The organism is Verrucosispora sp. CNZ293, assembly GCF_002754655.1.
Genome location: NZ_PEFR01000001.1, coordinates 915,979 through 973,649, shown reverse-complemented (window position 1 = coordinate 973,649; position 57,671 = coordinate 915,979). Strand labels below are relative to the sequence as shown.

The following is a 57,671-nucleotide window of genomic DNA, read 5'->3' as shown; positions in this document are numbered from 1 at the left end:
GACGGCGTCACCCTGCTGCCGCCCCGGCACTGACCAGCTCTTCCCGGTCGCCACGTCTTGCCCCGGTGACCCTCGACCAACCCCTGAGAGGACGACCGTGCCCGAAATGCAGGCCGAAGTGCTCATCGTCGGCGGTGGGCTCGGCGGCGTGGCCGCCGCCCTGGCCGCGCTGCGCGCCGGTCGCAGCGTGCTGCTGACCGAGGAGTACGACTGGCTCGGCGGGCAACTCACCAGCCAGGCCGTACCGCCGGACGAGCACTCCTGGGTGGAGCACTTCGGTGTCACCGCCAGCTACCGGGCGCTGCGCGACGGCATCCGGGAGCACTACCGGCGCTGGTATCCGTTGACCGACCGGGCCCGTCGCACCACCGCGTTGAACCCGGGTGCCGGGCACGTCAGCCGACTCTGCCACGAGCCCCGGGTCGCGGTGGCCGTGCTGGAGGCCATGCTGGCGCCGTACCGGGGATCCGGGCGGCTGCGGGTGCTCAAGCCGTACCGACCGGTGGCCGCCGACACCGACGGCGACCGGGTCACCGGTGTCACCGTGGCGCACCGGCACACAGGTGAGCGGATTCACCTGACCGCGCCGTACGTGCTGGACGCCACCGAGACCGGTGACCTGCTGCCGCTGACCGGCACCGAGTACGTGACAGGCTTCGAGTCACGGGCGGACACCGGTGAGCCGAGCGCACCGGAGCAGGCCCAACCGGCGAACATGCAGGCGGTGTCGGTGTGCTTCGCGGTCGACCACGTCGACGGCGACCACACCATCGACAAGCCGGCGGCGTACGACTTCTGGCGGGCATACCGACCGCCGTTCTGGGGCGACCGGATGCTGTCGTTCCGCTCCCCCAACCCGCGCACCCTGGACATCTCCGAACGCAGCTTCACCCCCAACCCGGACGACGACCCCTGGCTCGTTCAGGCCGACCAGCGGGTCAACCCGGGCGACGGGAACCTGTGGACGTTCCGCCGGATCGCCGCCCGGCGCAACTTCGCCCCCGGCGCCTACGACAGCGACATCTGCCTGGTCAACTGGCCGATGCTCGACTACTTCGAGCAGCCGGTCATCGACGTACCCGATCCGGACGCACGGATCGAGGCGGCCCGGGAACTCTCCCTGTCGGTGCTGTACTGGCTCCAGACCGAGGCGCCCCGCGCCGACGGCGGCACCGGCTTTCCCAGCCTGCGGCTGCGCGGCGACGTCACCGGGAACGGCACCGCCGCCACCGGCGGCGACCTCACCCACAGCGGGCTGGCCCAGGCGCCCTACATCCGCGAGTCGCGCCGTATCCGCGCCGAGTACACGGTCGTCGAGCAGGACCTCTCCCTGGAGATCCGGGGCGACAAGGGCGCGGTCAGCTACGCCGACTCGGTAGGTGTCGGGATGTACCGCATCGACCTGCACCCCTCCACCGGCGGCGACAACTACATCGACGTGGCCTCCTGCCCCTTTGAGATCCCGCTCGGCGCCCTGATCCCCCGGCGGGCGGAGAACCTGCTGCCCGCCGGCAAGAACATCGGCACCACACACATCACAAACGGCTCCTACCGCCTGCACCCCGTGGAGTGGAACGTCGGCGAGGTCGCCGGCCTGCTCGCGGACTTCTGCCTGGCCCGGCGGGTCACCCCCCGCGCGGTGCGTTACACCCCCGGCCTGCTGGCCGACTTCCAGAACCGCCTCGCCGACTCCGGTGTCGAGCTGCGCTGGCCCGACATCGCCGGCTACTGAGGAAGGACATATCCCCCATGAGGAACCGGTTGACGGCCGTCGTCGCGCTCACCGCGCTGCTCGGCCTGACCGCCTGCGGTGGCGACTCCGCCGAGTCCGACGGCCCGGTCACGTTGCGGATGACCACCTGGTCGGCGAACGAGGCCCACCTGAAACTGTTCAACGAGATCGCCGCCGAGTACACCGCCAGCAACCCGGACGTCGCCGGGATCACCTTCGACCCGATCCCGTTCGAGAACTACACCACCACCCTGACCACGCAGATCGCCGGCGGCAACCCGCCCGACCTGGCCTGGGTGCTGGAGAACTCCGCCCCGGACTTCGTCACCTCCGGTGCGCTCGTGCCGCTCACCGACACCCTCAAGAACACCGAGGGGTACGTCTTCGACGAACTCGCCCCGGCCGCGACGAAGCTGTGGCAGGTCGGCGGCGAGCTGTACGCGTACCCCTTCTCCACCTCGCCGTTCGGGGTGTTCGTCAACACCGACCTGGTGAAGTCGTCCGGCGCGCGGAGCCCGGCCGAGCTGATCGCCGCCGGCACGTGGACCTGGCAGAACGCGCTGACCACCGCGAAGGCGGTGCAGGAGGAGACCGGCAAGGCGGGTCTGGTGGTCCGCGACTTCGACTACAAGGGCTGGGACTTCCTGTCCACCGTGTGGACCGGGTGGGGCGCGCAGGCGTGGAGCGAGGACGGCCGTACCTGCGGTTTCAACTCGGCCGAGATGGTCGAGGCGATGACCGTCCTGCACCGGGGGATCTTCGTCGACAAGGCGCTGCCGGGCCCGGGTACCACCGCCGACTTCTTCGCCGGTGACGCCGGCATGACCATCACCCAGATCTCCCGCGCGTCACTGCTGGAGGGGCAGAAGTTCGGCTGGGATCTGGTGCCGCTGCCCGCCGGGCCGAAGGGCGAGTACGCGGTGATCGGCCAGGGTGGCATGGGCGTGCTCAAGCAGGGCCGCAACGCCGAGGCCGCCGCCGACTTCCTGGCGTACCTGACCAACCCCACCAACTCGGCGAAGCTGGCGCAGTTCTTCCCGCCGCCGCGTACCTCGCTGCTCACCGCCGACACCCTCGCCAAGACCAACCCGCTGCTGAGCCCCGAGCAGTTGCAGCAGGTCGTCATCGACGGGATCGCCGAGGGCGTGGTCAAGCCCAGCCACACCGGCCAGGCCGAGCTGAACCAGGCCGTCCGGGCCGCGCTCGATCCGCTGTGGCGGCCGGACGCGGACGTTCGGGGTGTCCTCGACGGCGTCTGCACCGCGATCAGCCCGCTGCTGGCGAAGTAGGTTTCTCCGATGTCGGTCCTGACCAGGGACTCCGTGGGGCGGGCCGGTGACCGGTCCGCCCCCGCCGGGGGCACCCCGCACCGGCGGCGCGGCTGGTGGACGACCCGCCGCCGCGACCAGCTCGCCGGGCTGCTCTTCGTCGCCCCACAACTCGTCGGCTCGGTGCTGTTCGTGCTGATCCCGCTCGGGCTGGTCTTCTGGTACAGCCTGCACGAATGGAACGTGCTCGCCGGCACCTTCGAGTTCGTCGGCGCGGACAACTACCAGGCCCTGGCCGACGATCCGAACCTGCCGTCGGTGCTGCGGGTCACCGCGCTGTTCTCGATCGGCCTGGTGGCGTTCAACCTCAGCCTGGCCCTGCTGCTCGCGGTGCTGCTCAACCAGCGGCTCCGCGGCACCGTCGTGTTCCGGACGTTGTTCTTCTCCCCGGTGGTCGTCTCCCTGGTCGCCTGGACGATCGTGTGGGGGTTCCTGCTCCAGGACAACGGCGGCGTCAACGGGGCGTTGGACGTGGCCGGTGTGGACGGGCCGAACTGGCTGCGCGGCGACTGGACGGCGCTGCTGTCGGTGATCGTGGTGCAGGTGGTCAAGAACGTCGGCCTGAACATGGTGCTGTTCCTGGCCGCCCTGCAGGGTGTGCCGGCGGAGCTGTACGAGGCGGCCCGGGTCGAGGGGGCCAACGCCTGGACCCGATTCCGGCGGATCACCGTCCCGCTGATCAGCCCGACCATCCTGCTCACCTCGATCATCACGGTGGTCGGGTCGTTGCAGGTGTTCGCCCAGATCGCCGTGCTCACCCAGGGCGGGCCGGGCACCTCGACCACGGTGCTCGTCTACTACCTGTACCAGCGGGCGTTCCAGTTCCACCAGTTCGGCTACGGCGCCACGCTGTCGGTGCTGCTCTTCCTGATCGTGCTGGTGCTCACCGTCGTGCAGTGGCGGATGCGCAGGAAGTGGGTCTTCCATGAACAGTAGGCTCTCCGCACGGGCCAGGGTCGCGCTCTACGGTGCGCTCTGCCTGCTGGCCCTGCCGTTCGTCTTCCCCACCTGGTGGATGGTCACCTCGTCGGTGAAGCCGGTGGGCGACATCTTCGCCTTCCCACCGTCACTGATCCCCACCGAGGCCAGTCTCTCCGCGTACCGGCGGGTCTTCGAGCTGCAACCGTTCGCGCAGCAGTACTTCAACAGCGGATACATCGCGGCAGTGGTCACCGTCGGCACCCTGGCGGTCTCGTCGCTGGCCGGGTACGCCTTCGCCCGGATCCGTTTCCGGGGTCAGCAGGTGCTGTTCGTGGTGGTGCTTGTCGGACTGCTCATCCCGAGCGAGGTGACGATCGTGCCGCTGTTCCGGATGTTCAACTCGTGGGGCATGGTGGACACCCACTGGCCGCTGATCCTGGTGCCGATCCTCGGCGCGCCGAGCGTGCTGGCCACCTTCATCATGCGGCAGTTCTTCATCACCCTCCCCGCCGAGCTGGAGGAGGCGGCGCGGGTGGACGGGCTGGGCCGCTTCGCCACCTTCTGGCGGATCGCGTTGCCGCTGGCCCGCCCGGCGCTCGGCGCGGTGGCGATCTTCACCTTCCTGCACAGCTGGAACCTGTACCTGGAGCCGATCGTCTTCCTCTCCACGCCGGAGAAGTTCACCCTGCCGCAGGCACTCACCCAGTTTGTCGACGCCTACGGCGGGCCGATGTGGGACGTGCAGCTGTCGGCGGCGTCGATGACCGCCATCCCGATCCTGGTGATCTTCGTGATCGCGCAGCGGCAGTTCATCGAAGGTCTGGCCCACACCGGTCTGAAGGGCTGAGCCGGGCCGGGCGTCACCGTTACGCGGGACGAGCCCCGGGCGATCACCGTCGATCGCCCGGGGCTCGTGCCGTTCGCGTCGATCAGGCGAGATCGAACCTGTCGAGTTCCATCACCTTGGTCCAGGCCGCCACGAAGTCGGCCACGAACTTGGTACGGGCGTCGTCGCTGGCGTAGACCTCGGCGAGCGCCCGGAGCTGCGAGTTCGAGCCGAAGATGAGGTCGACCGCGGTCGCGGTCCACTTCACCTGGTCGGTGGCCACGTCGCGGATCTCGTACACGTGCTCGTCGGACTCGGACGCCTTCCAGCGCGTGCCCGGGGAGAGCAGGTTGCGGAAGAAGTCGTTGGTGAGCACGCCGGGCCGGTCGGTGAGCACGCCGTGCCGGCTGTCGCCGACGTTGGCGCCGAGGGAACGCAGGCCGCCGATCAGGACGGTCATCTGGGGCGCGGTCAGGTTGAGCATGTACGCCCGGTCGATCAGCAGCACCTCCGGCTGGGTCTTCTCGCCAGCACGCAGGTAGTTGCGGAACCCGTCGGCACGCGGCTCCAGGACCCGGAACGACTCGATGTCGGTCTGCTCCTGGCTGGCGTCGGTGCGGCCCGGGTGGAACGGGACCGTGATCTCGACACCGGCGTCCCGCGCCGCCTTCTCGACGGCTGCCGAACCGGCCAGCACGATCAGGTCGGCGAGGGAGATCTTCGCGCCACCCGCCGAGTTGAACTCCTGCTGGATGCCCTCCAGGGTGCTCAGCACCGTCGCGAGCTGCTCCGGCTGGTTGACCTCCCAGCTGCGCTGCGGCTCAAGGCGGATCCGGGCGCCGTTGGCACCGCCGCGCTTGTCGGTGTAGCGGAAGCTCGCGGCCGAGGCCCAGGCGGTGGCGACCAACTGTGCGGTGGTGAGGCCGGACTCCAGGACCTTCGCCTTCAGGGCCGCGATGTCGGCGTCGCCGACCAGCTCGTGGTCGACCGCCGGCACCGGGTCCTGCCACAGCTGGGGCTCCGGCACCCACGGTCCGAGGAACCGGCTGACCGGGCCCATGTCGCGGTGCAGCAGCTTGAACCAGGCCTTGGCGAAGGCGAGTGCGAACTCGTCAGGGTTCTCCAGGAACCGGCGGGAGATCTTCTCGTACGCCGGGTCCACGCGCAGCGACAGGTCGGTCGTGAGCATGGTGGGCTTGTGCTTCTTCGACGGGTCGTGGGCATCCGGGATGATCGCCTCGGCGTCCTTGGCCACCCACTGCTTCGCGCCGCCCGGGCTGGTGGTGAGTTCCCACTCGTAGCCGAAGAGGATCTCGAAGAAGCGGTTGCTCCACTGCGTCGGCCGGTCGGTCCAGGTGACCTCGAGACCGCTGGTGATGGTGTCGGCGCCCTTGCCGCTGCCGTACGTGCTCAGCCAGCCCAGGCCCTGCGCCTCCAGCGGCGCGCCCTCGGGCTCGGGGCCCACGTGGTTGTCGGCGACACCGGCGCCGTGGGTCTTGCCGAAGGTGTGGCCACCGGCGATGAGCGCGACGGTCTCCTCGTCGTTCATCGCCATCCGGGCAAAGGTCTCCCGGATGAAGTGCGCCGCCGCGAGCGGGTCGGCGTTTCCGCGCGGGCCCTCGGGGTTGACGTAGATGAGGCCCATCTCGGTCGCGCCGACGCCCTGCGACATCTGCTGCTCGGAGACGTAGCGCTCGTCACCCAGCCAGGTGTCCTCCGGACCCCAGAAGATCTCCTCGGGCTCCCAGACGTCCTCGCGGCCGAAGCCGAACCCGAAGGTCTTGAAGCCCATCGACTCCAGGGCCACGTTGCCGGCGAGCACGAGCAGGTCGGCCCAGGAGATCTGCTGGCCGTACTTCTGCTTCACCGGCCACAGCAGGCGACGGGCCTTGTCCAGGTTGGCGTTGTCCGGCCAGCTGTTCAGCGGGGCGAAACGCTGCCCGCCGTCACCGGCGCCACCGCGACCGTCCTCGATGCGGTAGGTCCCCGCGGCGTGCCAGCTCATCCGGATCATGAGGCCGCCGTAGTGACCGAAGTCCGCCGGCCACCAGTCCTGCGAGGTGGTGAGGACCTCGGTGATGTCCCGCTTCAGCGCCTCGACATCGAGCTTGGCGAACTCCTTGGCGTAGCTGAAGTCCTCCCCCAGCGGGTTGCCCTTCGACGAGTGGGCGTGCAGCACGGAGAGGTCGAGCTGGTTGGGCCACCAGTCCCGGTTCGTCCGCGGACGACCGCCGGTCTTCGGGGTCGGCGAGTCGATCGCCGGGTTCTCGCTCTCGCTTCCGTGGGCGGTCACGGAGTCGTGCGCGACCGGGCAGCCGGCCGCCGCCTTGTCGTCCACGCCCTGGGCACTCGACGGGGCGTCGTGCTGTGCGTTGCTCAATGTGCTTCCTTCCGACCTGGCGGGTCATTTGTGGTGCGTACGGTCGCGCAGTCGGGGCAGGTGCCCCAGTAGACGACCTCCGCCTCGTCGACCACGAACCCGTGGTCGTCGGAGGCGGTAAGACAGGGGGCGGAGCCGACGGCGCAGTCCACGTCGGCGATCACACCGCAGGAGCGGCAGACGACATGATGGTGGTTGTCCCCCACCCGGGACTCGTAGCGGGCGATCGCGCCGGTGGGCTGGATGCGCCGCACCAGACCGGCGTCGGTGAGCGCCCGCAGCACATCGTAGATCGCCTGGTGGGACACCGTGGGATGATCGGCGCGGACCAGCCGGATCACGGTGTCGGTGTCGACGTGCGGGTGGTCGCGGAGCGCCGCGAGCACCGCCAACCGGGGTCGGGTCACGCGCAACGAGACCGCCCGCAGCTGTGCCTCGAAGTCGGCCGTCATGCCGACGAACCTACTCCACTCTTCTGGAATGAATCAAGTTTTCCCGGGACTAGGCGGTCGTGTCGCCGGTGTGCCCGCGCTGCCCGGCACCCGTCGACGTGGCCGAGGTCACCGAGGTGGGAGACGTCTGCGAAGGGGCGGGGTCCGCCGCTTCCGGCGGGTCCGTGGTCGGTGGCGAGGTCGGTTCGGTCGGTGACGGAGTGGGTGGGCGCGACGTCGCCGACGGGCTGGACGGCGCCGACGGGCTGGTCGTCGCCGGAGGGCTGGACGTCACCGACGGACTGGACGTCACCGACGGGCTGGCGGAGACCGGCGGACCGGACGTGGCCGGTGTCGAGGGGGCCGGTGCCGCCGACGGGGCGCCGGTCGGGCGGGCGGCCGGTTGACTCGACCCGGCCCCGGTCGACGCCGGGCGGTCCGCATGCGACGCACCCACGCGCCCGGAAGACCCCGTCGTCGACGTTGCGGGCTCGGCGGACGCGGAGGCCAGGACCGACGTTCGTACGTGCGTGTCGGCGGACCGGCAGGAGACACCCGCCAGGCTGAACCGGTCGGGTGTCTCATGCCCGCCGGACTCGACGCGGCCGTGCAGGGTCGCCGTCGCGCCCGCGCCCGGCTCGGATGGCTCGGCCAGACGCAGCGTCACCCGCTGCTCGTCGTGCGCCCAGGCCGCGCCCCGCACGTCGAGGAGGTGCTGACTGGCCGGCAGAGTGAAGGTCAGCGCCCGTTGCCCGACCGCCGGCTGCCCGGTCCCGGTAACGCTGATCTGTGCGGTGAAGCGACCGTCGGCGGCCTGCTGCGCCCGGTACTGCACGGTGCAACCGGCCTCGGGGGCCGGCGGGTCGGCGGAGCCCTCGTCGGCGGCGACCAGTCCCGGAACGATCCCGGCCAGCGCGGCCAGCGCCACGGCGGGCGCGGCGAGCAGCAGCCCGCGACGCCGCCCGGCGACCCTCGACCGCCGGGCGGTCCGACCGGCCGGCCTGGTGGGTCCCGGGACCGCTCGGGTGGGTACGGCGACCCGGGTGCCTGCGGAGCCGGGTGCCGGCCGCACGGTCATTGCCACCCCGGACAGTGCCTCCGCGAGTTCACCCGCGCTCGGGCGCCGGTCTCGATCGGTCGCCAGGCAGCTATCGATCAGCCGCGCGTGGTGGGCGGACAGTCCCTCGACTGCGGGAACGGACACCGGTTCGTGCGGGGCCCGTTGCGGGGCCTGACCGGCGAGGCACTCGGTGAGGACGACGCCGAGTGCGAACACGTCGTCCGCCGGCACCGCCTCCGCTCCCCCGACCAACTCCGGTGGCAGATAGCTCGGGGTGCCCCAGAGCTGCCCGTCCGGCTCCGCCGGGTCGTCGCCGGCGGCGACAGCGATACCGAAGTCGACCACCTTCACACCGCTGCGGGTGAGCATGATGTTGCCGGGCTTGACGTCCCGGTGCACGATGCCCTGCTCGTGCGCGGCGGCGAGCGCCGCCGCCACCTGCTGACCGATGCGCAGCACCTGTTCCGGGGGCAGGGTGCCGGCACCACGCAGGCGGGCGGCCAGCGTCGATCCGGCGACGAACTCCATCACCAGGAACGGGGTCGGGGTTCGGGTCAGGTGCCGCTGCTCGCCGTAGTCGTACACCCGGGCCACACCGGGGTGGTCCAGCCGCGCGGCAGCCAGCGCCTCGCGGCGGATGCGGTCACGGGCCGCTGGGTCACCCAGCAGCGGGGCCGACAGCAGCTTCACCGCTACGGTGCGCTGCAACCGCAGGTCGTAGCCGCGCCAGACGGTCGCCATGCCGCCCCGGCCGACCGGTTCGTCGAGCCGGTAACGCCGTTGCAGACATCGCACGAGCCACAACCTCCCGATCCGGTCGCGCACCCCGGGGGGGTGTCCCGGTGCCGGAACGTGTCCCGTCACCGCCCTTGTCGACTATCGCGCTACCCCCGGCCGGAGGCGGGAAAACCCCTGCTCAATCAGTTGGCGGACCTCGATTCGTGATGTCACGCGACCGTCACACGATCGCGCGGCAGACGTCATCCCCCCGGGCATCTCTTGGGAACAGGCACCGTTTTCACCGGATGGAACGAGGAGGCGACGACATGCCCCGGGAACTCTTTTCCGCCTGGATCACGCGGCGGGTGCGCGACGCCGGCGATCTCGCGGTCCAACGCACCATGCGGGGACGTCCAAGCGGAACCGTTCAACACGGCATCCGGCACGCCGCGGTCGCCGCCGGCCTGGCGGCCGTCCTCGTCGTCACCGGCTGCGCCCGTGAACCGGTGGCGGAGCCGCCACCCCCGTCCACCGGTACCAGCCCGCCGAACACTCTCGCGCGGGTCGAGGTCGGCGACGCGCTGACCGTGACCGCGGCGGTGGATCGGGTGGTCGACGAGCGGGCGCTCGTCGTGCGGGACGTCGACCTGGCGGACGGCACCCTTCTCGTGCTGACCCGCCAGGCCGTGGCGGCGTCCCCACCACAACTGGTCACCGTGGAAGGGACCGTCGTCGCCTTCTCGTACCGCGGTCTCGCCGCCCGCCACCACCTGACCGACCCGGCCGAGTACCGCTCGTTCGAGGGGCGCAAGGCGCTGGTGGCCGGTCAGGTCACCGTGTGGTGATGACGGGACGCAAGCCGGCAGGCCCGGCCGGGACGGCGACGCCGCCGGCAGGCCCGGCCGGGACGGCGACGCCGCCGGCCGGACCGTGAAGGGTCGGCGTCACGGTTTGCGAGCGACGACTCCGACGAAGGTGTGGTAGGTGTCGCTCTGCTCCGGTGCGGCCTCATCCGGGTCGGGTCGCCACGCGGCCACCGGCACCAGGCCCGGTTCCAGCACCTCCAAGCCTTCGACGAAGGAGAGAATCTCCTCGTCGGTACGCCAACGGCCGGTACCGAGTGACTCGTTGAAGATGCGCTCGACCTCGCGCGCCTTCCGCGAGGCGTCGGGGTGCCGGTCGCCGGGATCACGGAAGTGGGAGATCGCGACGTAGCTGCCCGACGGCAGGGCGTCGATCAGTCTCGCCGCCACCGACTTCGGGTCCTCGTCGTCCCTGAGGTGGTGCAGAATCGCGAAGAGCAGCAGCCCGACGGGGCGGTCGAAGTCCAGGAACCGGCGCGTCTCCGGATGATCCAGGACGGCCTCCGGCGATCGGATGTCGGCCTGGACCACCGTCGCGGTTCCGGCGTCAGCCAGCAGCGCCCGCCCGTGCGCCAGCACGATCGGGTCGTTGTCGACGTAGACCACCCGGGCCTGCGGGTCGTGACGCAGGGCCACCTGGTGCACATTGCCCTGGGTGGGCAGACCGGAACCGAGATCGAGGAACTGCCCGATGCCCTGCTCGGTGAGGAAGCGCACCGCCCGGCGCAGGAAGGCGCGGTTCGCCTGACCCGCCTGCGGGCCGTCCGGCGTGATCTTGAGTGCGTGCTCGGCGACAGCGCGGTCCACCGCGAAGTTGTCCTTGCCGCCGAGCATGAAGTCGTACACCCGGGCGATGCTCGGCACGCTCATGTCGACCCCGGCCGGTGCCACCTCTTCGTTCGCCACAGTTCGTCTCCTCGTCCACACCGGATCACAGTCGGCCGAACCGCTTGGGCCGAGCGCCGGACCGAGTGTAACCAAACATCGCGTTCGGTCAGCGCCGCCGGCACACCGTGCTCCACCTACCGCGGTCGGTGTCGTCGACCATCCTAAGTGGTCGCTCCGCCGTCAGCCGACCCGGTCAGCCGCAGCCTTGACATGCAGCGCAGGATGACCCACGCTACGCTCGCTGTTCCTGACGAATCGTCGATGGCCGGGTGCGCCGCGAAGCACCACTGATCATGACTGTCAATTCTCGGAGCGTGACCGCTCCACTGCGGTGAGTCCGTCGATCCGGGTACGGCCCCGCCGGGAGATCCGGGCCGCCCGTCGCCCCCGCGCCCACCGCTGCTGGGACCATCTGATCGCCGCCCCGCTGTGGCCGATGCACGGCGCGAATCTCGGCACCCTGCTACGTACCTGCGACGCCGTGGGCGCGTGCCTGGCCGCACCCCGCTTCCGCTGGGTCGACGAGGCCATCGCCCGGGGCAACACGCTGCGCCGGCCCGGCTGCGTACACCGCACCGGTGATCCCGCCCGCTGGCTGCGGGCCGAGAAGGACCGCGGGGCGTACATCGTCGGGGTGGAGTTGGCCGACGAGGCGATCCGCCTCGCCGACCTGCCGACCGCCGGGCAGCGCACGGTCATGGTCCTCGGCCACGAGGCCACCGGCATCCCACCGGAAGCACTCGACCTGCTCGACACCGCCGTGGAGATCCCCATGCTCGGCACCGGCGACAGCCTCAACGTCGCTGTGGCCGGATCCCTCGTGCTCTACAAACTCGCCGGGCTCGTCTGAGCGCCAGGTGGTCGCCGCGAGGTGGCGGCCTGGTCACCTGTCGTGCGGTCGGCGCGTCTCGGCCACCTCGACGCCGACCTCAGGACGCCTGGCGGACGGGCAGCTCGGCCCGCCAGACGTCGGCCAGGTCGCTGAGCGGGACGTCCAGGGCCTGGCTGAGGCAGACGACGGTGCCGAACGCCGGCGCGGGTAGGCGACCCGCCTCGATCTTGCGCAACGTCTCGGGAGAGATGCCGGCCGCCAGGGCCACGTCGACGAGGCTGCGGCCGGCCCGGGCGGCCCGCAGGGCGGCTCCGAGGCGCTGACCCGCGGCGATCTGTTCGGCGGTGAGCGGTTGGCGAACCATGCCAGCAGGATAGCCCTCCCGAGCAGCCACATCACCGCGTGGTATAAAAATACCGGCAGGGATTGAGGGAGGCTTTCATGATCGAGCTGAAGTCGGCCGAGGAGATCGACCGGATGGCCGTCACCGGCCAGTTCGTGGGCGAGCTGCTCGCCGAGCTGAGCGGTGTCGCAGCCGTCGGCGTCAACCTGATGGACCTGGAGCACCACGCGCGCCGCCGGATCGCCGAACGCGGCGCCGAGTCCTGCTACTGGGACTACGCCCCCTCGTTCGGTCGCGGTCCGTTCCGCAACGTGCTGTGCCTGTCGGTGAACGACGCGGTGCTGCACGGCCTCCCCCACGACTATGTCCTGCGCGACGGCGACCTGCTCAGCATCGACATGGCTGTCGGCATCGACGGCTGGGTCGCCGACTCCGCGCTCTCCGTCATCGTCGGCACCCCCGACCCGGCCGACCTGACGCTTATCGAGGCCACCGAGGTCGCGCTGGAGGCGGCCATCACCGCCGCTCAGCCCGGCGGTCGCCTCGGCGACATCTCCGCCGCGATCGGCGAGGTTGCCCACTCCTACGGCTACCGGGTCAACGGCGAGTTCGGCGGTCACGGCATCGGCCGCACCATGCACGAGGCACCGCACGTGGCGAACAACGGCCGTCCCCGCCGTGGCCTGAAACTCGATCCCGGCCTCACCATCGCCATCGAGCCCTGGCTCTGCCACTCCACCGACAAGATCAGGTATGACAAGGACGGCTGGACGATCCGCTCAGCCGACGGCTCCCGCACCGCCCACTCCGAGCACACGGTCGCGATCACGGCGTCCGGTCCCCGGGTGCTGACCCGCCGCCCCACCCACGGCACCGCCTCGACCGATTCCGCCGAGAAGTCCGCCACCGCCTCCTGAACCGCAGAGCCCTGGTCAACCTCGTCCGGTCGGACCGGATCTCACCGGCTTTCGTCCATCCGCAGGGCCGTCAGCCAGGCATGCCCCGGATGCACCTGCCTTAGCAGCCGGGTCAGCGTCTCGCGTTGGACACCGGTCAGCAGCGGGAGGATGCCGTCGAAGTCGCTCTGATCCTTGGGGCGTACGTGCTTGGCTTTGAAGAGCAGAACCAGCTCCGGGATCAGGTACGGAATCCCGTCCGGGCTGTGCCGGATGATCTCCGGATAGGGCCGCCTGATGGTGGCGTCCCGTCGGCAGATCCACATCTCACCGTCGTGCGGCTCACGCATGACATCGAGCAGGTAGCATCCCGTTGCCGGCTCGCGCAGCCACGTCTGGTGGGTGGCGCTGAGCACCTGCGACGTCGCCGCCGCCCAGATCCGCCCGGCGCCGACCGCGTCGAAGGTGAACTCGACAAGGTGTTCGCGAATCGTCGGGAACCGCTCGGCTGGCACACCGATCTCGATGTCGTGGTGGGCACGGGTCTGCTCACCGCGGAACAGGTCCAAGGCCCAGCCCGCCGCGACGTACCACGGCACGTCGATCCCGGCCAGGCGCCGGGCGACCTCGTGCGGTGTCCAGCATCCCGCCCAGCGGGCTTCGAGTGCCTCGATGTCGTCCGGCGACACCTCGATGCCGCCGTCAGGTGGCTGGCTTCCCACTCGCCGACGATATCCCCTATCCATCCGGCCTGCCGACGGCCGCCCGGGCTATCGGGGCGGCAACACGCGGAACTCGTTGCCGTCGGGATCGGCGAGCATGACAGCGCCGTCCTCGCCGACCTCGATCCGCGTGGCGCCGAGGGACACCAACCGGTCGACCTCCGAGCGCTGATCACCGTGGGCGGCTGGGGCAAGGTCGAAGCGCTGCCGGTTCCGGCCCTGCTTCGGCGCGATGGGCGGACCTCCCCAGGCGACCTTCGTGCCGCCGGCCGGTGACTGCACGGCGGTCTCCTGGTCCTGATCCCACACGAGCGGCCAGCGCAGCGCCGCGCTCCAGAAGAGGCCGACCTCCCGGGTGCCCTCGCAGGCGATCTCACCGAGAAATCCGCAACCGGCGAGGAACCTGTTGCCCGGTTCGATGACGCAGAAGGCGTTTCCGTCGGGGTCGGCCAGGACGATGTGTCCTTCCTCCGGCCGCTGCCCGAGGTCGAGGTGACAGGCGCCGAGGGCGAGCGCCCGGGCCACGGTCTGCTGCTGGTCGGCGGGGCTGGCGCTGGTGAGGTGCAGATGCACTCGGTTTGCTGCCACCCGCTCCGCACGGCTCTCCACGAACCGGAGGCCGAGCTGGGTGTCCGTGCCGGGCAGAGCCGCGCCACCGGCATCGGGGACGACCTCCCGGTCGAGCAGGTCGGCCCAGAACCGCGCCAGCCGCATCGGTTGACTCGCGTCAAAGCACACCGCGACCAGCTGGCACGTCATCGCACGCATCCCCGATCGTCTGCTCACCGCTGTCGACAGCACGCCATTCGCCGGCTGTCCGGGTGAAGGGTACGGAGCCGACGGTGCCGCGCACAGCCGATTATTCGGCGGCGTCCGCCGCCTCAGGCGTACGTGAGGAGGAAGCCGACGGCGCCGGTGAGCCGTCGGCAGTTCCCCTGATCGTGTCGGCAGCCGTGCGGGTCAGCAGCCGAGGCGTTTGGTGGAAAGAGCGATGTCGTCGATCCAGAGATCGAACGCGCCGGGGGTGGTGCCGCCCTGGTAGAGCTGCCAACCGATCTTCACGGTGTTCACGGTCGGCAGGATGAACGGCACGTCGTTGCCGCCGTGGTCGGTGGTGGAGGCGGTCAGCTCCGGGTTGGCCACCCCGTCGATCCACACCGCAACGCGGTTGTCCGCCGGGTCGAGATGCCACTCGAAGCACTGCCAGGCGTCCTCGACGACCGGGGCGGACTCCCGCCAGTTGGTCCAGTCGCCGGTCGGCCCGCCGTCGGCACCCACACCCCAGAAGATGCCGGGCACCGTTGGCGCGTACTGGCCGCCGATCGGACGGACGATCTCGGAACTGCCGGTGCCGGTCGCCTCCACGAGGGTGAAGTGCGCCCAGTCGGGGGCGGTCGGGAAGGCGTCGACGCGCAGTCGCATCCGGCCGTAGAAGCGGTTGCCCGGGGCGGCGAAGTCGTCGACCCGCAGGAAGGCACGCCCATTGTCGACGGTGTGAACGTGCAGCACCTGGTTGCCCCGGCGGGCACGTTCCACGGTCAACGTGCCGTTGCGGGTGTCGATGCCCCAGTCCAACGAGCTGGCGCCGCCGCGCGGCAGGCGCTCGAAGTCCTCGCAGAAGAGCATCTGTCGGGTGCAGGAGGAGCCACGCTGGGACGCACCTGCGGCGTCGGACGGGACACTGCCGACCGTCGCGCCGACCATCAGGGCGGTCAGCGCGGCAAGAATGGTGCGCATGTTTCCTCCATGAACTGATTCCCCACCGCCGCTTCGCGGCGCGGGCTACGGCGTCCCTCCACCCGACCCGTGGAAGCGTTCCCATATATAGCAGATGTTGAATCCCTGCGGGTCCGCTACCCGCTGGACAGGGGCCTTACTGATTGCCGGTTGTTCGGCCACAATCGACCGGGAAGCGTCGTATCGCAGGGAATCCGGGACGTATCCTGGCCGCAGCGCACGGCGACCGGAGGACGCACCGCCCACGAGCGCATCGTCGAGGAGTGACCAGCCATGAAACCGATAGTCCTCGTGCACGGCTTCTGGGTGACGCCCCGCAGCTGGGAGAACTGGATCACCCACTACGAGAGCAAGGGCCACCAGGTGGTCGCGCCCGCATATCCCGGATTCGAGGTCGAGGTGGAGGCGCTCAACGCCGACCCGACACCTATCGCACAGGTCACGGTTCCGCAGATCATCGCCCACCTCGAGGAGGTGGTGCGGGCGCTACCGGAACCACCGATCATCATCGGTCACTCGGCCGGCGGCGCGTTCACCCAGATCCTGCTCGACCATGGCTACGGCGCAGCTGGCGTGGCGCTCAACTCAGCCCCCACCGAGGGTGTCCGCGTGGTGCCCCTGTCCCAGGTCAAGTCCACCTTCCCGGTGCTCAAGAGTCCCGCCAACCGGCACAAGGCGGTCGGCCTGACCTTCGAGCAGTGGAAGTACGCCTTCACCAACACGTTCACCGACGAGGAGTCGCGGGCACTCTACGAGCGCTACCACATCCCCGCCCCCGGCGGCATCGTGTGGGGCGGCGTGCTGGCCAACTTCCAGCCTGGCCACCAGGACACCTGGGTCGACTACCAGAACGACGAACGGGCGCCACTGCTGTTCGTCTCCGGCAGCGAGGACCACATCATGCCGCCCGCCGTGCAGAAGTCGAACGCGGAGCATTACAGGTCCAACACCGTCACCGAACGCCGCGAGTACGCCGGCTACGCCCACCTGCTGCCGGCACAGCAGGGGTGGGAGCGGATCGCCGACGAGGTCCTCGACTGGGCCGTGCGGCAGGCCGGATGAGCGACGTACGGATCACGCACGTCGGCGGTCCGACAGTGCTGATCGAGGTCGACGGCTGGCGGCTGCTCACCGATCCGACGTTCGACGCACCCGGCCGGACCTACCGGTTCGGCTGGGGCACCGCGTCGCGCAAGCTCAACGGTCCGGCGCTGCCGGCGGAGTCGGTCGGCGACCTTGACGCGGTTCTGCTCACCCACGACCACCACGCCGACAACCTCGACGACGCCGGCCGGGTCCTCCTGCGGTCGGCGGGCCGGATCGTCACCACCGTGGCCGGCGGCCGGCGGCTCGGTGCCGGCGCCACCGGCCTGGCACCCTGGCAGCACACCACCCTCACCGCTGCCGGCCGGCCGACCATCGAGGTCACCGCAACCCCGTGCCGGCACGGCCCGCCACTGAGCCGGCCGGTCGTCGGCGAGGTGGCCGGTTTCGTGCTGCGCTGGGTCGGCCAGCGGCACGGACCACTCTGGATCACTGGCGACACCGTGCTCTACGACGGGGTCCGTCAGGTCGCCGACCGGTTCGGCATCGGCACCGTCGTGCTGCACCTCGGAGCGGTACGGTTCGGCCTCACCGGTCCGCTGCGCTACACGATGACCGCCGCCGAGGGCGCCGAGCTGTGCGGCCTGATCGGGCCCCGCACGGTGGTGCCGGTGCACTATGAAGGCTGGGGGCACTTCAGTGAAGGTCGGCAGGGGATCGGGGCCGCCTTCGCGTCCGCCCCGTCCACGGTCCGGGAGAGCCTGCACTGGCTCACCCCCGGCACCGCCACCTCCCTCACGGTCTGACCGGCTGTGGATTGCCGCTTTCCCCACCCCGCCCAGCAGTGAGGACCACCATCATGAACAGCCCCGCCAAGAGGCAGGTCGAGACGCCGACGGCGAAACAGCGGCGCGTGTGGGACAGGTACGCACCCAGCTACGACAAGCAGATCGCGTTCTTCGAGCGGGTCCAGTTCGCTGGTGGCCGCGAATGGCTCGGCGCCCGCGCACGTGGTCGGGTGCTGGAGGTCGCCGTCGGCACCGGCCGGAGCCTGCCGTACTACCCCGCCGACGCGACCGTGGTGGGCGTCGACCTGAGCCCGGCGATGCTGGACATCGCGCGGCGACGGGCCGCGGACCTCGGCCGCGCGGTCGACCTGCGCCAGGGCGACGCGGAGCAGTTGCCCTTCGCATCCGCATCGTTCGACACCGTCGTCTGTGCCCTCTCGCTGTGCAGCATCCCGCATCCGGGGCAGGCGATCGACGAGATGAAGCGCGTCCTCGTGCCCGGCGGCCGACTGCTCCTGCTGGACCACATCGGTAGCACCTGGCCGCCGGTTCGCGCCGCACAGTGGCTCCTGGAACGGATCACCGTCCGCGCCGCCGGCGAGCACTTCACCCGCCGTCAGCTACCACTGGCGCGGGCGGCGGGCTTCACGATCGTCGAGGCCGAGCGGCTGAAGGCCGGCACCGTCGAGCGCATCCACGCGGTCAGGCCCGACTGAACAGCCGCCCCACTGCTCGCCTTAATATGAGTTAACTGATATAGATCAGTCTCTATTGCTACCGGTTAGGTTGGCGGTGGCCCACCTGATCCGGCTGGCGCCCTACCGAGGCGCCCGGCAGCGGCACCGGCCAGGTCAACGGGCTCCACGCCCGCAGCACCGTCGCCCAAACCCCGAGGGCGGAGCGCGGCGGGACCCCGCCCCGACCGCGGCGCACCCCCATTTCTCGCGCCGCCGTTCGCACAGGAGGCAACAGATGAGACGAGTTCTCACCCTCGCGGCAGCAGCGATCCTGCTGCCCGTCGGTGCCATCGCCGTAGCGGTGACCCCCGCCGCCGCGGCCCCGCTACCCACCCCCGACACCGCCGCCACCGTGACAGCCGCATCGTCGGAGATGCTCGCCGCGATGCAGCGCGACCTCGACCTGAGCCCGACCGAGGCGCGTACCCGGATCGCCCGGGACGACAAGGGCACCCGGACCGACGCCAGCCTGCGCCGGTCCCTGGGCTCGTCGTACGCCGGTGGTTGGATGGCCGCCGACGGCCTGGTCGTCGCGGTCACCGGCAAGGCCGCCGCCAACCGGGTCAAGGCCGCAGGGGCACGGGCGACGATCGTCGAGCGCAGCGGTGCCGAGTTGGACCGGATCAAGGCGACGCTGGACCGACACGCCGCGCAGGCGCCCGCCGGGGCGGTTCCTGGCTGGTACGTCGACGTCACGACCAACACCGTCGTGGTCCTCGCCAGCGGAAACACCGCTGCCGCCGCGGAGTTCGTCCGCACCAGCCGCGTCGACGCCGCGGCGGTCCGGGTGGTCACCACGACCGAGGCTCCCCGACTGCTCTACGACGTCCGGGGCGGCGACGCCTACTACATGGGCGGGCGCTGCTCGGTCGGCTTCTCGGTGACCGGCGGCTTCGTCACCGCCGGGCACTGCGGCCGCACCGGTACCGCGACCCAGGGCTACAACCAGGTGGCCCAGGGCACCTTCCGCGGCTCGTCGTTCCCGGGCAACGACTACGGCTGGGTCCAGACCAACTCGAACTGGACGCCGCAGCCGTGGGTCAACAACTACTCCGGCGGCAACGTCACGGTGGCCGGTTCCACCGAGGCCGCCGTCGGCGCGGCGGTCTGCCGTTCCGGCTCCACCACCGGTTGGCGGTGCGGCACCATCCAGGCGAAGAACCAGACCGTCAACTACGCCGAGGGTTCGGTGAGCGGGTTGACCCGCACCAACGCCTGCGCCGAGCCGGGCGACTCGGGTGGCTCCTGGCTCTCCGGCCAGCAGGCCCAGGGCGTGACCTCGGGCGGTTCCGGCAACTGCTCCTCCGGCGGGACCACCTACTTCCAGCCGGTCAACGAGATCCTCTCGGCGTACGGCCTGACGCTGCGTACCAGCGGTGGGGGCAACGAGCCGCCGCCGCCCACCGGGTGCAGCGGCTACGAGTCGACCTACACCGGCAGCATCTCCTCCGGCCAGAGCCGCTACCAGCCGAACGGCAGCTACTACTACTCGTCCGTCTCGGGCACCCACCGCGGCTGCCTGGACGGACCGACAGGTGTGGACTTCGACCTCTACCTGCAGAAGTGGAACGGCTCCACCTGGGTCGACGTGGCCGGCTCGTACACTTCCGGGCCGGATGAGTCGCTTACCTACAACGGCACGGCGGGCTACTACCGCTTCGAGGTGCACGCGTACAGCGGCTCCGGCAGCTACACGCTGGGCATCACCAACCCCTGATCCCTTCGACGACACGGCGGGGTGCGGACCGGTTCCGCACCCCGCCGCAGTCCAAGGCCGGCGCGAACCGGCCCGGGTCTGGGGTCAGGACACGACCGGTGGCCCCTCGCCGCGTCCGGAAAGCTCGCTCAGCAGGTCCGCCGCGCGACCCACCCCGCCCGCCTTGCGGCTCTGCTCGCCCCAGTACCGGCTGCGCTGCCGGAAACCGTCCTGCGACAGCAGGCGGTGCAGCTTGGCGGCGACCTCGTCCGGGTCCACCCGGGGCGGATGGTCGAGAGCCAGTCCGACACCCGCGTCGACCGCCCGGGCGGCGATGTCGTAGCAGTCCAGCCAGAACGGGGTGATCAGCATCGGTTGCCCGAAGTGGACGCCTTCGTGGAAGCCGTTGGCACCGCCGTGGCAGACGAACGCCCGCACCCGTGGATGGGCGAGCACGGCCAGTTGGGACGGTATCCACTCCTCGACCCGGATGTTCGCCGGCAGTGGCCGGCTCAGCACGGCACGTTGCCGGGCCGGAAGCTTCCACAGCACCTGGTGTTCCGGGCCGATCCGGCCCAGTCCCTCGGCGAACGCGTCGAGTTGGGCGGCCGAGAGGGTGGCCAGGGTACCCAGGCAGACGTAAACCACGCTGGGTTGCCGGTCCAGCCACCCGGTCAGTTCGTCGCAGGGCTGGTCGGGCGGTGTGCTCTCCTCAGGCACCATCGCGCCCAGCAGGTGCAGGTGGTCCGGCGTGGGAAAGGGGTACTCCAGCCCGAACACGGTGTAGCCGAAGACGGCGACCGCGCCAGCGGCGTACGTCGCGGGATCGCCGGAGGCGTTGGCGAGTCCGGTGGCCCGGCGCCGCCAGGCCGGGCCGGCCACCGCGCGCAGCAGCGCCAGCTGCAACCGTACGCGGTACAGCACGTTCGTCAGTTTCTGCGCTCCGGTCAGCCGGCGCGGAAGCCCCGAGGTCGGCGTCGGGTAGTCCCACGGCAGCCGGCTCAGGTAGGCGGCGCTGATCGGATACGGCACGCTCAGCACGTAGGGCACAGCCGCGGTCATCGCCGCGTCGAGTGCGCCGAGGTTCATCACGTCGATGACCATCAGCCGAGGGTCTACCCGTTCGATGTGGGCGAGGTTCCTTCGGTAGACCTGAGCGGTGGCGTCGGCCGTACGCGTTGTCCTGGCGAGTGCCGCCAGGCCGGCGGTGGTACGTGGTCCCCGGGCCATCGCCGCGTACAGGTCGCCTTCGATCCGCACCGGCACGTCGGCGCCGGGAAGGTATCGCAGCGGGCTGCCGAGCGCGGCCGTCTCGACCCGGTGCCTGCCCTCGACGTCGACGCTGAACCACAGGTCGGGTTCGCCTCGCCGGGACAGCTCCGCCGCGATCGTCAGCAACGGGTTGAGCTGCCCGGGGTGAGCCGGGCTGGCGAACATGATCGGGCTACGGGACGGGGTCACGGCTTCAGGCGTACCGGTAGGTGGTCGTAGCCACGCAGCACGCGGGTCGGCCGACGCTGCGGTACGCCGTCCAACGCGAGGTCGGGATACCTGTCGAACAGGCTGCGCAGTCCGATCTCGCCCTCAAGTCGGGCCAGGTTGGCGCCGAGACAGTAGTGCGCACCGCTGGAGAAGGCGAGATGGTCGCGCGCGTTACCCCGGGTCACGTCGAAGCGGTCCGGATCGGCGAAGACAGCCGGATCCCGATTGGCCCCACCCAGCATCGGCACCACCACCTCGCCCCGGCGTAGTGGTACCCCGGCCACCTCGGTGTCGGTTCGGCAGTACCGGGCGGTCGTCTGCACCGGGGAGTCGTAGCGCAGAATCTCCTCCACCGCGTTCGGCCACCGGTGCGGCTCGGCGCGCAGCAGGGCGAGTTGCCCGGGATGGGTCAGCAGCAGCGCTGTGCCGGTGCCGAGGAGGTTCACCGTCGTCTCGAAGCCCGCGGCCATCAGCAGCCCGGCGAGGGCGACCAGTTCGTCGTCGGTCAACCGTTCACCGTCGCTGTCCAGCAGCACCAGTTGGCTCAGCAGGTCGTCGCCGGGGTCGGCGCGTAGCCGGGCGAAGTGTCCCCGTAGCCAGGCGTCGAGTTGCCGGACTCCTGTCTCGACGCGACGGAACTGGCCGAGGGAGAGCCCCAGGTCCAGCGCCGGCGAGATGGCGGATCCCCAGTCCAGAAAGCGTTGTCGCAGCTGTGGCGGCACACCGAGGATCTCCGCGATCATGGTGACCGGCAGCAGGCTGGCATAGTGCGCCACCAGATCCACCGGGCCTCGGTCCGGTGCGGCCCGGCCGAGTTCGTCGAGCAGCTCGGCGCAGTGTCGCTCGACCCGGGGCCGCAGCCCCTCGATCGCCCGGGCGGTGAACACCTTGACGACGAGTCGGCGGTAGCGGGTGTGCCCGGGTGGGTCGGTGACGAGCATCGACGGCGGGTCGATCGGCCCGATCGGCATCCCCCGCCGGCTCAACCGGCGCAGCATCGCGAGTGGGCGGGGTGTCGGCAGCGTGTCCGGATGCACGCTGAACGCGTCGCCGCGGAGCACCTGGGTGACCACGTCGTGGCGGATGGCGCTCCACATCAGGCGGCCCCGGACGAGGGCACCTGTTCGCCGGACCTGGCGATAGAACGGGTACGGGTCCTCGCGGATCATCGGGTCGAGGAAGAGGCGGGCCGGTGTGTCACCCCGACGGGCGGCGGCGGCGATGCCGAGCCGCAGCAGCCCGTGCCGCGTCGCCCAGCGCAGCAGCAGCCCGGGCCCGGGCAGAGAGTCCGCCGCCGCCCGCGACGACAAGTCGATGTCAGATCGCCGACCCCGTGCGTTCACCCGCCTCATTCCTCACCTGAAAACTGGCGAATCGACGTCGTCGCGTACCGATATGCATGCCAGGGACGGCGTCCGGTCAGTCGATTTCGAGTCACACGGTAGAGGCGAATGACAGGTAGCTGTCGAAGGCTGACAGACATCGGAATGATGGCTGCGACACGGCGCCGCCGCCCGGTTACGCTGCCTCGGAGTGATCAACGGGACAGGCGATGGCGCAGGAGAGAACGCCACGCCAGGGATTTCGCCACACGTACGCCAGGAACAGCCGCCAGAAACAGGCGGCTGACGTCACCCGGCCTCCATAGCCGCTCGACTCGTGCGTAGCGGCCAGTTTCGACCGCAGCGACACCATTCTGCACGCTCGGCGCCGGCCACGATCTCGAATGCCGGCTCCGGCCCGGGTCTGTGCGGTGGCGAGCGGAAAGGTGACCATGACCAATTCAGACCGTACGCCGCTAACCACTTACCAATCAGACATCTGGGTAGCGAGTCGATTGTCCCCGAACCTTCCACAATTCAACGTGTGTGGGTGGGAACAGTTTGTCGGCCCCCTCGACCACGGCCTCCTGCTCAGCCTCCTGCGACAGGCCATAGCCGCGAACGACGCACTGCGATTACGCTTCGACGAGGAGGACGGGCTGCCCTTCCAGTGGGTGGAGCCGGAGCAGGCGGTGGTCGAGACCCACGATTTCCGTGGCGCCCCCGACCCCCACCAGACGTGCCATTCCTGGATGGCGCAGGCATTCTCCCGGCCCTTCGAGCTGCACCGCAACCGGCTGTACCGGGTGGCCGTGCTGCGCGAGAGCGACTCCGTGTCGTACGCGTACCTCAACGCCCACCACCTGGTCACCGATGGTTGGGGCGCCCGGTTGCTGCTGCGTCAGGTCTGCGCCGGGTACGCGGCGGCCGTCGCGGAATCGGCGCCCACCGCAGCCCACACGGGAGCGGCTCCCGTGGCAGCCGTCGCGGGGACGGCTGCCACGGCGGGCCGGCGTCGCTCCTACCTGGATCTGGCGCGGGACCTGGCCGACTACGCCGGATCCGTCCAGCGCAACCGGGACGTCGAACACTTCCGCGCCTGCCTCGGCGGGATCACCCCGGCGTTGTTCGCCAATCGGGCCACCGGCCGCTACCGGACCGCCCGGCACAGCTTTCCGGTGCAGCGGGATCTGATCGACCGGATCCGAGCCACGGGGCAGTCACCGTTCACCGTCTTCGCGGCGGCCCTCGCGGTCCAACTCGGCCGGATCCACCGCACCGAACAGGTTGTGCTCGGCGTGCCGGTGCTCAACCGGAGCACGTACGCGCAGCGGCAGACAGTCGGCCACGTCGCCAACGAACTGCCGGTGCCGGTCGCGGTTCCCGGCACCGGAACCATGCCCGAATTGGTGGCCGAGTTGCAGCGGACCCTGCGCTCGATGCGGGCCCACCAACGGCTGTCCCGGGGCGAACTGCTACGCGAGGTCGTCGCACCCCACGGGTTCCGTCAACTCTACGACGTGACCCTCTCCTGGCTGCGCTGGCCGCGTCCCGAGTCGATCCCGGGGATCAGCCACCGCACGGTGGGTGCCAGTCGGGTGGCGGAGCAGAACGCCCTGGCCGTACTCGTCAACGAGTACGACGACGGTGCGTTGACTGTCGATCTCGACTACTCCTGTGACGTGTTCGACGGGGACTTCACTATCGAAGCGTTCGGCCGGCACCTGCTGACGCTCATCGGCAACGCGATCGACCGGCCCGACGAGCCCCTCGCCCGGATCCCGATGCTCACCGACGCCGAGCTCGACAGGGTCACCGGGGCGCACGGCGACAACGTCGTGGACCATCCGACCGAGGCGACCCTGCACAGCCTGTTCGAGGAGCAGGCTGCCCGGACTCCCGACCGGGTCGCCGTGGTGGTGGACGGTGCCGGCGAGACGCTCAGCTACGCCGACCTCGACGCGCGAGCGAACCAGGTGGCGCAGGCGCTGCGTGCCGACGGCGTCGGCCGCGACGACCGGGTGGCCATCCTGGCCGAACGGGGAGCGCCGCTGCTCGCCGGGATCCTCGGCATCCTGAAGGCGGGTGGGGCGTACGTGCCGATCGACCCGGACCACCCGCCTGCCCGGACCCGGTACCTGCTGGCCGACAGCGGCGCGAAGGTGCTGCTGACCGCCGGTGCGCACGTGGCTCGGCAGCACACCGGCGGGGATGCCGTCCCTGGTCTGACCGTGCGTTGCCTCGACACGCTGGGCAGCTATCCGAGCGACCCGGTCGAACCGCTGGCCCGGGCCACCGACCTCGCTTACGTCATCTACACCTCAGGATCGACAGGCGATCCCAAGGGAGTGATCGTCGAACACCGTTCGGTGGTCAACCGGCTGGCCTGGATGCAGCGCCGCTACCCCCTGCACGCCGACGACGTGCTGGTGCAGAAGACCCCGATCTCGTTCGACGTGTCGGTGTGGGAGCTGTTCTGGTGGGCGTTCGCGGGCGCCCGGCTCGTCCTGCCGCGTCCCGGGGCGCACCGTGACCCCCGCACGCTGTTGACCGCCGTGGCGCGGCACGGCGTGACGGTCATCCACTTCGTGCCGTCGATGCTGGGGCCCTTCCTCGACCTGCTGGCCCAGGCGCCCGACCTGCGTCGGCAGGCCGACCCACTCCGGCTGGTCTTCGCCAGCGGCGAGGAACTGCCCGCCCGACGGGTCGACCAGTTCCACAGGTTGTTCCACAGGCCGTCCAACGCCGACCCCACCACCGGCGCCCGACTGGTCAACCTGTACGGGCCGACCGAGGCCACAGTCGACGTCACGTACCACGAGTGCCACCCCGATCCGGACCGGCCGACGCGGCGGGTGCCGATCGGCCGCCCGATCGACAACGTCCGGCTCTACGTGCTCGGCCGCGACGACCAGCCGCAGCCGGTGGGCGTCCCCGGTGAACTCTGCGTCGCCGGGGTCGCTGTCGCCCGGGGCTACCTGGGACGCGCCGGGGCCGGCGAGGCGGGGACCGACGGGACGGCACCGACCGCCGCCCGGTTCGTCACCGACCCGGTACGTGGCGCGGGTCGGATGTACCGCACCGGTGACCTCGCACGGTGGCTCGCCGACGGCAGCCTCGACTATCTCGGCCGCCTCGACGGGCAGGTGAAGATCCGGGGCAACCGCGTCGAGCCCGGCGAGGTCCAGCAGGTGCTGGCCGGTTACCCGGGGATCCGCGACACGGCGGTCGTCGCCCGCACCTCCCCCGGTCGGGACACCCACCTGGTCGGCTACTACGTGGCGGATGCGGATCTGGACCCGGTACGGCTACGCGGCCACCTGCTGCGCCACCTGCCGGACTTCATGGTGCCCGCGTTCTTCGACAGGCTGGATCGGCTGCCCCTCACCCCGAACGGCAAGCTCGACGTGGCGGCGTTGCCCGCCCCCGGGGCACCGTCGCCTCAGGGGCGGGAGCAGGAGCCCCGCGACGAGGTGGAGCGGACGCTCGCCACGATCTGGGCACGGGTGCTGGGCCTGCCGTCGGTCGGCATCCACCAGGATTACCACGCCATCGGCGGTGACTCGATCCTGGCGTTGCGGATCCGGGCCGAGGCGGAGCGGCACGGCCTGCACTTCGCCCTCGCCGACCTGGCCGAACAGTCGACGATCGCGGCGTTGGCGAAGTGTGCACGCCGCGCTGCGCCGGGCGACCCTTCGCCTGCCACGCCGGCTGCCGAAGGCCCGTTCACGCTCGTGTCCGCGCTCGACCGGGCGCGGCTCGGTGACGCGGAGGACGCCTGCCCCGCCACCGCGCTCCAGCTCGGGCTGCTCTACCACAGCAGCGAGCACGAGGCAGCCACCGCCTATCACGACGTCTTCCGCTACTCGGTCCGGATGCCGTGGCACGAGGAGGCGTTCCGCACCGCGTACGGCCGGCTCGTCGCCCGGCACCCGGGCCTGCGATGCGCCTTCGACGTGGGTGGCTCCACCGAACCGCTGCAGATCGTGCACGCCCGGGTCACCGGCGGACTCGACATCGCCGATCTGCGTACCCTCGATCCCGCTGCCGCCCGCGCCGAGGTGCTGGCGCACATGCGACAACGGCGCCACCACAGGTACGCCTTCGACAAGCCGCCGCTGTTCCTGTTCCGGGCGCACCTGCTGCCGTCCGGTGTGGTCGATCTGGTGTTCAGCTTCCACCACGTGCTCCTGGACGGTTGGAGCGTCGCCACTGTCGTCGGTGACCTGTTCCGCGACTATCTGCACCTGATCGGTGCCGGAGTCGAGGCGGTCGTCGACACGGCGCTGCCCGGCCTGGCCGCGTACGTCGTCGAGGAACGCCGCGCGCTCGCCTCGACGTCGGCCCGGCAGTTCTGGGCCGACCGGCTCGACGGCGCCGAACTGGCCCAGCTCGACGGTTTCCGGCAGTACGAGCCGCCGGGCGACGACGAGTCGCCGGGGTACGTGGTAGGGCTGCCGGTGAGCCTGGAGCAGCGGGTACGGGCCTTCGCCCAGGATCACGGACTACCGCTGAAGTCGGTGTTCCTCGCCGCCTACTGCCTGACCCTGCGGTTGTACTCGAATGTCCCGGACGTGACCGTCGGGCTGGTCACCCACGGCCGTCCCGAGCGGGCCGGGGCGGAGCGGCTGGCCGGCCTCTTTCTCAACACGGTGCCGCTGCGGCTGCGGCCCGGGCACTCCTCCTGGCTGGAGTCGGTCCGGGAGGTACACCGGGGGGAACAGGAGTGCCAGCCGCACCGGCGTTACCCGTTGCACGCCATCCAGCAAGACCGGGGCGGCCGGCCGGTGTTCGAGTTGGCCTTCAACTACGTGCACATGCACGTCCTGGCGCCGCTGCTCAACCTTCCCACGATCGAACCGCTCGGTTTCGACGCCTGGGAGGAGACCAACTTCGCGCTGCTGCTGAACGTGTTCGTCCACCCGGCGGAGCAGCGCATCTCGCTCCGGATCGACGCGGACCGCCGGACGTTCACCCGAGCACAGACCGAGCTGATCGGTGACACGTACCTGCGGATCCTCGGCCGGATGGCCGACGAACCGGACGCCGCACCGGACTTCGGGTTCCTGGCCCCGGCCACGCCGGTGCTCACGGCCGGGTCGGTCACGACCGGGACGGGTAGCGACGTCGTCCGCCGCCTCGCCGGTCAGGTACGACGCGCGCCGGACGCCGTGGCGGTGGCCGCCGGCACCCGTCGGTGGACGTACGCGCGGTTGCAGCAGCAGGTCGACCGGATCGCGTCCGCGCTGGTCCACGCCGGGGTGCGTCCGGGTGACCTGGTCGGGATCGCGGTGGGCCGCTCCCCCGAGATGATCGCGTCGGTCTACGGCGTCGTCCGCGCCGGCGCGGCCTGCCTGCCGCTGGACGTCACCTACCCGCCGGAGCGGATCGCGGCGATGATCAACCAGGCGCGACCGGTCCGGGTCGTCGCCGACCGGTCGCACGCCGAACTGCTTGGCGCACCCGGGACCGTGCTCGTCGTGGAGGATCTCCTCGCGCCGTCACGGGTCGACACACCGGCCCCGCTGCCCAACAGTCGCCCGGACGACCTGCTCTACGTGCTCTTCACCTCCGGTTCCACGGGCGTGCCGAAGGCGGTGGCGATGTCCCACGCCGCCTTCGACAACCATCAGATGTGGCAGACGGAGGCGGTCAGCGCGGCGGCCGGTGGCGTCACCCTCCAGTTCGCGCCGCTCAGCTTCGACGTGTCGTTCCAGGAAATCTTCACCACGATCAGTGCTGGCGGCACGCTCCAGATCGTGGAGGAGCGGCAACGGCGGGACACCTCGGAGTTGCTGCGCCTGCTCGACCGGGAATCCGTCGAGCGGGTCGTCCTGCCGTACGTGGTACTCCAGCAACTGGCCGAGGCCGCGGTGGCGCTCGGGATCCACCCCCGTGCGCTGCGGGTGGTGATCTCGTCGGGGGAACAGCTGCGGGTGACCGACGAGATCCGCCGGTTCGTCGCGGCCCTGCCGGCCGGCGCGGTGCTGGAGAACCAGTACGGACCCACCGAAACCCACGTCGTCACCGCGTACCCGATGACCGGCGACCCGGAGCGTTTCCCGAATCTGCCCCCGATCGGGTCGCCGATTCGCGGGGTCGACCTCTACCTGTTGGACGAACGGATGCGTCCGGTGCCGACCGGGGTCGCCGGGGAGCTGTACCTCGGTGGCGTCCAGGTGGCGCGGGGCTACCACCGGCAGCCCGGGCTTACCGGTCAACGGTTCGTGCCCAACCCGTTCGGCCCGCCCGGTGAGCGGATCTACCGCACCGGCGACCTGGCCCGGGTGCTCCCCAACGGCGACCTGGTCTGGCTCGGGCGGACCGACACCCAGACCAAGATCCGGGGGTTCCGGGTGGAACCGCTCGAAACCGAGATGGCGATCATGAAGCTTGCGGCGCACCACCCGGGTATCCGCGAGGCCGCGGTGGTGGCTCGACGCCGGGACGGCACCGACGCCTTCCTGACCGCCTTCCTCGTCGGCGAACCGACGCGGGTCGATCTCAGCGACCTGCGCCGGCGGCTGCGGGAGTCGCTGCCCGAGCACCTGGTGCCCACTTACCTCCACTGGCTGCCGGAGATGCCGCTGACCCCGAGCGGTAAACGCGACGACGGTCGCCTGCGCGAGCTTCCCTTGTCCGTGCAGAACGCGCGGCCGACAGCACCCCGCAACCGGTACGAGCGGGTCCTCGCGGAGATCGCCGCCGAGTTGCTCCACCTGCCGCAGGTCGACGTCGAGCACAACCTGTTCGAGTTGGGCGCCACGTCGCTCACCGCGATGCGCCTGGTCACGCTCATCGAGAAGCGGTACGGCGTCGCCGTGCCCGTCGCCGCCTTCGTCACCGCCCCGACCGTGTCCAACCTCGCCACGCTGCTGCGGGCGGGCGGCGCCGATCCGATGTCGGTCGACCCGGTCGTGCCGATCCGCACCGGTGGTGAGCGGCCGCCGCTGTTCCTCGTGCACCCGATCGGCGGCAACGTGCTGTGTTACCTCCCCCTCGCCCGGCATCTGCCTCGGGAACAGCCTGTCCACGCGCTCCAGGCGGCGGGGATCAGCGCCGGGACGGAGCCGCTACGATCCGTGCCGGCGCTGGCGGCCAGCTACCTCGCGGCGATCCGCCGGGTCCAGCCGACCGGGCCGTACACGATCGGTGGCTGGTCGTTCGGTGGTGTGGTGGCTTTCGAGATGGCCCGGCAGCTCAACCTCGCGGCCCGCCGGCTCGACGCCGCCGCAGCCGGTCCGGTCGAGCAGTTGATCCTGATCGACCCCATCGCCCGGGGCGGCGACGACCCGGTGCCGGTCACCGACGACGTGTTGCTCGACTGGTTCTTCTGGGAGCTGATGCCGCTCGATCTGGACCGGCCGGTGCTGGAGCCGATTCCGTCGAATCTGGCGTCGCCGACGGAGCGGCTGGACTTCGTCGCCCGCCGGGCCGGCACCGCCGGAGTGCTCCGTCCGGGCGACTCGCCAGCGGCGGTACGGCGGCTGTTCGAGGTGTTCAAGGCCAACTGGGAGGCGATCATCGCCTACCGTCCCGGGGTCATCGACCAGGACATCACCCTGCTGCGCGCCTCCGATCCGCTGCCACCCCTGCTCAAACCCATGCACGACATCGCCGGGTCGCTGCACCTCGACCCGCGCAACGGATGGGGGGAGCTGACCACGGGCCGGCTCGACGTGATCGACGTGCCCGGTGACCATCTGGCCCTGATGGACCCGCCACACGTGGTGGACGTGGCCCACCGGATCGCCGAGCTGCTGGCCGGCTCGTCCGCGCCAGCGACCGGTCGGACCGGATCCAGCCCGGTCGGCGGCCGACGATGACGGCTGCGGAGAACGGGGCCCGAGGTCCGGCGCGACGGCGCACCAAGGCACTCATCATCGGCGCGGGCATCGGCGGGTTGGCGGCAGCCGCCACCCTGCGTCGCGTCGGTGTCGATGTGGAGATCTACGAGGGCGCCGGTGACCTGCGGCCCGGCGGATCGGCGCTGTCGCTGAGCGCCAACGCACGCGTCGCGCTGCGCACCCTCGACCTCGACCTCGACGTGGAGCGACGGGGCCGGGTCTACCCGGCGCTGCGGCTGTGCACCGCCACCGGCGAGCCGATCAGGACCGTGCCGTTCGCGCGCCTCGGCGACCGACTCGGGGCGCAGAACGTCGCCATCCATCGCGCCGAGCTGCATCAGGCGCTGCTCGCCGCCGCCGGCGACCCACAGGTGCGGCTCGGTGCCACCGCCCGGCGGTTCCAGGTGACCGATGATCGCGTCCGGGTCGAGTTCCACGACGGGCGGACCGCCGAGGGTGACCTGCTCATCGGTGCCGACGGATTCCATTCGGTCGTGCGCCGGCAGGTGGCCGGACCCGAGGTGCCCCGCGAGCCCGGCTACGTCTGCTGGCTCGCGACTGTCGCGCTGCGGCACCCGAGGATCCGGGACGGCTACGCCGCCCACTACTGGGGACGGGGTCAGCGGTTCGGCCTGGTACAGCTCGACGGCGACCGGGTCTACTGGTGGGGCACGTTGAACATGGCGGCGGCCGCGGCCCGCGACTGGCGCGGCGGCAAGGCCGAGATCGAGCGGGCGTACGCCGGCTGGGCCGAGGAGGTTCGGGCCACTGTCGCCCGGACGCCGGAGTCGGCGATCATCAGCGTGCCGGCCCGGGACCGGCCGTTCCTCGAACGGTGGGGCGATGGGCCGGTGACGCTGCTCGGTGACGCGGCGCACCCGATGTTGCCGAGCCTCGGCCAGGGCGCGGCGCTGGCCATCGAGGACGCCGTCGTGCTCGCCCACTGCCTACGGCAGGCGGTCGACAGGTCCACGGCCCTGCGTCGCTACGAGAGCGCACGCCGCGAGCGGACCCGCTGGATGGTCCGGGAAGCGCACTCGCTCAGTCGGGTCGAGCAGTTCGCCCACCCGCTCGCCGACCTGGCCCGTCGCCTCTATCTACGCTGGCTGCCCGACCGTCTCCTCGACCGTCGCAACGAGATCGCCCTCACCTTCCCCGGTGTCCCGGAACCGACGGTGACAGCACGATGATCGCGCCGCCGACCGAGGTGCGACGGGCATTGAGCCCGCTCGAACGCTGGTACTGGATCGCCGACCAGGTGTCACCGCTCAACGTCGTCGCCCGCGTCCGGGTACGCGGCCCGCTGCCGGCCACGCTGCTCCGCGCCGCGTTGCACCGCCTGCGCCGACGGCATCCGCTGTTGCGGGTGGCGATCGCCGCCGACCCGGACGGGCGAACCCCCCGGTTCGTGCCGACCGGACAGCCGATACCGCTGCACCAGGTGCGCGACGACCAACCGGTGCCGGCGGATGTCGCAGCCGACCGTGAGACAGGCTGGGTACGGCGGGTCAACGACCACGAACTGGTCGACCGGATCGACTGGCGCAGCGGACCGTTGTGCCGGGCGGTGGTGCTCACCCGGTCCCCCGGCACCGGCCCGCCCGACGAAGAGGTGCACGACCTGCTGCTGACCATGCCGCACTGCGTGGCCGACGGCACGACAGTGCTGTCCCTGCTACGGCAGTGGATCGAACTGGCCGGTCAGGCGTACTCCGCCGGCCAGTCAGCGCGTGAGGCGGACACGTCGGGTGAGCCGGCGCTGCCCGCCTGCGAGGCGATGTTCCCCCGCCGGTACCGGGGCGTGGCCGGCGCACTGCGGCTGCGGTGGCTGCTGGCCCGGGATCTGTACCGGGTGCACCGTCACCGCCCGGCCCGGGTCGTGCCGAGCCGCTTCGTGCCGTTCACCGAGCGGCGCACCCGGCTGATCGCCCGCAGCCTCACCGCGGAGCAGGTCGAGGCACTGGTGGCGGCCTGTCGCCGGGAGGGGACCACGGTGCACGGTGCGCTCGCGGCCGCGATGGTGCTGGCCGTCGCCGCTGAGGCCGGCTCGCCGGGACACGTGGCGATCGGTTCACCGGTCACCTTCCGCGACGCGCTGGAGCCCGCCGTGTCCGAACGGGCCGTGGGGGCGTACGTCGCCACCGTGCCGACCGTCGTCAGATACCGTCCAGGGCTGTCTCTCTGGCAGCTCGCCCGCTCGATCAGCGACGATCTCGCGGTCCGTCGCCGGGCGGGCAGCCACTTCGCCATTGTCGACCTGGTCGGCCTCACCGGTCCGGAGTCGGTCGCCGCCAGCGGTCGGTTCATCGAGATGATGGAACGCAGCGGGCCGGTGAACCTGTGCCTGTCCAACATCGGCAGGTATGACTTCCCCGAGCGGATCGGCAGGTGGCGGCTCTCCGGCGCCCAGTTCGTCGCCGGCCTCTCCGTGTGCGGCTACCTCGTGTCCACCGCGAACACCAGTCACGGGCGGCTCTTCTGGAACTTCACGTACGTGCCCGACGCGTTGCCCGAGCACCGGGCGGCCAGCCTGGTGCAGGCGAGCGTCGACGCGGTGCTCGCCACGATCGACTGCCGGCCGGCGGGGAGCCGACAGTGAGCCGGCGGGCAGGGCGGATCACGCCGACGGGTCGCACCGTGGTGGTCACCGGGGCGTCGTCCGGTCTCGGCAGGGACGCGGCGCTGCACCTGGAGCGGATCGGTTTCCAGGTCTTCGCCGGGGTACGCGCCACAGCCGACGGCGAGCGGCTGCTCGCGAGGTCCTCGGCCGGCCGACTGCATCCGCTGCGCGTCGACGTGACCGATCCGGACCAGATCCGGCAGGCGGTGGACGAGGTGGCCCGGCAGCTCGGCGGCGTCGGGCTCTGGGGCCTGGTGAACAATGCCGGCGTCGTCCAACCCGGCCCGTTGGAGTGTCTGCCCGGTGAGCAGCTCCGGCGGCAGTTCGAGACGAACGTGATCGGGCAGGTCGAGACGATCCAGGGGTACCTGCCACTGCTGCGGGCGGCCCGGGGCCGGATCGTGAACGTCACCTCGGGACTCGGCCGGGTCGCGTTGCCGTACCTGGGCGCGTACGCGGCGGCACAGTTCGCCAAGGAGGCGATCAGCGACAGCCTGCGGCGCGAGTTGCGGCCGTTCGGGGTCACGGTCTCGGTGGTACAGCCGGGTGCGATCCGTACGCCGATCTGGGCGAAGCTCGACCGGGCCGGTGCGGAACTCATCGACGGTGTGCCGGAGCCGACCGCGTCGTTGTACCGGGATCCGTTCCGGGCCTTCCTGCACCGCAACGCGCGCCAGGTGCAGCGCAGCAGGACCACGTCCCAGCAGTACGCCCGGACGGTGGCCCGTGCCCTCACCGCGGCCCGACCGAGGACCCGGTACCCGGTCGGCTCCGACGTACGTCTCGCGAGCCTGGCGGCCCGGCTGCTGCCGGACAGCCTGATCGATCGGAACCTCGCCGCGCTCGTCCGGCCCCGCGACGGCTGACCCCACCACCTCGGAGCCGAGCATCTCGAAACCGAACCTGATCCGCGACGACCGACATCGAGAGGTGACCACCGTGGAGACCGATCAGCAGAGCCGGGCGCGATCGCAGGCGCTGTTCGCCCGCAATCTCGACTACATCAGCGAGGGACGGATCCGCGAGTGGGTGGATCTGTTCGACTCGGAAGGAGTGCTGGAGTTCCCGTACCCGCCACCGGGCGTCGCGCCCCGGTTCGTCGGGCACCACGAGCTGTACGAGCACATGAAGGACTTTCCGAAGCAGTTCGATGTCCGCTTCTCCGGCCTGGTCTTCCACGAGACCACTGATCCCGACCTGGTCATCGCCGAGTTCGTGGGCCACGGCCGGGGTGTGGTCACCAAACGACAGTTCCATCAAGTCTACATCTCGGTGGTCCGTTTCCGGAACGGCAGGATCGTCCACTTCAGGGACTTCTGGAATCCGCTGGTGACGATCCGCACCGCCGCCACTGTCGGCCACGTGTGGCGCGGTCTCGTCGACCTGGTGCGGAAGCGGCGACCGGATCCGTCCAGTCACCCCTGAGGTGGCCGGGTCGGAGTCGCCGTGGCGATCCGACAGGGCGAGGCGTGGTCCGGACACCCGGAGGTGTCCGGACCACGCGACCCGCTCAGCGTTGCAGAGTGAGCAGGCCGGGACGGTACGGCAGCAGGCCGTAGTCACCGCCGGAGTTGGGGGAGCGTCCCTGGTAGAGCAGTTGCAGGTTGCAGGGGTCCACGGTCATCGTCTGGTCGGCGTTGGACCGGATCAACTCGCCGTGGCTGATGTCGTTGGTCCAGGTCGCGCCGCTGTTGGCCTTACCCGCGAACGGGTTGCTCTCGCTGGCCGCCTGCGGGGTCCACGACCCGCCCAGGCTGGTCGCGGTGAACGACCGGAAGTAACGACCCTGCGAACCGATCGCCTCGACCAGCATCAGGTACCGCTGCTGACCCTGAAGCTTGTACACCTGCACACCCTCGAACAGGTTGTTCGTGGTGTCAGTCATGATCGTCGTGTAGTTCGACCCGAAGCTGCCCGGGAAGTTCCCGATCGGCATGCTCGCCCGGTAGATCCGACCGTTGTCACCAGCGAAGAACAGGTACATGTTCTGGTCATCACCGATCAACGCCTGATCGATCGGACCAGTACCCGAATTCGAGATCGACCCCGTGAACAACGTCTGATGCGCCGACCAGCTGTTCACATTCGCCGGGTTCGTCGACGTCCGGTACGAGAACGCCGGACCACCCCACTGGTACGCCAACACCCACACGTTACGCGGAGCGAAGTAGAACAACGACGGCGCGACAGCCGAGAACGGCATCTGGTTCTGACTTGCCGAACCCATCTGGTTCCAGTTCGAGAACAACCCGAAGTTCATCGAACCCCACGACGTACCCGTGTCATGCGTGGTCGCGTACACCAGATGCTGACCGTTGTACGGCGCATGCGTGAAGTCCTTCAACGACACCCAACCCGACCTCGGCTGCGCCAACGCACCCGTCGACGACCACCGGTACGACGACGGCAGATTGCAGGTGCCGGTCGGCGGCGGCGTCGTTGGTGGGGTGGTGGTCGGTGGTGGGGTGGTGGGTGTGGGGGGTGGGGTGGTGGGTGTGACGCCGCCGGTGCAGGCCACTCCGTTGAGCGCGAAGTTGGTCGGGACGGGGTTGCTGCTGGTCCAGGAGCCGTTGAAGCCGAACGAGGTGGTGCCGTTCGTGGGGATGCTGCCGTTGTAGCTGACGTTCCTGGCGGTGACGGCGGCGCCGCTCTGGGTCAGCGTGGTGTTCCACGCCTGCGTGACGGTCTGCCCGGCGCCGAACGACCAGGTCAACGTCCAACTGGTCACCGGGTCACCGAGATTGGTGATGGTGACGTTGGCACCGAAGCCACCCTGCCACTGCGAGGACACCGCGTAGTTCACCGAACAGCCCGCCGCCGCCGCGCCGGCTGGCAGTGCCACGGTCAGCGCCGTCGAAGCCAGCAACGCGACGCCGATTGACGCCAGAGTTGCATTGACTGATCTAGATCTGGACATAGGGCATCCTCCCGGAGGGGTGGCAGATACACATTGGCGATCGTCGGTGTTAGGTGAACGTTAACAGCTGCGTCGTGTATATTACGGGAGCGCTCCCACGCCCTCAAGTGCCGATCGGGCTCCATCGATTGCCCGGTTGACGTTTGCGCTGGCGAACGTGGTCAGCCACCGCCAGCCCAGGTGCGCAGGGAGGGCGCTCGGCACGGGCGGATCCGGCAGGTGAACGTTCTCAAGCACACGGCGACGGATGACGCACCACCGACTCAACCCACACCACTCCTGAAGGGCACATCAGCGATGAGACGGGTGACGAGAAGGAAACTCAAAGTCAATGCCGCACGGATATCGGCCGGTGCCGTGCTGCTGGCATCGGCCGCGGTCGCCGTGGCACTGCCAGCCGGCGCGGCGGCGGCGGGCTGTTCGGTGAACTACGCGGTGTCCTCGCAGTGGCAGGGTGGCTTCGGTGCCAACGTCACCATCACCAATCTCGGTGACCCGGTGACCAGTTGGACGTTGACCTGGTCGTTCGGCGCCGGGCAGACCGTCACGCAGGCGTGGAACACCACGCTGACCCAGAGCGGCGCCGCCGTCACCGCCAGGAACGTCAGCTACAACGGCAGCATCCCCACGAACGGCACCACCTCGTTCGGCTTCAACGGCTCCTGGACCAGCAGCAACCCCGTCCCGACCAACTTCGCGCTCAACGGAGTGGCCTGCACCGGCGGCGTCACACCCACCACCCCACCCCCCACACCCACCACCCCACCACCGACCACCACCCCACCGCCGACCGGGCCGGCGGACATCACGGTCAACAGCGCCACCCGCTACCAGACGATCGACGGGTTCGGGGCCGCGACCTCGATCTGGGGCAACGGCACCTGGTCGACAGCCGAGACGCAGACGCTTGTCGGCCTGGGCGCCAACCAGCTGGGCCTGTCGATCGTGCGGACCGGCATCTCACCGGAGTCCGGTGAATGGCCGGTCCACGTGAACGCCCTGCGGACGGCCAAGTCGTACGGGTCCGATGTGAAGATCCTCGCCTCGCCGTGGACGGCACCGGCGGCCTGGAAGACGAACAACAGCCGGGTCAACGGCGGCAAGCTGAGGACCGACTACTACGACGACTACGCGAACCACCTGAACAGCTACGTCCAGCAGATGCGCAATCAGGGCATCACGATCGATGTCACCTCGGTGCAGAACGAACCGGACTGGCACCCGGACTACGACTCCATGGACTGGAGCGGCACCGAGCTGCGCAACTTCGTACGCGACCACGGCAGCCGGGTGCAGAACACCAGGCTGATGGTCGCCGAGGCGGTCAACCTCAACTACACCTACACCGATCCGACCCTCAACGATGCGACCGCCCGCAACAACATCGGCTACATCGGCGGTCACCTGTACGGCACCGAGCAGTCCGGGCGCCTACGGTCCTACCCCTTGGCCGACCAGCACAACAAGCCGGTCTGGATGACCGAGTGGAACCTGCACGCCGCCGACGGCAACGGTTCCAACATCTGGGGCAACCCCAGCAACCAGACGGTCTGGAACGAGACGCTCGACGACATCATGCGTACCGTGCACCGGTCGATGGAGGCGAACTGGACCGCCTACGTGTGGTGGTACGGCAAGCGCTACTACTCCTTCATCGGCGACGGCGAGGCGGCCTTCGGCACCACCGCCGGCACCCCGCTCAAGCGCGGGTACGCCTTCTCGCAGTACGCCAAGTACGTCCGCCCCGGCCACCAGCGGGTCGCCCTGACGAAGAGCGCCAAGGCCGCACCGTTGGAGGTGACCGCCTACACCGGCGGCGGGAAGACCACCCTGGTGATCCTGAACCGTTCGACGAGCGCGGTCAACAATGCCGTGATCCAGGTGCCGCAGAACGTCACCCGGGCCGAGCACTACCTCACCTCGCAGAACGCCAACGCGGCCAGTCAGCCGGTGAGCGTCAACGGCGGACAGGTCTCCGTCAACGTCGGCGCACGCAGCATCTCCACGGTCGTCCTCACCCCCTGACCGGTCCCCCGGACCGGGGGTGTGCGGGTGTGACCGCACCCGCACACCCCCGCGCGGACGGGCTCACGACCGCAGCAGCCCACGATCAGCCAGGAACGCGCGCAACGTCTCGGCGTCCTCGGCGGACATCAACCGGCGTGGAATCACGGTCGCCGGCATCCGGCCCACGTACACGATCCAGAACTCGGGGGTGGACCTCACCTGGGTCACCCCCTCCCAGGCGATGCCACCGGACTCAGAGCCGCTGCGCATCATGATGTTGTCCTCGGTGATGTCGTAGCCGCCCTCGACGGCGTAGCCGCTGGAACGTCGCCGGGCGCGCAGGCGCAGCCAGGGCCAGTACAGCATCGCCAGCAGGCCACCCACGAGCATCGTCATCCACACCGGCAACGTCTGGTCACCCCAGCCGAACCCCCGCGAGACGAGGAGACCCACCGCACCGACCGTCACCAGCACCGCGCCGATGACGACGTACCTGCGCAGTTGGGCACTGCTCAACGCGGCGGCCACGCGGCCCGGATAGGCGGGATCGGCTGGTACGTCGAAACGGATGTGCACGCCAGCACGATAGTGCCTCCGCCGGCCCGGAGCCGGGTTCACTGGTAGCTGAGGGTTTCCCGGATGGTCAGCCGGGCCGCTCGATGTGCCGCGACAAGCGTCGCCACCGCCGCGGCGGCGACCGAGAGCAGCAGCCAGGCGGCGAGTCCGACCGGGGAGAGTCTCAGCGGCAACGGCAGGCCGAAGGAGATCGTGCCGAGCAGCTCACCGATCAGGACGGACAGCGGTACGCCCAGCGCGATGGCCACAAGTGAGCCGAGCAGACCGGTCAGGGTGCCCTCCAGGAGGACCATGCGACGGATGGTGGCGGGACGGGCGCCGATGGCCTGCATGACGCCGTACTCGCGGGTGCGTTGGGTGACGGTGATGCTCATCGTGGCGGCCAGCCCGAGGACACCGACGGCCGCCATCAACCCGGCGAGGGCGAGCAGCGTGCCGATGAAGACGGCCACGTGTTCGTCGATCGCCGTACGCAGGTCTTCGATGAGCATCGACTCGCCGACCATCAGCCCGGCGGTGGCCAGCGAGGCTTCCACGGCACCGGTGACGGCTTCGGTGTCGCCGGTGGTGGTGATGTGGAGCATGTTGGCGGTCCCCGGGTCCACGAACCGGGTGACGCTCTGCGGATTCGTGTACGCGGTGGCGGGTCCGCCGGCCTCCGCGACGGTGCCGACGAGCCGCCACCGCCCCACCACTCCGTCGACGGCCAGGTGGACGTCGTCGCCGAGGCGCGGATCGCCGAGGCGCGACACCGCGCTCTGGTTCAGCACCACGCCGTCGGTGTCTGCCGCGTGCAGCCAGCGGCCGGCGGTGACCTCGAAGTCGACCATGCGGGTCGGTGCGGGTAGCGCCGCCAGCAGGAACCGGCCGTGCCCGTCGTCGGGGTAGGTGCGCTGCACCTCGATGCGTCCGTCGGCGGTGGCGGGCGTGGCCACCAGCGACACGAACGGTTCGGCCGCGACCACGCCGTCGACGGCGGTCGCGGCCCTGGTGATGGCGTCGGCTGGCGCCGGCGAGGTGAGCCGCAGCTGCGCGTCGTAGGTGCGGCGGGCCATGCCGTCGTCGACCCAGCTTCGCCAGGCGGCGGAGCTGTTGAGGCCGCTTGTGAACATCGCGCCACCGGCGGCCAGCAGAGCCAGCGTCAGCGCCAGCCGACCCCGGCGGCGCAGCATATTGCGCAGGGCGAGGGTGCTGAGGCGGCCACCACGCAGCCGGGTCAGCCACCTGTCGCTGCGCCGACTGCCCACCCCGGTGCCGGCGCCGTGCTCGTCGAGCGCGGCGCGTACGGTGATCCGCGCCGCCCGGACCAGCGGTACGAGCGCGACCGCCAGCGGGATCGCGAGCCCGGCCGCGACATATGTCGCGGGAACCCACCAGGGCGTCGCCCGGTTGGCGATCTCGACGTTGAGCATCTCGGCCACCACCCCGGTCAGCCCGTACCCGGCCAGCAGCGCCGGGCCGACGGCCAACACGGTGGCGGTCGTGGCGATCGCGGCGACCCCCACCAGGTAGACCCGTAGCAGCTGGCCGGTCGTCGCGCCGACGGTCTTCATGATGCCGATCTGGCGGGTCTGTGCCGCCAGCATCCCGCCGAGGGTCGCCGCCACCAGAACTCCGGCGAGCACCAGTGCCGCGAGGGCGAAAGCCAGGAACATTCCCGTGATCGTCTCGGACTGGCTGTGGTGTGGATGCTGGTACGGAGGTGCCTGGATCTGATGCACCTCGCGGCCCTGCGCGGTCAGCCAGGCCGCGACTGCCGTCGCGGTCGCCTCCACACTTGCCGGGTCCCGGTCGGGGGTGACGATGCGCAACTCGTCGGCGGACGCGGTGAAGCCGAGACGAGCCAGCCCGGCCGGGGTGAGATAGCCGTAGCCGACGCTTTCCTGTCCGGCCGGCGCCAACGCGGCGTCGTAGACGGTGCCGGAGATCCGCACCTCGGTCGTCGCGCCGGAGGGGCCGGCGACCGCCAGGCGGTCACCGGCAGCGGCGGCCAGGACCGGTGCCGCGGTGCGTTCGAGGAGCAGTTCACCGTCGGCGGGCGGCCAGGCACCAGACTCCATCCGCAGCTTCGCCACCCGCATTGGATCGTCCGGCGCGATGACGAACAGCAGCATGCGACGCCAGTGGTCACCGACCCGGACCCGGGTGAGGACGGTCTGCCGCGCCGCGGCGTCGGTGACCCCGGGTCGGGTGCGGACCTGGGCGAGCAGGGCGGCGTCGACGCCGCCTTCGACCTCCAGGGTCGCGCTGGCCGGGTTGGTGCCGACATAGACCGCCGCAGCCTCCCGGACGATCACGGTACGGGCGATGAGCAGCGCACCGACACCGGACATGGCCACCGCGATCGCCAGGATCATGACCGCTACCCGGCCCCGAGCGGCGGACAGATCCCGCCACATCTTCACCGTCCGTGGCCGCATCACGCCGTGACCGCCACGTCCCCCGCCACCCGCCCGTCGACGAGCGTGACCAGCCGGTCGGCGTACCCGGAAAGGTCGCGCTCGTGGGTGACCATCACGACGGCCTTACCGGCGCGGGCCAGCTCCCGGAAAAGTTCCAGCACGGCGGCGGCGGTGGCGCTGTCGAGATTGCCTGTCGGTTCGTCCGCCAGGATGACCGGCGGGTCGTTGGCCAGGGCCCGGGCGATCGCGGCGCGCTGCTGCTGCCCGCCGGAGAGCCCGGCGGGCACCTTGTCGGCGTGTTCGACGATCCCCACGCGGTCCAACAACTCCAGCGCCAGCGGCCGGCGGCGGCGTGCCACGACCGTGCCCCGGAAATCCATCGGCAGCATCACGTTCTCCGCGACGGTAAGCGTCGGCAGCAGTTGGAAGAACTGGAACACCAGGCCGACCGCCCGACCCCGCCAGGCCGCCAGTTGGGTCTCGCGTACCTCGCGCACGGCTGTGCCGGCAACCCGGACCTCCCCGGCGGTCGGCCTGTCGATCCCGGCGAGCAGGTTCAACAAGGTCGTCTTACCGCTGCCCGACCGACCCACCACCGCCGTGAACTGGCCGGCCTCCACCGCGAGGTCGACTCCACTGAGCGCCGGAAACTCGCCGCCCGGAACGGGATACGTCTTCGCCACGCCGCGCACCTGGATCAGCGGTTCGTCCCTCCGTGGATCCGTGGTCGAACCGTTCGTTCCGTGCCGCGTCAAGGTCAACGCCCACCCTTCTCGGGCCGAAGGCCAGCGTCCGCCACTCTGCCGGACGCTCCGGCCGGGTACCGCCTCCTGACAGAACCCTGAAAGACTTTCCCGGCACGTGACCGCCCCACGTCGCCACCGGTCGCCGCTACGCTGCTCGGTCGTGCTGACGACGCGCCTCGACACCGCTCGGATCCAGGCGGCCCGCCGGATCATCGACCCGGTCTTTCTCGACACGCCGCTGTACCGCTGCGAGTCACTGGAGCCCGAACTCGGGTGCGCCGTGAGCATCAAGCTCGAAACAGCCAACCCGGTCCGCAGCTTCAAAGGGCGCGGCACCGAACTCGTCGCGAGCCGGCTCGCGGAGGCCGGACAACACGCGGTGGTCTGCGCCAGCGCGGGCAACCTCGGCCAGGCCCTCGCCTGGTCGGGTCGCGGTCGAGGGCTCGACGTCACTGTCGTCGCCACCCGCCACGCGACAGTCGCCAAGCTCGATCGCATCCGGGCCCTGGGCGCCTCGCTGGAGTTGGTCGACGGCGACCACGAGTTGGCCCGTGACCGGGCGGCAGCCATCGCACAGCAACGCGGTATCCGGCTCCTCGAAGACAGCCTGGACATCGAGACCTGCGAAGGCGCGGCCACCATCGGCCTGGAACTGGTGGACAGCCAGTCGTCATTCGACACGGTGCTTGTCGCTCTCGGCGGTGGCGCGCTGGCCACCGGCGTGGGCCACGTGCTGAAGGAGCGGACGCCCGACGTCGAGGTGGTCTGCGTCCAGCCGCTGGGTGCGCCCGCGATGACCCGCTCCTGGCACCAGCGGCGCGTCGTCACCACCGAGTCGACGGACACCATCGCCGACGGCGTCGCCGGCCGGTGCCCCATCCCGGCGGTCCTGGACGACCTGCTCGTGGTCGCGGACGACGCAGTCCTCGTTCGGGAGACCTCGATCATCACCGGCATGCGACTGCTGCTCGACCACGCCGGTCTCGTCGCCGAACCGTCGGCCGCCCTCGGCATCGCCGCGCTACTCGAAGACCCCGACCGTTTCGTCGGCCGGCACGTCGTCACCGTCGTGTGCGGCAGCAACGTCGACGCGACCGCCTATCACCGCTGGGTCCGTCCGGCCGCCCGCCCCGAGTGGTGACCATCGCCGCCGAGGTGCGCCGGACTGTCGCGCCGTTGCGCCGTTACCACTGCGACACACGCGCCGCCACGCAGCGCGAGGGTGCACACCGGGACTACTCGGTGCCGTCCGCCGGCAGACGCTCCGGCAGACCGAGCCGCGGGAACTGGTCGTCGTGGAACGTCACGATCTCGGTGATCGCCCCGCCGGTGACGCGCAGCACGTCGATCGTCAGCGGCAGGTACGCGTGCTCCCGTTCGCGCCAGTGGTAGAAGGCGACGGCTGGCTGCCGGTTCACCCGGGTCCGGATGGCACGCAGGCCCTTCATGCCCACGAAGCCGCTGTCGACCCAGTCGGCGACCACCGCGTCGCGGCCGGTGTTCAGGCCCGGAGTGGGCGGCATCGAGCAGCGGACGTCGTCGCGCAGCAGTGCGGCGAGCGCGTCGATGTCCGTGGCCACGCTGGCCTCGGTGTAGCGGCGCACCAGGTCACGCGTCCCGGCGTCCTCCTCGCCGCCGGTCCAGTCCTGCCGCTCGGTGGGCAGGTGCTCCCGCATGCCCGCGCGGGCCCGTTGCAGCGCGCTGTTGACCGAGTTGACGGAGTCGCCGAGCAGCTCCGCGACGTCCTTCGCCGGCCAGCCGAGCACGTCCCGCAGGATCAGCACGGCCCGTGGTCGTGGCGCGAGGTGCTGGACCGCGACCAGGTACGCCAACTCGATCGTCTCCCGGGCGACGGCCACCGTCTCCGGCTCGTCCGCCTCGCCCGCGGCCAGTTCGTCGAGCAGCCGGTCCGGGTAGGGCTGCAACCACAGCACCTCGCCGCCGGTCGCCGGCGCCGGACGGCATTTGGCGAGCAGATCCAGGCAGGCGTTTGTGGCGATCCGGTACAGCCACGCCCGGAATGTGGACCGCCCCGCGAAGGTCTCCCGCCGCCGCCAGGCACGCAGGAACGTCTCCTGCACGGTGTCCTCGGCATCCTCGAACGACCCGAGCATCCGGTAGCAGTGCACGTGCAGCTCCCGCCGGTGCCGCTGGGCCAGCCCGGAGAACGCCGGCTCGTCCACCTCACCCGGACCGCTCACGCCCAGTTCCGCCAGCCGCAGATCAGTGCTCATCTCGTCATCCTTCCGTCCCGTCGTGGCCTGTCACAGATATGACGGGCGTGGGTGGAAAAACTCATCACCAGCGGCGTTCCGAATGGCTGAACAGTTGCCGGCCCGGCGCATTCGCGGCGAACCTGGGCCCTCGCGCCGCGGCTCAGGCCCGGGTGGGCTGCTGGCCGAACGCGCGCATCGCCAGCGCGCCGACGAGCGGGCCCGGGACGAGCAGCAGGAACGCCCAACGCCAGCCGACCGCGTCGGCCAGGACAGGTACGAGCTGGATGGTGACGACCGTCAGGGCGAAACCGATTGCCGTCTGCGCGGTGAGCGCGGTTCCGACATACCGCTTGTCGGCGACCTCGCTCAGGGCGGTCGAGAAGACACCGGAGTCCGCGATCACCGCGGCGCCCCACACGACACCCAGCACGACGACGGCGCTGGGCGGCGCGGTGAAGAACAGTGGTGAGGCCAGGCAGCAGGCGCCGCTGACCACCAGGGCGGTGGCTGCGGCCCGGGGTCGTCCGAACCGGTCCGCGGCCCAACCGCCGGCGAGGCACCCGGCGACCCCGGCGATCCCGATGGCCAGGAACGCGAGCAGGCTGACGTTCGCGTCGTCGCGGCCGGTCCGGGCCGCCGCGCCGGCGATCAGGAAGCTGGGCAGCCAGGTCCACAGCGCGTACAGCTCCCACATGTGTCCGAAGTAGCCCAGGTTCACCAGCCGGGGAGCACGCTGACGGAACATCGCCAGGGCGTACCGAGGATATGGACGTGGCGAGGTGCCGGGAGCGAACTGCGGCCCTTCCCGTACCAGGGTCACGGCCACCACCGCGCCGAGCAGCGCGCATCCGGCCGCGGTGCCCATCACGCCGCGCCACGGCAGGTCGCCCAGCCCGCCGATCAGGTGCGGTAGCGCCGAGCCGAGGGTCAGCGCGCCGATCATGACGCCGAACGCGAGCCCTCGGCGGGCCGGCGGCGCCCAGGACCCGGTCAGTTTCATGCCGACCGGGTACACCCCGGCCAGGAAGACACCGGTGAGGAACCGCAGCGGGATGGCTGCGGCCAGCCCGTCGACGGTGAGGGCGAAGATGCCGGTGCAGGCGGCGGCGAGCGTCGCGCAGCCGGCCATCAGCAGGTGCGGCCTCATCCGGTCGGCCAGGTTCAGCACTGTCGAGGTGACGGCACCGGCGACGAACCCGAGTTGGACGGAGGCGGTCAGCCAGACGGCTGCGGTGGCGCTGATCTGCCACGACTCGCGCAGCGCCGGCACCACGGCGGAGGCCGAGAACCACACCGCCAGGCTGAGTACCTGAACGGCGGCGATCAGCGCCCGCTGTACCCCGGGTATTGACATCATCTGCGCTCCTCGGCTGCCACCGTAGATCACCTTGGTGCGCAGCGGGACTGAGGGATGCGCCACTGACCTCTGGCAGCCGCTCCGATCGCTCGTCGCCGGGTGCTCGGCCGGACCCGGACGGAGGCGTCCACGGGTCACCTCCACCGGCGGTGACCCCACGCACAGTCGCTCAATCATCCTAGGATGGAGGATCCATCGCCTCGCAGACGGCGCCGGGCGGTGCGACCGCGAGGGCGTTACGGACCTCCCGGCGCCCCACCTGGTCTGGTCGGAGCTGGGACCCGTCGACACCCAGACGCCGCTATGGCGGACACCTGCGCGGTTGGGCCTTCCACAGACTCCAGCCACACCGGATCCCAGGCCTTCTGGCTGTCGGTCAGCGCCCTCGGCTGGCCAGGCAGCAGGGCGAAATCGGTCAGGACACCGGCCAGCGCGACGAGGCAGGTGACGCACGGCGCCGGACGACAGCCCGAGAAGTGGCCCCGGGAGAGGTCGATCGAGCACAAGTTCCTCACCCCCTGTTCACCCGGCGGCCGGACAATCCGATCGCCGAGACCGGGGTGCGCAGCGAGTTCTCCCATCACGGCCTCGCTTCCCGCACCCGTGGCCGGCGCGCCGACCGGGCGCACCACCCCCTGGATCCGGTCATCGTGGCGACACCGTGGCTGCTGGCCGGAGGGATCGCGTACGCCGTCGTCCGGCAGATCACCCGCCGCCACGGATAGGGTCCCTGTTTCGCGTCCGCCGCACCGGTAACCAGGAACAATGACCGGCACCCATGGCCGGGAGCGGCTTGCGGGCGACGGGGCGGCAACGAGGGCGCGGATCGAGCGGGACGGAGAGCGCAGTGAAGGACAGCAGGACTGCGAACGGCGCGGACAGCGGTGGACGACGGCACCGGGTGGTGATCGTCGGCTCCGGCTTCGGCGGTCTGTTCGCGGCGAAGGCACTGCGCCGCGCACCGGTGGACGTCACGATTGTCGCGCGTACCACCCACCACCTGTTCCAACCGCTGCTGTACCAGGTCGCCACCGGTATCCTCTCGCCCGGCGAGGTGGCGCCGGCGACCCGTGAGATCCTGCGCCGCCAGCGCAACGTCGAGGTCCTGCTCGGTGAGGTCACCGACATAGACCTGGAACGCCGCACCGTCACCGCGAACGCGCCGCTGACCACGTTCACGACGGAATACGACAGCCTCATCGTCGCGGCCGGCGCAGCGCAGTCGTACTTCGGGCACGACGAGTTCGCCGAGCACGCGCCCGGTATGAAGAGCATCGACGACGCGCTCGAACTGCGCGGACGCATCTTCGGGGCGTTCGAGCTGGCGGAGCTGGAGACCGACCCGGCGGCGGTCGAGCGGTGGATGACGTTCGTGGTGGTCGGCGCCGGACCGACCGGTGTGGAGATGGCCGGGCAGATCGCCGAGTTGGCTCACCGGACCCTGCCGGGCGAGTTCCGGCGGATCGACCCGCGTAAGGCGCGCATCGTGCTGTTGGACGCGGCCGATTCGGTCCTCGGCACGTTCGGCGAGCAGTTGTCCGCCAAGGCATTGCGGCAGTTGCGCCGACTCGGCATCGAGGTGACGTTGGGCACCACAGTGGTCGGTGTGGACGACACCGGCATCGATCTGGTCGACGGCGACGGTAAGCGAAGTCGCATCGGATGCATGACGAAGATCTGGGCCGCCGGGGTGTCGGGATCCCCGCTCGGAGCCCGCCTGGCGGCCGCCGCCGGCACCGAAACCGACCGGGCCGGCCGGGTCATGGTCGAGCCGGACTGCACCCTCCCCGGGTACCCGGAGGTGTTCGTCGTCGGTGACCTGATGGCGCTGGACCGACTGCCGGGCGTCGCCCAGGTGGCGATCCAGGGTGGGCAGCACGCGGCCCGGCAGATCATCCGACAGCTACGCGGCGAGCCGGCCCGACAACCGTTCCGGTACCGAGACAAGGGAAGTATGGCCACCATCTCGCGCTTCTCCGCGGTGGCCACCGTCGGCCGGCTGCGGCTGTCCGGCTTCACCGGGTGGCTGCTCTGGCTCGCGGTGCACCTGCTGTACCTGGTCGGCTTCAAGAACCGGGTCACCGCCGTGCTGCACTGGGCCGTCAGCTTCATCGGACGGGGCCGCTCCGAGCGGACCGTCACCCTCCAGCAGGTGCTGGCGCGCGCCGCGCTACAGGAGGTCACCGCAGCGGCCGACCGGCTGGTCCCCGGAGCCGCCGGCAGCTCGAGCCGACCAGCAGATCCCGCACTGGTCTCCCCGCCGCACCAGAGGCCGGCCGGAGCGGTACCGGGCCCCGAGGCGGCTCGACGCGGGGCACCCGGGCCCGCTATCGATTGACCCCTCGCCCGCCAGTACGGCGCGGGGCTGAGCGGCTTTCAGCTCGCGACTTGGCTGAGCAGCCGAGAACGCCCGCACCAGCAGCCGTCGTGCGGATGAAGCGCGGCTGCCCGGGTCAGGTTTCCGGGCAGCCGCGACGACGTACCTGACCAGCAATCATGATCCGCTGTCGCGCGGTTGGGCACTTGGCTCGTCCGACGGCAGATCAGTGGCCAGGCCCGACGCTGTCGGAGAAGCGGCCCGATCGCTCGCGTTCTCCGATCCCGACTCCGCACCGTCCAGTGCAACGGCACCGTCGTAGTTGTAGACGGTAAGCGCCGCATCGTCACGTTGGCGCTGTTCCGTCGTCCGGATGTAGCGGTGTACGAGGCCGCCGACCTGAACCTCGATCAGGCCGGCATCGCCGCCCGTGACCGTGGAGTCGTTGCTCGGACCACCTACCAGAATCGCGTCCCTGCTCATCGTCATGGCGCTTGTCTACCCATGGCCGCCGCCACGCACTCCCGTCACCACCACATCTCGACGGTCACCCGACGGCGGATGCGACCCGACTGGCGGCGGTCATCGCCAACCGAGCCGGGACGGGACGGGACTGTCCGCAGGTGCCACGACCTGGCATCAGCTCGGTGTGTGCGGTTGGCGAACCGTCGTACCGGTCGGTGCTGCCGGCGAGCCATGCTGCTCGGACGGGGTCTCATTCGCCGCCCGAGGTCAGTCCTCCCCGACGACCTCGACGTCCTTCCAGAACGCGACCCGGTCACGGATCATCTCGGCCTCGGGCAATGGCTGCGGGTAGTACCAGACCGCGTCCACGCTGGTCTGCCCGTCGTGCTCCAACGTGTAGTACGACGCGGTGCCCTTCCACGGGCAGACCGTGTGGGTGTCGGATTCCCTCAGCAGGTCGTCGCGGAGCGCGGGAAGTAGTGGTTGCCCTCGACCACGACGGTGTCCGTGCTCTCGGCGATGACCAGGTCGTTCCAGATGGCTTTCGGCATGTTTCCCAGACTATGCCGGCCCACGCCCGGCCTGGCGTGGCACCTCGTGCAGGGTGACGGCGTCGAGCCGACCGTCGGTCAGGTCGGCGGTGAGGTACGTCGCGTACGGTTGGCAGCGTCGGTCGGTCGGCGAGCCGGGATTGAGCAACCGCAGACCGCCGGGCGCCTCGCTGTCCCAGGGGATGTGGGAGTGCCCGAAGACGAGCAGGTCGCAGTCGGGGAAGCGGGCCGCGCACCGCCGTTCCCGGCCGCTGGCCGGCCCGGTCTCGTGCACCACCGCGATGCGCAGTCCGGCGACGTCCGCGCGGGCGATCTCCGGCAGTCGGGCACGCAGGTCCGGACCGTCGTTGTTGCCGTAGACGCCGATCAGCCGGGCACTGCGCCGCTCCAGGTCGTCGAGCAGGGCGGCGCTGACCCAGTCGCCCGCATGGATGACAAGGTCGGCCGCGTCGACCGCGGCCCACAGCCCGGCCGGCAGGTCACGGGCACGTTTCGGCAGGTGGGTGTCTGCCATGATGACCAACCGCACCCGGCCAGGGTAGCCCCGCCCCGGCTCCGGCCCCGCCTGCTCGGCGCCTACCGGGTCCGTCAGCCTCGGCCGCGTACGAGGGGTAGGAAGACCTCGTCGACGATGTCGATCAGGACCTCGTCGGGGACCGAGGGAATGCCGCGCATCGCGTACTCGGCCCTCAGCAGCATCATCGGCGTGGCCGCGACGCGCTGGTGCACCGCGGTCGGCGGTGCCTCACCGCGGACGACCGCGCGTTCGAGCAGGCTCAGCCAGGCGCGGTCCATGGTGTCCGCGCCGGACCGCTCGCGCATGAGGTCGAGCAGCGCCGGGTCGTCCGCCGCTGCGGCCAGCAGGCTGCGCAGGACCGCCCCGTGCGGCGACGACCACGTCTCGTTCGCCTGCCGCAGCATCTCCAGCGCGTCGCCCCGCAGCGTGCCCGTGTCGGGGTTCGGCATCGCGACATCGGACAGGTGGCGGTACGCCGCGACGCCCAGCGCCGCACGGTGCGGCCACCGACGGTAGATGGCGTTCTTGTTGGTCCCGGCCCGGGCGGCTACCCGGTCCATGGTCATGCCCGGATAGCCGGACTCGCGCAGTTCCTCGGCCGCCGCGTGCAGGATCGCCCGCTCCAGTTCCTCGCCCCGGCGTCTGGTGCCCATGACTTGCAGGGTACTTGACGTACCCTATACGGTACGCTCCGTACCCTAGTGTGAGGAGAACTCCCGTGCGCGTCTTCGGCATGAACTACGACACCGGCTTCGTCAGCGCCGGTTCGACCACCCACGAGCCGTTCGATCCCGAGACCGTGCGGCGTGATCTGCGGGTCATCCGAGAGGAGTTGCACTGCGACGCGGTGCGGATCACCGGCGGTGTCCAGGATCGACTGGAGTTGGCCGCGCGACTGGCAGCCGAGGCGGGGCTCGAGGTGTGGTACTCCCCCTTCACGAACGGTCTCGACCGGGACGGGCTCATGGCGTTCCTGCTCGACGGCGCCGAGCGGGCCGAACGGCTACGTCGCGGCGGGGCCTCGGTCGTGTACCTCACCGGCTCCGAGATCTCCCTGGTCACCGACGGTTTCCTGCCCGGCCGTGACCTGGTCGAACGGATGGCGCTGTTCGCCGATCCGATGCGGATGCGGGAGGCGGTTCCGGCCGCACGCGCCGCGGTACGCGCCTTTCTCGCCGAGGCGGTGCCCGCGGTACGGGCACGGTTCGGCGGCCCCGTCGGTTACGCCTCGCTCCCCCTGGAGGACGTCGACTGGGCACCCTTCGACATCATCGCCAGCGACGCCGGCTACCGGGACGCCACGAACGCCGCGACGTTCCCGCAGACCCTGGCCGCGGCGGTCGGGCAGGGCAAGCCGTACGCCGCCACCGAGTTCGGCTGCTGCACCTTCCGCGGCGCGGCCGACGTCGCGGGCGCGGGCGAGCCGGTGGCGTACGACGAGCAGGGCCGCGCCGCGAAACTCACCGCCGACCTGACACGTGACGAGCAGGGGCAGGCCCGCTACCTCCTGGACCTGTTACGCGACTACGAGCGTGGCGGTGCCGAAGCGGCATTCGTCTACACGTTCGCGAACCGGCACCTACCCACCACCGGCGACCCGGCGCACGACTACGACCTGGCCGCGCGTGGCATCGTGCGGGTCCTGCCGGACGGCTCGTGGACGCCGAAGGCCGCCTTCCACGCCCTGGCCGACTACGGCCGTACCCGCGCGCAGACCACAGCTCTTTCATGACGCGCGGCGAGCAGTGAGCCTTTTCATGGATCAAGGGCTCTTGAGCAGGCGCGTGGCAGGCGGGGTTCGGTGAACTGGATCTCGCTGTCCGGGTAGCGGCGCCGAAACGCCGCGGTGGCGCGGCGGATGACCTGGCGCAGACCGGGACGGATGCGGGAAACTGTTTCGATGCCTGCTGAGTACGTCCGGAGTGACCAGCTCCGTGGTGCCCGCATCCACCTCTGCGACCTTGCCGGCCTTGAGATTCGCGATTGCGAGGTCGGCGGTCTGAAGATCGTGGACTGCTATGGGGGCGACGTCTACCTCGGTGGCGCCTTCGAGCGTCTGGTTGTTAACGACGTCGACGTGACTGCCTACGTCGAGGCCGAGCTCGACCGGCAGCATCCCACGCGGGTGCTGGCGCGTGATGCCGCCTCCTCCGTCGACTACCGGGCTGCTTGGGATGCCATCGAGACGCAGTGGGAGGCGACGCTCGACCGTGCCAGACTCCTGCCCGAGGCCAAGCTGCACGAGCAGGTCAACGGCGAGTGGTCGTTCGTCGAGACCCAGCGGCACCTGCTGATGGCCAGCGATGCCTGGCTTGGTAACGCCGTGCTCGAGGAGGATGCGCCGTATCACCCGTTGGGCCTTCCTCACGGCGGGATGCCGCCCGACGAAGCGGCGAAGCTCGGGCTCACCCTCGAAGCCGCCCCGACGCTCGACGAGGTACTCGCACCGCGGCTCGCTCGCATGGCCGTGATGCGGCGTGTCGTCGACGGGCTCACCGAGGCCGAGCTCGATCGGGTGTGTGGTCGCAAGCCGGCGGACCCATATCCAGACCGGGAGTACATCGTGCGCCGCTGCCTCAAGGTGGTGCTCAAGGAAGAGGCCGAGCATCACCGTTATGCGGTACGAGACCTCGCCGTACTCGAGGCCGGTGCCTGAACCGATAGTGGAGTTGTTCACCTGATGTGACCGCCGCGCCGTACCGGCTCGCCGGAGGTCTCAGCTCGCTCCCGCCGCGGCCTGGGCATCCCACATGCTGATGACCACGCCGAACACGAAGAGCTGCAGCTCTGTCGCGAGTCCCGGCAACTCGATGGCGACGTCGCCGCGCCAGAAGCTGGTCTTGCGTATCGAACCCACCCGGGTGTCGCCGAGGATCAGTTCCTCCTCGCTGCCCCAGGCCGACCTACGCCGGAAATGGTAGGTCTGCCCGGACGCTTCGACGGTCCATCGCTTGCGGCCCACCCGGTCGGCCGAGGCGACAAGCGTTCCCGCGTGGTCGACCATTGTGTACCTGGTGCCCCAGACGTTGGAACGGACCTGGAAACGCCGCCCGTCCAGCTCGAACTCGCCACCGCTGCGCCACATCGAGCGGTCCCAGACCGTGATCTCTCGTCCTCGGTCCGTCACGTCGTAACGGTTCCGCCAGACGCTCACCTTTCGAGCCTCCATGCGACCAGCGTAGGTGTGCGGGCAACAGGGCGGTACGTGAAGAATCGTGGGGTGGAGCGCCGTTCGATCACTTCCCGGCGGCGAAAACCTTGCTCCTCACGCGGCGTGAGGAGCAATAGTCGGTGCCATGGCGGAGCACCTGACCGTGGGTCGTGTGGCGGAGTTGGCCGGCGTCAGCGTCCGCACACTGCACCACTACGACGAGATCGGTCTCCTCGAGCCGTCCACGCGGACCACGGCCGGGCACCGGGCCTACTCCGCGGATGACGTGGAGCGGCTCCGGGAGGTACTCGCCTACCGGCGGCTCGGCTTCGGGCTACGGGAGATCGCGGATCTGGTCGACGATCCGACCACCGACGCGGTCACGCACCTGTGCCGGCTGCGGGCCCTGCTGATGGATCAGCGCGATCGCGCCGCGGCCATGGTGACGGCCATCGACCGGGAACTGGAGGCACGAGCGATGGGTATCAGGACAACGCCGGAGGAGCAGCTGCGAGTGTTCGGGCCGCGGTTGTACGACGCGATCGGATCCGCCTACCCCGCGACGCGGCGCACCGAGCCACGGATCGCCGCGCGCATCTGGGAGGCCCTGGGTGACGCCCGAACGGTGCTGAACGTCGGGGCCGGCACCGGCTCGTACGAACCGCCCGACCGCGACGTCACGGCGGTGGAGCCGTCGGCGGTCATGCGGGCGCAGCGGCCCCCGGGTGCGGCACCGTGCGTGGCCGCGGCTGCGGAGAGTCTGCCGTTCGAGGACCAGTCCTTCGACGCCGCGATGGCGGTCAGCACCGTGCACCACTGGCCGGACCCGGTCGCCGGGCTGCGTGAGATGCGGCGGGTGGCCCGCCGCGTGGTGGTGTTCACCTACGACGCCGATGACACCGGCTGGCGTCAGCGATTCTGGCTCACCCGCGACTATCTGCCCGAGTTCGCTGACCTGCTCGTCGGATGGCCGTCCCTGGCCGACCTGGCCGGTGCGATCGGAGCACGCGCCGAGCCGGTGCTCGTGCCGTGGGACTGCGCTGACGGGTTCTTCGAGGCCCACTGGCGCCGACCTGAGGCGTACCTGGACGAACACGTACGCCGCGCGGTGTCGGTGTGGACCAGGGTCGGACCGCAGGCCGAGCAGCGTGCGGTGAGCAGACTTCGTGACGACCTGTCCTCGGGCCGATGGATCGAGCGCAACCGTGATCTCGTCGCCCTCGACACGGCAGAACTCGGTCTCCGCCTGCTCGTGGCCTGACCGCCGTGCGCCCTCCGGACGCGTTGGCGGCGCCGTCGCACGCCGTGTCCGAGCACCGGACGATGTCCGGGGTGGGCGATAGCGTCACCGACATGAGTGTGCTGGACCGTCGTGCCCTCAACCGGGCGTTGCTGGCCCGTCAGCTCCTGTTGCAGCGGCACGACATGCCGGTCGCCGACGCCTTTGAGCACCTGGTGGGGTTGCAGGCGCAGGAGCCCCTGGAGCCCTACGTCGGGCTGTGGAGCCGACTGGCCGGCTTCCAGCCGTCGGCGCTGGCCGACCTGCTGCTGAGCCGCCAGGCGGTCCGCACCCTGCTGATGCGGCGCACCCTGCACCTGGTGACCGCCGGCGACTGCCTCGCACTGCGGCCGACGCACCAGGCGATGCTCGTCTCGCGTATGTGGTCGACGCTGCGCCGGGCGCTGCCCGGCGTCGACCTCGACGAGCTGGCGAAACTGGGCAGGCCGCTGTTCGAGGAGCAGCCGCGCATGCTGACCGAGGCGGCCCGCGTGGTCGCCCACAGGTGGCCGGGTGTGCAGGCGCGCACGTTGGGTGACGCGCTCAGCACGCTCCTGCCGCTCGTGCAGGTGCCACCCCGTGGTGTCTGGGGCGAGCGCGCCGCCGCGTACAACACCACGATCGAGGTGTGGCTGGGCCGCCCGTTGGCGCCGGAGTCGCCAGCCGCCGTCGACACGCTGGTCCTGCGCTACCTCGCCGCGTACGGCCCGGCGGCGACCGCCGACATCCGCGCCTGGTCCGGGTTGACCGGGCTGCGGGAGTCAGTCCAACGGTTGCGTCCGTCGTTGCGGACGTTCCGCGACGAGCGCGGCCGTGAGCTGCTCGACGTGCCCGACGGCGCGCTGCCCGACCCGCAGACCCCGGCGCCGCCGCGCTTCCTGCCGGCGTTCGACAACGCGGTGCTCGGCTACGACGACCGCAGCCGCGTCATCGACACCGAACATCGCGGGCTGAGCGTCACAGGTGCGCGTTTCCTGCTTGTCGACGGCCGGGTCTCGGGCACCTGGGCGGTCACCGTCGACGGCGGCGCGGCGACCCTGCGGATCACGCCGCTGCGCACGCTCACCACGGACGAGCGTGACACCGTCCTCGCCGAGGGCGAGAGCCTGCTGACCATGTTCCAGCCTGAGCCCCGGCACCCCAACCGCGTCTCGATCACTGACGCCTGACTCCGGGGTGGGCCTCGTAGCTGCCTGCCAGCGCTCGCCGCCCACGGCGTCGTCGAGGTCGGCCGCGTCCGGCCTCGGCTCCAACGGCCGGCGGACGCTGCGGTACTCGGACAATTGGTCGGTTGCGCCGGTCGGGGATTGCCCACGTATCAGGGCACGGCGGACCGCAGGCACAGTCGGGTAAAGCTGTGCCGTTCACCTTCGTGGCCGCCGTGCACGTTGCTTGGCGGTAAGGCGGGACAAGGCGCGGCGCAACGACAGTCGCAGCACCGTCTGCTCGGCGTGGTCGGCCTGGACCGCCGGCCGGTCCGGTACGTCACCGGCAAACGACTCGACGATGCGGCGCCGCCGCCAGCGCGACACCTGCAGGTGATACATCGTCTTGCGGGTGTACGCCTCGGCGTTACTCGTGGCGTCCAGATTCCGCCACGCGCGATGGGTGAGCCCGAGCGCGCTCCGGACGAGATCTTCAGCCAGGTGCTGATCACCGGTGAGCAGGTACGCCCAGCGAAGCAGCGACGACATGTAGCGGGGAAAGGTTGCCGGCGTGACACAGAGTTTCGCGGTGATGGCCCGAGGGTGCCGATCGCGGCGGCGCCGACACCAAGCCCGAACCAGGGACTTCGACGCAGGGCCTAGCTGACCAGCCACTGAGCGGCGAGTTCGGTGATGATTGCGCCGCCCCGGTCGTTGAGATGAACATGGTCGACGTGCAGTTCGCGTCCGCCGTTCCGGGCGACGTCATCCCAACTCCGACCGAACAGGTAGTGCTGGGTCGCCGCGCCGAAGGCCAGCGGGAAACTGAAGTCGTACAGTGCGGGGTCGAGGCACTTTCATGACCACAGGGAACACCGGTGTGCGTGGCTCGCTGCAGAACCAGCCGTTGCCGAATCCCATTCCGATGGAGGAGTACGAGCGCTGCCCGGTCACCGACGTACTGCGGCGGGTGACCGACAAGTGGACACTGCTGCTCCTCACCCTGCTCGGTCGGCGTCCGTACCGGTTCAACGAGTTGCATCGGGCGGTCGAGGGCATCAGCCACCGTATGCTCACCCGGACGCTACGGACGTTAAAGGGTGACGGCCTGATCGACCGTGAAGTGTTTCCGACGAAACCGCCGAGCGTCGAGTACCGGCTGACACCACTCGGCGTCAGCCTCCTGGAGCCACTCTCCGTGCTGGCCGACTGCGCGGTCGACCACCACAACGAGATCGTCGCGGCCCGTCACCGGCCCAGCTGAGCGCTACGGGCACAGTCGAACGGAGCGCAGATGATCACGAGAGTTTGGCACGGTTCTCATCACCAACGCGCAGGCATCCGTGCGGCTGGACAGTGTTCGGCGTCCGTCCGTCAAGGAGCTTGGGGCAACCTATCCTCGTTGAGAGGCACTCGCCCGAACATCTGCCGTCCTACGACGGCTCATTGGAGCCCACGATGAGCGAGAAAGACAGGCCCGAGGGAATCAGCGCCAACGCGGTTGAGGCCGCGCCGGGATTATGGCGCATAGATCTCCAGAAACACGACCTCAGTATTCCCGGGCGCGAGGTCATCCAGACCCGGGTGGAGTTCACCCCGGATTCACCGCCGTTCAAGCACTTCCATCCCGGCGAAGAGATCATCTGCGTCCTTCAGGGGGCGCTGGAGTACACGCTCGAAGGCCAGCCACCGAAGGTCTGCCACGTCGGGGACGCTCTGACCGTGCCCTACGGCGTCCACCATCAGGCGAAGAACGTCGGCGACGGTGTCGCGGTCGAACTGGCCACGTACGTGGTCGAGAAGGGCAAGCCGCTCCTCACGAGGGTGGACTGAGCCACTGACGCTTCCCCGACCTCATCGAGATCGGCCTGCGGCACGGCGTCGTCCGGCACCTCGGCGACTGAACAGTCACCACCGGAGCAGCACGCCCCTGGCGGTTGGACGTAGGGTCCGGGTGTGCCGACTGAGCCTTTCCGTGTCGCCGCCGCCGTGTACGGCATTCTCCGTGACCAGGGTCGGGTGTTGCTGATCCGCCGTGCGGCGACCGGCTACCGGGACGGTCAGCTCAGCCTGCCGGCCGGACACCTCGACGGCGGCGAGGATGCGGTCACCGGCCTCGTGCGGGAGCTACGGGAGGAGATCGGGGTCGAGGCTGATCCCCGCAGTTGCCGCCTTGCGCTGCTCATCCACTCCGCACCCGAGCACGCCGGCGATCGTGAGTACTTCCACCTGTTCTTCACGGTGGATCGCTGGATCGGCGAACCATTCATCGCGGAGCCCGGCAAATGCAGTGAGCTGTCCTGGGCGACGGCGTCAGCGCTGCCACCGGATCTCGCCGACTATGTGGCAGAGGCGCTGACGGCGACCGTCCGAGGCGAGAACCTGCTGTTGCGTGGGTGGTGAATCGAGGAGTACGCCCATGTTCGCGAGTAAGAGGCGACCGCGCTGGGCCGAACTGCCGGCGTCGGTGCGAGAGAGTATCGAGGAACTACTGGGTGATGCCGTGGCGTACGCGGAAAGTTGTGTCGGCGGCTTCTCGCCCGGCTTCGCCTCCCGACTCACCCTCCAGGGTGGCCACCGGGCCTTCGTCAAGGCGGTGGACGCACAGCTCTGGCCGATCGAGGCGGCGCACTACCGCGCCGAGGCGGCTGTCACTGGACGTCTGCCGGCAGGTATGCCTGTGCCGCGACTGTTGAACGTGCGGGACGACGGCCGGTGGGTGATCCTGGCTTTCGAGCAGGTCGACGGCGTCGCACCTGGGCAACCCTGGACGGCACCGCAGATCCGCCGGGTCGTCGCGCAGGCAGTCG

Annotated in this window: 49 protein-coding genes and 2 pseudogenes (2 of these 51 only partly in view); 29 read left to right on the top strand and 22 right to left on the bottom strand. The window is 70.4% G+C overall.

Features of this window, described 5'->3' with window-relative positions; genetic code table 11:
• From CLT74_RS04505 to CLT74_RS04485, 5 genes are all read left to right on the top strand, one after another.
• Window positions 1–33 carry the 3' portion of a LacI family DNA-binding transcriptional regulator gene (locus CLT74_RS04505; RefSeq protein ID WP_486581979.1) on the top strand. Its footprint begins 978 nt before the window's first position, so only the last 33 of its 1,011 coding nucleotides appear in the window; its start codon lies beyond the left edge, outside the window; it ends in the stop codon at window positions 31–33.
• A 73-nt stretch (window positions 34–106) separates the two neighbouring features.
• The gene (locus CLT74_RS04500; protein ID WP_099845405.1) at window positions 107–1,732 is read left to right on the top strand and encodes an FAD-dependent oxidoreductase; all 1,626 of its coding nucleotides are present in this window, start codon (window positions 107–109) and stop codon (window positions 1,730–1,732) included.
• Between the two features lie 17 nt (window positions 1,733–1,749).
• A complete protein-coding gene (locus CLT74_RS04495) occupies window positions 1,750–3,021 on the top strand; it encodes an ABC transporter substrate-binding protein (RefSeq protein WP_099845404.1) in 1,272 nt (423 codons plus the stop codon).
• Window positions 3,022–3,030: 9 nt separating this feature from the next.
• Complete coding sequence (locus CLT74_RS04490; RefSeq protein ID WP_099845403.1) at window positions 3,031–3,996, top strand: carbohydrate ABC transporter permease; 966 nt, start codon at window positions 3,031–3,033, stop codon at window positions 3,994–3,996.
• Window positions 3,986–4,828, top strand: a complete 843-nt coding sequence (locus CLT74_RS04485) for a carbohydrate ABC transporter permease (RefSeq protein WP_099845402.1) — start codon at window positions 3,986–3,988, stop codon at window positions 4,826–4,828. Before CLT74_RS04490 ends, CLT74_RS04485 begins: the two co-directional genes overlap by 11 nt.
• Window positions 4,829–4,910: 82 nt before the next feature.
• Here the strand turns inward: CLT74_RS04485 and katG are convergent, their stop codons facing one another.
• The 3 genes from katG to CLT74_RS04470 are packed head-to-tail and all read right to left on the bottom strand — an operon-like array spanning window position 4,911 to window position 9,473.
• Window positions 4,911–7,187, bottom strand: a complete 2,277-nt coding sequence (gene katG, locus CLT74_RS04480; protein ID WP_099845401.1) for a catalase/peroxidase HPI — start codon at window positions 7,185–7,187, stop codon at window positions 4,911–4,913.
• Entirely contained in the window at window positions 7,184–7,639 is a 456-nt protein-coding gene (locus CLT74_RS04475; protein WP_099845400.1) for a Fur family transcriptional regulator, read from the bottom strand. The genes katG and CLT74_RS04475 overlap by 4 nt, the downstream gene beginning before the upstream one ends.
• Before the next feature lie 49 nt (window positions 7,640–7,688).
• Window positions 7,689–9,473, bottom strand: a complete 1,785-nt coding sequence (locus tag CLT74_RS04470; RefSeq protein ID WP_143697068.1) for a protein kinase domain-containing protein — start codon at window positions 9,471–9,473, stop codon at window positions 7,689–7,691.
• A 230-nt stretch (window positions 9,474–9,703) separates the two neighbouring features.
• Between CLT74_RS04470 and CLT74_RS04465 the strand changes: the two genes are divergently transcribed.
• Window positions 9,704–10,243 carry a hypothetical protein gene (locus CLT74_RS04465; RefSeq protein ID WP_143697067.1) on the top strand — a complete coding sequence of 180 codons (540 nt, stop codon included), beginning with the start codon at window positions 9,704–9,706 and terminating at the stop codon, window positions 10,241–10,243.
• A 99-nt stretch (window positions 10,244–10,342) separates the two neighbouring features.
• Here the strand turns inward: CLT74_RS04465 and CLT74_RS04460 are convergent, their stop codons facing one another.
• Complete coding sequence (locus tag CLT74_RS04460) at window positions 10,343–11,167, bottom strand: SAM-dependent methyltransferase (RefSeq protein ID WP_099845397.1); 825 nt, start codon at window positions 11,165–11,167, stop codon at window positions 10,343–10,345.
• A gap of 313 nt (window positions 11,168–11,480) precedes the next feature.
• Between CLT74_RS04460 and CLT74_RS04455 the strand changes: the two genes are divergently transcribed.
• On the top strand, window positions 11,481–11,999 hold the full coding sequence (locus tag CLT74_RS04455) for a TrmH family RNA methyltransferase (protein WP_099845396.1): 519 nt from the start codon (window positions 11,481–11,483) through the stop codon (window positions 11,997–11,999).
• A gap of 79 nt (window positions 12,000–12,078) precedes the next feature.
• Here CLT74_RS04455 and CLT74_RS04450 read toward each other — a convergent pair whose 3' ends face one another.
• A complete protein-coding gene (locus tag CLT74_RS04450) occupies window positions 12,079–12,345 on the bottom strand; it encodes a helix-turn-helix domain-containing protein (RefSeq protein WP_099845395.1) in 267 nt (88 codons plus the stop codon).
• Window positions 12,346–12,422: 77 nt separating this feature from the next.
• On the opposite strand from CLT74_RS04450, the gene map reads away from it, so the two are divergent.
• Window positions 12,423–13,241 carry a type I methionyl aminopeptidase gene (map, locus tag CLT74_RS04445; protein ID WP_099845394.1) on the top strand — a complete coding sequence of 273 codons (819 nt, stop codon included), beginning with the start codon at window positions 12,423–12,425 and terminating at the stop codon, window positions 13,239–13,241.
• Window positions 13,242–13,282: 41 nt separating this feature from the next.
• Here the strand turns inward: map and CLT74_RS04440 are convergent, their stop codons facing one another.
• The 3 genes from CLT74_RS04440 to CLT74_RS04430 all read right to left on the bottom strand — a co-directional run bounded on the left by CLT74_RS04440 (window position 13,283) and on the right by CLT74_RS04430 (window position 15,679).
• The gene (locus CLT74_RS04440; protein ID WP_099845393.1) at window positions 13,283–13,942 is read right to left on the bottom strand and encodes a nucleotidyltransferase domain-containing protein; all 660 of its coding nucleotides are present in this window, start codon (window positions 13,940–13,942) and stop codon (window positions 13,283–13,285) included.
• Between the two features lie 48 nt (window positions 13,943–13,990).
• Entirely contained in the window at window positions 13,991–14,701 is a 711-nt protein-coding gene (locus CLT74_RS04435) for a VOC family protein (RefSeq protein ID WP_099851285.1), read from the bottom strand.
• A 201-nt stretch (window positions 14,702–14,902) separates the two neighbouring features.
• Complete coding sequence (locus tag CLT74_RS04430; protein WP_099845392.1) at window positions 14,903–15,679, bottom strand: hypothetical protein; 777 nt, start codon at window positions 15,677–15,679, stop codon at window positions 14,903–14,905.
• Between the two features lie 273 nt (window positions 15,680–15,952).
• On the opposite strand from CLT74_RS04430, the gene CLT74_RS04425 reads away from it, so the two are divergent.
• From CLT74_RS04425 to CLT74_RS04410, 4 genes are all read left to right on the top strand, one after another.
• On the top strand, window positions 15,953–16,741 hold the full coding sequence (locus CLT74_RS04425) for an alpha/beta fold hydrolase (protein ID WP_099845391.1): 789 nt from the start codon (window positions 15,953–15,955) through the stop codon (window positions 16,739–16,741).
• Window positions 16,738–17,529, top strand: coding sequence for an MBL fold metallo-hydrolase (locus CLT74_RS04420; RefSeq protein WP_099845390.1), 792 nt, complete (start codon window positions 16,738–16,740; stop codon window positions 17,527–17,529). The genes CLT74_RS04425 and CLT74_RS04420 overlap by 4 nt, the downstream gene beginning before the upstream one ends.
• 53 nt (window positions 17,530–17,582) lie before the next feature.
• Entirely contained in the window at window positions 17,583–18,227 is a 645-nt protein-coding gene (locus CLT74_RS04415) for a methyltransferase domain-containing protein (protein WP_099851283.1), read from the top strand.
• Between the two features lie 256 nt (window positions 18,228–18,483).
• Complete coding sequence (locus CLT74_RS04410; protein WP_486581978.1) at window positions 18,484–19,965, top strand: S1 family peptidase; 1,482 nt, start codon at window positions 18,484–18,486, stop codon at window positions 19,963–19,965.
• Between the two features lie 84 nt (window positions 19,966–20,049).
• Here the strand turns inward: CLT74_RS04410 and CLT74_RS04405 are convergent, their stop codons facing one another.
• Complete coding sequence (locus CLT74_RS04405; RefSeq protein WP_099845389.1) at window positions 20,050–21,405, bottom strand: glycosyltransferase; 1,356 nt, start codon at window positions 21,403–21,405, stop codon at window positions 20,050–20,052.
• Window positions 21,402–22,769, bottom strand: a complete 1,368-nt coding sequence (locus CLT74_RS04400; RefSeq protein WP_199172101.1) for a cytochrome P450 — start codon at window positions 22,767–22,769, stop codon at window positions 21,402–21,404. Before CLT74_RS04400 ends, CLT74_RS04405 begins: the two co-directional genes overlap by 4 nt.
• A gap of 383 nt (window positions 22,770–23,152) precedes the next feature.
• On the opposite strand from CLT74_RS04400, the gene CLT74_RS04395 reads away from it, so the two are divergent.
• The 5 genes from CLT74_RS04395 (at window position 23,153) to CLT74_RS04375 (ending at window position 34,640) form a co-directional block, all read left to right on the top strand.
• Window positions 23,153–30,574 (top strand): amino acid adenylation domain-containing protein, encoded by a 7,422-nt coding sequence (locus tag CLT74_RS04395; RefSeq protein WP_486581977.1) that lies wholly within the window; start codon window positions 23,153–23,155, stop codon window positions 30,572–30,574.
• The gene (locus tag CLT74_RS04390) at window positions 30,571–31,785 is read left to right on the top strand and encodes an FAD-dependent monooxygenase (RefSeq protein WP_099845387.1); all 1,215 of its coding nucleotides are present in this window, start codon (window positions 30,571–30,573) and stop codon (window positions 31,783–31,785) included. The genes CLT74_RS04395 and CLT74_RS04390 overlap by 4 nt, the downstream gene beginning before the upstream one ends.
• A complete protein-coding gene (locus tag CLT74_RS04385) occupies window positions 31,782–33,194 on the top strand; it encodes a phthiocerol/phthiodiolone dimycocerosyl transferase family protein (protein ID WP_099845386.1) in 1,413 nt (470 codons plus the stop codon). Before CLT74_RS04390 ends, CLT74_RS04385 begins: the two co-directional genes overlap by 4 nt.
• On the top strand, window positions 33,191–34,081 hold the full coding sequence (locus CLT74_RS04380; RefSeq protein WP_099845385.1) for an SDR family oxidoreductase: 891 nt from the start codon (window positions 33,191–33,193) through the stop codon (window positions 34,079–34,081). The genes CLT74_RS04385 and CLT74_RS04380 overlap by 4 nt, the downstream gene beginning before the upstream one ends.
• A gap of 73 nt (window positions 34,082–34,154) precedes the next feature.
• On the top strand, window positions 34,155–34,640 hold the full coding sequence (locus CLT74_RS04375; protein WP_199172099.1) for a nuclear transport factor 2 family protein: 486 nt from the start codon (window positions 34,155–34,157) through the stop codon (window positions 34,638–34,640).
• Between the two features lie 85 nt (window positions 34,641–34,725).
• On the opposite strand, the gene CLT74_RS04370 is transcribed toward CLT74_RS04375, so the two are convergent.
• A complete protein-coding gene (locus CLT74_RS04370) occupies window positions 34,726–36,132 on the bottom strand; it encodes a glycoside hydrolase family 62 protein (RefSeq protein WP_099845383.1) in 1,407 nt (468 codons plus the stop codon).
• A 297-nt stretch (window positions 36,133–36,429) separates the two neighbouring features.
• On the opposite strand from CLT74_RS04370, the gene CLT74_RS04365 reads away from it, so the two are divergent.
• Window positions 36,430–38,157 carry a cellulose binding domain-containing protein gene (locus CLT74_RS04365; protein ID WP_099845382.1) on the top strand — a complete coding sequence of 576 codons (1,728 nt, stop codon included), beginning with the start codon at window positions 36,430–36,432 and terminating at the stop codon, window positions 38,155–38,157.
• Window positions 38,158–38,220: 63 nt separating this feature from the next.
• Here CLT74_RS04365 and CLT74_RS04360 read toward each other — a convergent pair whose 3' ends face one another.
• From CLT74_RS04360 to CLT74_RS04350, 3 genes are all read right to left on the bottom strand, one after another.
• Complete coding sequence (locus CLT74_RS04360; protein WP_099845381.1) at window positions 38,221–38,715, bottom strand: YcxB family protein; 495 nt, start codon at window positions 38,713–38,715, stop codon at window positions 38,221–38,223.
• Window positions 38,716–38,753: 38 nt separating this feature from the next.
• The gene (locus CLT74_RS04355) at window positions 38,754–41,072 is read right to left on the bottom strand and encodes an FtsX-like permease family protein (protein WP_143697066.1); all 2,319 of its coding nucleotides are present in this window, start codon (window positions 41,070–41,072) and stop codon (window positions 38,754–38,756) included.
• 62 nt (window positions 41,073–41,134) lie between these two features.
• Window positions 41,135–41,800: an ABC transporter ATP-binding protein gene (locus CLT74_RS04350; protein WP_486581976.1), complete on the bottom strand. Its 666-nt coding sequence runs from the start codon at window positions 41,798–41,800 to the stop codon at window positions 41,135–41,137.
• 223 nt (window positions 41,801–42,023) lie between these two features.
• On the opposite strand from CLT74_RS04350, the gene CLT74_RS04345 reads away from it, so the two are divergent.
• Complete coding sequence (locus CLT74_RS04345) at window positions 42,024–43,004, top strand: pyridoxal-phosphate dependent enzyme (RefSeq protein ID WP_099845378.1); 981 nt, start codon at window positions 42,024–42,026, stop codon at window positions 43,002–43,004.
• A 94-nt stretch (window positions 43,005–43,098) separates the two neighbouring features.
• Here the strand turns inward: CLT74_RS04345 and CLT74_RS04340 are convergent, their stop codons facing one another.
• Window positions 43,099–44,097, bottom strand: coding sequence for an RNA polymerase subunit sigma-70 (locus tag CLT74_RS04340; RefSeq protein ID WP_099845377.1), 999 nt, complete (start codon window positions 44,095–44,097; stop codon window positions 43,099–43,101).
• Between the two features lie 142 nt (window positions 44,098–44,239).
• Window positions 44,240–45,436: an MFS transporter gene (locus CLT74_RS04335; RefSeq protein ID WP_199172097.1), complete on the bottom strand. Its 1,197-nt coding sequence runs from the start codon at window positions 45,434–45,436 to the stop codon at window positions 44,240–44,242.
• 560 nt (window positions 45,437–45,996) lie between these two features.
• On the opposite strand from CLT74_RS04335, the gene CLT74_RS30690 reads away from it, so the two are divergent.
• Both CLT74_RS30690 and CLT74_RS04325 read left to right on the top strand, forming a co-directional pair.
• Window positions 45,997–46,161 carry a hypothetical protein gene (locus CLT74_RS30690; RefSeq protein WP_199172094.1) on the top strand — a complete coding sequence of 55 codons (165 nt, stop codon included), beginning with the start codon at window positions 45,997–45,999 and terminating at the stop codon, window positions 46,159–46,161.
• A gap of 122 nt (window positions 46,162–46,283) precedes the next feature.
• A complete protein-coding gene (locus CLT74_RS04325; RefSeq protein ID WP_486581975.1) occupies window positions 46,284–47,774 on the top strand; it encodes an NAD(P)/FAD-dependent oxidoreductase in 1,491 nt (496 codons plus the stop codon).
• Window positions 47,775–47,930: 156 nt separating this feature from the next.
• Here CLT74_RS04325 and CLT74_RS04320 read toward each other — a convergent pair whose 3' ends face one another.
• The 4 genes and pseudogenes from CLT74_RS04320 to CLT74_RS04305 form a co-directional block, all read right to left on the bottom strand.
• A complete protein-coding gene (locus CLT74_RS04320; protein WP_099845375.1) occupies window positions 47,931–48,242 on the bottom strand; it encodes a hypothetical protein in 312 nt (103 codons plus the stop codon).
• Window positions 48,243–48,485: 243 nt separating this feature from the next.
• Window positions 48,486–48,769 (bottom strand): annotated as a pseudogene (locus tag CLT74_RS04315) (DUF427 domain-containing protein).
• Between the two features lie 10 nt (window positions 48,770–48,779).
• On the bottom strand, window positions 48,780–49,298 hold the full coding sequence (locus CLT74_RS04310; RefSeq protein WP_099845374.1) for a metallophosphoesterase family protein: 519 nt from the start codon (window positions 49,296–49,298) through the stop codon (window positions 48,780–48,782).
• 59 nt (window positions 49,299–49,357) lie between these two features.
• Complete coding sequence (locus CLT74_RS04305; RefSeq protein ID WP_099845373.1) at window positions 49,358–49,939, bottom strand: TetR/AcrR family transcriptional regulator; 582 nt, start codon at window positions 49,937–49,939, stop codon at window positions 49,358–49,360.
• Window positions 49,940–50,004: 65 nt separating this feature from the next.
• Here CLT74_RS04305 and CLT74_RS04300 point away from each other — a divergent pair, with 65 nt between their 5' ends.
• Window positions 50,005–51,018 (top strand): hypothetical protein, encoded by a 1,014-nt coding sequence (locus CLT74_RS04300; RefSeq protein ID WP_099845372.1) that lies wholly within the window; start codon window positions 50,005–50,007, stop codon window positions 51,016–51,018.
• A gap of 168 nt (window positions 51,019–51,186) precedes the next feature.
• Entirely contained in the window at window positions 51,187–51,942 is a 756-nt protein-coding gene (locus CLT74_RS04295; protein WP_099845371.1) for a DinB family protein, read from the top strand.
• Between the two features lie 60 nt (window positions 51,943–52,002).
• On the opposite strand, the gene CLT74_RS04290 is transcribed toward CLT74_RS04295, so the two are convergent.
• Window positions 52,003–52,455: an LURP-one-related/scramblase family protein gene (locus CLT74_RS04290; protein ID WP_486581974.1), complete on the bottom strand. Its 453-nt coding sequence runs from the start codon at window positions 52,453–52,455 to the stop codon at window positions 52,003–52,005.
• 127 nt (window positions 52,456–52,582) lie between these two features.
• Here CLT74_RS04290 and CLT74_RS04285 point away from each other — a divergent pair, with 127 nt between their 5' ends.
• Both CLT74_RS04285 and CLT74_RS04280 read left to right on the top strand, forming a co-directional pair.
• Window positions 52,583–53,698 carry a MerR family transcriptional regulator gene (locus tag CLT74_RS04285; protein WP_099845370.1) on the top strand — a complete coding sequence of 372 codons (1,116 nt, stop codon included), beginning with the start codon at window positions 52,583–52,585 and terminating at the stop codon, window positions 53,696–53,698.
• Window positions 53,699–53,790: 92 nt separating this feature from the next.
• The gene (locus tag CLT74_RS04280; protein WP_099845369.1) at window positions 53,791–54,885 is read left to right on the top strand and encodes a winged helix DNA-binding domain-containing protein; all 1,095 of its coding nucleotides are present in this window, start codon (window positions 53,791–53,793) and stop codon (window positions 54,883–54,885) included.
• Between the two features lie 213 nt (window positions 54,886–55,098).
• Here the strand turns inward: CLT74_RS04280 and CLT74_RS04275 are convergent.
• Window positions 55,099–55,410, bottom strand: a pseudogene (locus CLT74_RS04275) (sigma factor); the annotation flags it as partial.
• Window positions 55,411–55,720: 310 nt separating this feature from the next.
• On the opposite strand from CLT74_RS04275, the gene CLT74_RS04270 reads away from it, so the two are divergent.
• From CLT74_RS04270 to CLT74_RS04255, 4 genes are all read left to right on the top strand, one after another.
• On the top strand, window positions 55,721–56,125 hold the full coding sequence (locus tag CLT74_RS04270; protein ID WP_099845367.1) for a winged helix-turn-helix transcriptional regulator: 405 nt from the start codon (window positions 55,721–55,723) through the stop codon (window positions 56,123–56,125).
• Between the two features lie 194 nt (window positions 56,126–56,319).
• On the top strand, window positions 56,320–56,694 hold the full coding sequence (locus CLT74_RS04265) for a cupin domain-containing protein (protein WP_099845366.1): 375 nt from the start codon (window positions 56,320–56,322) through the stop codon (window positions 56,692–56,694).
• A gap of 123 nt (window positions 56,695–56,817) precedes the next feature.
• On the top strand, window positions 56,818–57,264 hold the full coding sequence (locus tag CLT74_RS04260; RefSeq protein ID WP_099845365.1) for an NUDIX domain-containing protein: 447 nt from the start codon (window positions 56,818–56,820) through the stop codon (window positions 57,262–57,264).
• Between the two features lie 16 nt (window positions 57,265–57,280).
• Window positions 57,281–57,671: the 5' portion of a phosphotransferase gene (locus CLT74_RS04255; protein ID WP_099845364.1), read on the top strand. 542 nt of this gene lie beyond the right edge of the window; 391 of the gene's 933 nt are visible here — the first part of the coding sequence; it begins with the start codon at window positions 57,281–57,283; its stop codon lies off the right edge, out of view.

Coding starts and splice junctions, on each gene's coding strand:
- CLT74_RS04500 (WP_099845405.1), top strand. CDS start 107: ATGCAGGCCGAAGTGCTCATCGTCGGCGGTGGGCTCGGCGGCGTGGCC.
- CLT74_RS04495 (WP_099845404.1), top strand. CDS start 1,750: ATGAGGAACCGGTTGACGGCCGTCGTCGCGCTCACCGCGCTGCTCGGC.
- CLT74_RS04490 (WP_099845403.1), top strand. CDS start 3,031: ATGTCGGTCCTGACCAGGGACTCCGTGGGGCGGGCCGGTGACCGGTCC.
- CLT74_RS04485 (WP_099845402.1), top strand. CDS start 3,986: ATGAACAGTAGGCTCTCCGCACGGGCCAGGGTCGCGCTCTACGGTGCG.
- CLT74_RS04475 (WP_099845400.1), bottom strand. CDS start 7,639: ATGACGGCCGACTTCGAGGCACAGCTGCGGGCGGTCTCGTTGCGCGTG.
- CLT74_RS04465 (WP_143697067.1), top strand. CDS start 9,704: ATGGAACGAGGAGGCGACGACATGCCCCGGGAACTCTTTTCCGCCTGG.
- CLT74_RS04450 (WP_099845395.1), bottom strand. CDS start 12,345: ATGGTTCGCCAACCGCTCACCGCCGAACAGATCGCCGCGGGTCAGCGC.
- map (WP_099845394.1), top strand. CDS start 12,423: ATGATCGAGCTGAAGTCGGCCGAGGAGATCGACCGGATGGCCGTCACC.
- CLT74_RS04435 (WP_099851285.1), bottom strand. CDS start 14,701: ATGACGTGCCAGCTGGTCGCGGTGTGCTTTGACGCGAGTCAACCGATG.
- CLT74_RS04430 (WP_099845392.1), bottom strand. CDS start 15,679: ATGCGCACCATTCTTGCCGCGCTGACCGCCCTGATGGTCGGCGCGACG.
- CLT74_RS04425 (WP_099845391.1), top strand. CDS start 15,953: ATGAAACCGATAGTCCTCGTGCACGGCTTCTGGGTGACGCCCCGCAGC.
- CLT74_RS04420 (WP_099845390.1), top strand. CDS start 16,738: ATGAGCGACGTACGGATCACGCACGTCGGCGGTCCGACAGTGCTGATC.
- CLT74_RS04415 (WP_099851283.1), top strand. CDS start 17,583: ATGAACAGCCCCGCCAAGAGGCAGGTCGAGACGCCGACGGCGAAACAG.
- CLT74_RS04410 (WP_486581978.1), top strand. CDS start 18,484: ATGAGACGAGTTCTCACCCTCGCGGCAGCAGCGATCCTGCTGCCCGTC.
- CLT74_RS04395 (WP_486581977.1), top strand. CDS start 23,153: ATGCCGGCTCCGGCCCGGGTCTGTGCGGTGGCGAGCGGAAAGGTGACC.
- CLT74_RS04390 (WP_099845387.1), top strand. CDS start 30,571: ATGACGGCTGCGGAGAACGGGGCCCGAGGTCCGGCGCGACGGCGCACC.
- CLT74_RS04385 (WP_099845386.1), top strand. CDS start 31,782: ATGATCGCGCCGCCGACCGAGGTGCGACGGGCATTGAGCCCGCTCGAA.
- CLT74_RS04370 (WP_099845383.1), bottom strand. CDS start 36,132: ATGTCCAGATCTAGATCAGTCAATGCAACTCTGGCGTCAATCGGCGTC.
- CLT74_RS04365 (WP_099845382.1), top strand. CDS start 36,430: ATGAGACGGGTGACGAGAAGGAAACTCAAAGTCAATGCCGCACGGATA.
- CLT74_RS04355 (WP_143697066.1), bottom strand. CDS start 41,072: ATGATCCTGGCGATCGCGGTGGCCATGTCCGGTGTCGGTGCGCTGCTC.
- CLT74_RS04340 (WP_099845377.1), bottom strand. CDS start 44,097: ATGAGCACTGATCTGCGGCTGGCGGAACTGGGCGTGAGCGGTCCGGGT.
- CLT74_RS04335 (WP_199172097.1), bottom strand. CDS start 45,436: ATGATGTCAATACCCGGGGTACAGCGGGCGCTGATCGCCGCCGTTCAG.
- CLT74_RS04320 (WP_099845375.1), bottom strand. CDS start 48,242: ATGACGATGAGCAGGGACGCGATTCTGGTAGGTGGTCCGAGCAACGAC.
- CLT74_RS04305 (WP_099845373.1), bottom strand. CDS start 49,939: ATGGGCACCAGACGCCGGGGCGAGGAACTGGAGCGGGCGATCCTGCAC.
- CLT74_RS04295 (WP_099845371.1), top strand. CDS start 51,187: ATGCCTGCTGAGTACGTCCGGAGTGACCAGCTCCGTGGTGCCCGCATC.
- CLT74_RS04290 (WP_486581974.1), bottom strand. CDS start 52,455: ATGGAGGCTCGAAAGGTGAGCGTCTGGCGGAACCGTTACGACGTGACG.
- CLT74_RS04285 (WP_099845370.1), top strand. CDS start 52,583: ATGGCGGAGCACCTGACCGTGGGTCGTGTGGCGGAGTTGGCCGGCGTC.
- CLT74_RS04280 (WP_099845369.1), top strand. CDS start 53,791: ATGAGTGTGCTGGACCGTCGTGCCCTCAACCGGGCGTTGCTGGCCCGT.
- CLT74_RS04270 (WP_099845367.1), top strand. CDS start 55,721: ATGACCACAGGGAACACCGGTGTGCGTGGCTCGCTGCAGAACCAGCCG.
- CLT74_RS04265 (WP_099845366.1), top strand. CDS start 56,320: ATGAGCGAGAAAGACAGGCCCGAGGGAATCAGCGCCAACGCGGTTGAG.